The 57,671-nt window shown below is 62.4% G+C and carries 33 protein-coding genes, 2 rRNA genes and 3 pseudogenes (1 of these 38 running past the window's edge); 25 read left to right on the forward strand and 13 right to left on the reverse strand.

Features of this window, described 5'->3' with window-relative positions:
* Positions 1 to 84, forward strand: a 5S ribosomal RNA gene (gene rrf / locus GV818_RS35350); the annotation flags it as partial.
* Between the two features lie 114 nt (positions 85 to 198).
* A 5S ribosomal RNA gene (gene rrf / locus GV818_RS27005) occupies positions 199 to 314 on the forward strand.
* A 156-nt stretch (positions 315 to 470) separates the two neighbouring features.
* Here the strand turns inward: rrf (GV818_RS27005) and GV818_RS27010 are convergent.
* The 4 genes from GV818_RS27010 to GV818_RS27025 form a co-directional block, all read right to left on the reverse strand.
* Entirely contained in the window at positions 471 to 1,652 is a 1,182-nt protein-coding gene (locus tag GV818_RS27010) for a PepSY-associated TM helix domain-containing protein (RefSeq protein ID WP_161777985.1), read from the reverse strand.
* 71 nt (positions 1,653 to 1,723) lie between these two features.
* Positions 1,724 to 4,216, reverse strand: coding sequence for a TonB-dependent siderophore receptor (locus GV818_RS27015; protein ID WP_161777986.1), 2,493 nt, complete (start codon positions 4,214 to 4,216; stop codon positions 1,724 to 1,726).
* Positions 4,217 to 4,315: 99 nt separating this feature from the next.
* Positions 4,316 to 5,323: a DUF4880 domain-containing protein gene (locus GV818_RS27020; protein WP_161760086.1), complete on the reverse strand. Its 1,008-nt coding sequence runs from the start codon at positions 5,321 to 5,323 to the stop codon at positions 4,316 to 4,318.
* Positions 5,324 to 5,328: 5 nt separating this feature from the next.
* Positions 5,329 to 5,829 carry a sigma-70 family RNA polymerase sigma factor gene (locus GV818_RS27025; RefSeq protein WP_161760087.1) on the reverse strand — a complete coding sequence of 167 codons (501 nt, stop codon included), beginning with the start codon at positions 5,827 to 5,829 and terminating at the stop codon, positions 5,329 to 5,331.
* 315 nt (positions 5,830 to 6,144) lie between these two features.
* Here GV818_RS27025 and GV818_RS35150 point away from each other — a divergent pair.
* Positions 6,145 to 7,170, forward strand: a pseudogene (locus GV818_RS35150) (HAMP domain-containing protein); the annotation flags it as partial.
* A 69-nt stretch (positions 7,171 to 7,239) separates the two neighbouring features.
* Positions 7,240 to 8,025, forward strand: a complete 786-nt coding sequence (locus GV818_RS35155; RefSeq protein ID WP_372242127.1) for a methyl-accepting chemotaxis protein — start codon at positions 7,240 to 7,242, stop codon at positions 8,023 to 8,025.
* A gap of 70 nt (positions 8,026 to 8,095) precedes the next feature.
* Here the strand turns inward: GV818_RS35155 and GV818_RS27035 are convergent, their stop codons facing one another.
* Complete coding sequence (locus GV818_RS27035) at positions 8,096 to 8,860, reverse strand: thioesterase II family protein (protein ID WP_161760089.1); 765 nt, start codon at positions 8,858 to 8,860, stop codon at positions 8,096 to 8,098.
* A 215-nt stretch (positions 8,861 to 9,075) separates the two neighbouring features.
* Here GV818_RS27035 and lapG point away from each other — a divergent pair, with 215 nt between their 5' ends.
* Both lapG and lapD read left to right on the forward strand, forming a co-directional pair.
* A complete protein-coding gene (gene lapG / locus GV818_RS27040) occupies positions 9,076 to 9,768 on the forward strand; it encodes a cysteine protease LapG (protein ID WP_161760090.1) in 693 nt (230 codons plus the stop codon).
* Between the two features lie 14 nt (positions 9,769 to 9,782).
* Complete coding sequence (gene lapD / locus GV818_RS27045; protein WP_161760091.1) at positions 9,783 to 11,729, forward strand: cyclic di-GMP receptor LapD; 1,947 nt, start codon at positions 9,783 to 9,785, stop codon at positions 11,727 to 11,729.
* Between the two features lie 57 nt (positions 11,730 to 11,786).
* On the opposite strand, the gene GV818_RS27050 is transcribed toward lapD, so the two are convergent.
* Positions 11,787 to 12,125 (reverse strand): tryptophan synthase subunit beta, encoded by a 339-nt coding sequence (locus GV818_RS27050; RefSeq protein WP_161760092.1) that lies wholly within the window; start codon positions 12,123 to 12,125, stop codon positions 11,787 to 11,789.
* 158 nt (positions 12,126 to 12,283) lie between these two features.
* Positions 12,284 to 27,055 (reverse strand): LapA family giant adhesin, encoded by a 14,772-nt coding sequence (locus GV818_RS27055; RefSeq protein WP_161777987.1) that lies wholly within the window; start codon positions 27,053 to 27,055, stop codon positions 12,284 to 12,286.
* Between the two features lie 371 nt (positions 27,056 to 27,426).
* On the opposite strand from GV818_RS27055, the gene GV818_RS27060 reads away from it, so the two are divergent.
* From GV818_RS27060 to GV818_RS27125, 14 genes are all read left to right on the forward strand, one after another.
* Positions 27,427 to 28,779: a TolC family outer membrane protein gene (locus GV818_RS27060; protein ID WP_161759728.1), complete on the forward strand. Its 1,353-nt coding sequence runs from the start codon at positions 27,427 to 27,429 to the stop codon at positions 28,777 to 28,779.
* 37 nt (positions 28,780 to 28,816) lie between these two features.
* Positions 28,817 to 30,973 carry a type I secretion system permease/ATPase gene (locus GV818_RS27065; RefSeq protein WP_161759729.1) on the forward strand — a complete coding sequence of 719 codons (2,157 nt, stop codon included), beginning with the start codon at positions 28,817 to 28,819 and terminating at the stop codon, positions 30,971 to 30,973.
* On the forward strand, positions 30,963 to 32,330 hold the full coding sequence (locus tag GV818_RS27070) for an HlyD family type I secretion periplasmic adaptor subunit (RefSeq protein WP_161759730.1): 1,368 nt from the start codon (positions 30,963 to 30,965) through the stop codon (positions 32,328 to 32,330). The genes GV818_RS27065 and GV818_RS27070 overlap by 11 nt, the downstream gene beginning before the upstream one ends.
* Before the next feature lie 349 nt (positions 32,331 to 32,679).
* Positions 32,680 to 33,567 carry a TauD/TfdA dioxygenase family protein gene (locus GV818_RS27075; RefSeq protein WP_161759731.1) on the forward strand — a complete coding sequence of 296 codons (888 nt, stop codon included), beginning with the start codon at positions 32,680 to 32,682 and terminating at the stop codon, positions 33,565 to 33,567.
* Between the two features lie 27 nt (positions 33,568 to 33,594).
* A complete protein-coding gene (locus tag GV818_RS27080; RefSeq protein ID WP_161777988.1) occupies positions 33,595 to 34,632 on the forward strand; it encodes an ABC transporter substrate-binding protein in 1,038 nt (345 codons plus the stop codon).
* Between the two features lie 5 nt (positions 34,633 to 34,637).
* Positions 34,638 to 35,498, forward strand: coding sequence for an ABC transporter ATP-binding protein (locus GV818_RS27085; RefSeq protein WP_161777989.1), 861 nt, complete (start codon positions 34,638 to 34,640; stop codon positions 35,496 to 35,498).
* A 33-nt stretch (positions 35,499 to 35,531) separates the two neighbouring features.
* Positions 35,532 to 36,398 (forward strand): ABC transporter permease, encoded by an 867-nt coding sequence (locus GV818_RS27090; RefSeq protein WP_161777990.1) that lies wholly within the window; start codon positions 35,532 to 35,534, stop codon positions 36,396 to 36,398.
* 224 nt (positions 36,399 to 36,622) lie between these two features.
* Complete coding sequence (locus tag GV818_RS27095) at positions 36,623 to 37,549, forward strand: LysR family transcriptional regulator (protein WP_161759735.1); 927 nt, start codon at positions 36,623 to 36,625, stop codon at positions 37,547 to 37,549.
* A gap of 540 nt (positions 37,550 to 38,089) precedes the next feature.
* Entirely contained in the window at positions 38,090 to 39,634 is a 1,545-nt protein-coding gene (locus tag GV818_RS27100) for an MFS transporter (RefSeq protein ID WP_161759736.1), read from the forward strand.
* A gap of 14 nt (positions 39,635 to 39,648) precedes the next feature.
* Entirely contained in the window at positions 39,649 to 40,719 is a 1,071-nt protein-coding gene (locus GV818_RS27105) for an HlyD family secretion protein (protein WP_161759737.1), read from the forward strand.
* Complete coding sequence (locus GV818_RS27110; RefSeq protein ID WP_256679540.1) at positions 40,716 to 42,326, forward strand: efflux transporter outer membrane subunit; 1,611 nt, start codon at positions 40,716 to 40,718, stop codon at positions 42,324 to 42,326. Before GV818_RS27105 ends, GV818_RS27110 begins: the two co-directional genes overlap by 4 nt.
* Positions 42,327 to 42,397: 71 nt before the next feature.
* Positions 42,398 to 42,907, forward strand: coding sequence for a sigma-70 family RNA polymerase sigma factor (locus GV818_RS27115; protein ID WP_161759738.1), 510 nt, complete (start codon positions 42,398 to 42,400; stop codon positions 42,905 to 42,907).
* On the forward strand, positions 42,904 to 43,857 hold the full coding sequence (locus GV818_RS27120; protein WP_161759739.1) for a FecR domain-containing protein: 954 nt from the start codon (positions 42,904 to 42,906) through the stop codon (positions 43,855 to 43,857). The genes GV818_RS27115 and GV818_RS27120 overlap by 4 nt, the downstream gene beginning before the upstream one ends.
* Before the next feature lie 97 nt (positions 43,858 to 43,954).
* Positions 43,955 to 46,420, forward strand: coding sequence for a TonB-dependent siderophore receptor (locus GV818_RS27125; RefSeq protein WP_161777991.1), 2,466 nt, complete (start codon positions 43,955 to 43,957; stop codon positions 46,418 to 46,420).
* Between the two features lie 100 nt (positions 46,421 to 46,520).
* On the opposite strand, the gene GV818_RS27130 is transcribed toward GV818_RS27125, so the two are convergent.
* Entirely contained in the window at positions 46,521 to 47,270 is a 750-nt protein-coding gene (locus GV818_RS27130; RefSeq protein WP_161759741.1) for a DUF3142 domain-containing protein, read from the reverse strand.
* Entirely contained in the window at positions 47,240 to 49,432 is a 2,193-nt protein-coding gene (locus GV818_RS27135) for an outer membrane assembly lipoprotein YfiO (protein ID WP_161759742.1), read from the reverse strand. Before GV818_RS27135 ends, GV818_RS27130 begins: the two co-directional genes overlap by 31 nt.
* 386 nt (positions 49,433 to 49,818) lie before the next feature.
* Here GV818_RS27135 and GV818_RS27140 point away from each other — a divergent pair, with 386 nt between their 5' ends.
* Positions 49,819 to 51,438, forward strand: a complete 1,620-nt coding sequence (locus GV818_RS27140) for a glycosyltransferase family 39 protein (RefSeq protein ID WP_161777992.1) — start codon at positions 49,819 to 49,821, stop codon at positions 51,436 to 51,438.
* 56 nt (positions 51,439 to 51,494) lie between these two features.
* On the opposite strand, the gene GV818_RS27145 is transcribed toward GV818_RS27140, so the two are convergent.
* Positions 51,495 to 52,253 carry a slipin family protein gene (locus GV818_RS27145; RefSeq protein ID WP_161759744.1) on the reverse strand — a complete coding sequence of 253 codons (759 nt, stop codon included), beginning with the start codon at positions 52,251 to 52,253 and terminating at the stop codon, positions 51,495 to 51,497.
* Between the two features lies 1 nt (position 52,254).
* Positions 52,255 to 53,616 (reverse strand): NfeD family protein, encoded by a 1,362-nt coding sequence (locus tag GV818_RS27150; RefSeq protein WP_161759745.1) that lies wholly within the window; start codon positions 53,614 to 53,616, stop codon positions 52,255 to 52,257.
* A gap of 214 nt (positions 53,617 to 53,830) precedes the next feature.
* Here GV818_RS27150 and GV818_RS27155 point away from each other — a divergent pair, with 214 nt between their 5' ends.
* Both GV818_RS27155 and GV818_RS27160 read left to right on the forward strand, forming a co-directional pair.
* Complete coding sequence (locus tag GV818_RS27155) at positions 53,831 to 54,292, forward strand: aminoacyl-tRNA deacylase (protein WP_161759746.1); 462 nt, start codon at positions 53,831 to 53,833, stop codon at positions 54,290 to 54,292.
* A gap of 13 nt (positions 54,293 to 54,305) precedes the next feature.
* Complete coding sequence (locus tag GV818_RS27160; protein WP_161777993.1) at positions 54,306 to 54,551, forward strand: DUF2789 domain-containing protein; 246 nt, start codon at positions 54,306 to 54,308, stop codon at positions 54,549 to 54,551.
* On the opposite strand, the pseudogene GV818_RS27165 reads toward GV818_RS27160, so the two are convergent.
* Positions 54,548 to 54,748, reverse strand: a pseudogene (locus tag GV818_RS27165) (type II toxin-antitoxin system RelE/ParE family toxin); the annotation flags it as partial. The gene GV818_RS27160 and the pseudogene GV818_RS27165 sit on opposite strands and share 4 nt — an antisense overlap.
* An 89-nt stretch (positions 54,749 to 54,837) precedes the next feature.
* Positions 54,838 to 55,105 (reverse strand): annotated as a pseudogene (locus GV818_RS27170) (antitoxin of toxin-antitoxin stability system).
* Positions 55,106 to 55,302: 197 nt separating this feature from the next.
* Here GV818_RS27170 and GV818_RS27175 point away from each other — a divergent pair.
* Complete coding sequence (locus tag GV818_RS27175; protein WP_161759748.1) at positions 55,303 to 55,731, forward strand: MarR family winged helix-turn-helix transcriptional regulator; 429 nt, start codon at positions 55,303 to 55,305, stop codon at positions 55,729 to 55,731.
* On the forward strand, positions 55,728 to 57,671 hold the 5' portion of the coding sequence (locus GV818_RS27180; protein ID WP_161777994.1) for an FUSC family protein. 144 nt of this gene lie beyond the right edge of the window; only the first 1,944 of its 2,088 coding nucleotides appear in the window; its start codon is at positions 55,728 to 55,730; its stop codon lies off the right edge, out of view. Before GV818_RS27175 ends, GV818_RS27180 begins: the two co-directional genes overlap by 4 nt.

Genomic DNA, 57,671 nt, shown 5'->3' on the forward strand with positions numbered 1-57,671 from the left:
TCCCATCCCGAACTCAGTAGTGAAACGATGCATCGCCGATGGTAGTGTGGGGTTTCCCCATGTGAGAGTAGGTCATCGTCAAGATTAAATTCCGAAACCCCAATTGCGAAAGCAGTTGGGGTTTTGTCTTTTAAGTAGAAGTTACTGATTTTGCCGGTACGTTGGACTTTAGAGCCCAACGGGTTGGCCACAGAATTTCTTGACGACCATAGAGCGTTGGAACCACCTGATCCCATCCCGAACTCAGCAGTGAAACGATGCATCGCCGATGGTAGTGTGGGGTTTCCCCATGTGAGAGTAGGTCATCGTCAAGATTGAATTCCGAAACCCCTGTCTGCTTACGCAGACAGGGGTTTTGTCTTTGCGCGCTATAAAACCATCGCTGCAGAGCAGCAATGGCTTCCAGGGCCGACGCCAGTACTTCTGACTCTCTTGAACAAGAGGCCATTACAACTATATCTGCCTGATCTTCATCTCGTGCTTTTGCGCTTTTTGCTGCTTCTACGGGCAAGTAACTTGCGCCACCAGATATAAATGCCTGTCAGCGATAACATGGCAATCAGAACTCCCAATACAGCAACGATCACCTGCCCAGTCATTCCAATGATCCTGCCCCCATGTATCGGGAGTTGCAGTCGATAGAAACGCTCTCCCCAAGTGCCTTGCCCGGCTATCTCTTGCCCCAGTAAACGGCCATCTGTGCCGTGGAAGAACAGCCAGGATTTACCATGGGCATTGGTGTCGTGCTGACCAAAACCAGCACCATAAAAGTTGTATTCAAAGCTGTAATACAACTCACCAATGGCCTCCTTCAAACCTAGCCGCTGCCCCTCTTCCTGCGCCCGCTCAAAGGCCTGTTGATAAGTCAGTCGAGTGACCCCAAGTTCCGCCGTTGGTATGCGTCCACGAGCCTCATAGACGCTGGGCTTGATGGGTGAAAACAGTGACACTGCCGGCTTGAAAACCTGACTCGGGAGGTTCATGGCGACGCTGCTGACCGCGATCGGTAATAGCAACAACCATAACCACAACCCTCCAGCACGGTGCAGGTCGAAGTTAAGTCGATAGGCATGCCCTCCCTTGATCTTCCAAGCGCTGGACCACTTGTGCCAGAACGGACGACCACGAGGCAGTGTCAGCAGTGAGGCAACGAAACAATCGACAACCCAGCCGATGGCAACCAGCCCCATCAGCCACAGTCCCCAATTGCCGGGCAAGACCAGGTTGTAATGAAATTCCAGCAGAAACGGCACCAGATTCTTGCGCTGAAAACAGCAGGTACCCCAAAAGCGCTGTCCCTGTTGCTCGGCACTGACCGGATCCAGATAGAACACCTGATTGCGTTCGGGATAAGGCTGGCCAGTGGCTGGGTCCGTGCGCGCTACCGCCGCCAGCAGCGCAGTGTGGCCCGTCTCCTGGGGATACTCCATGTACCAGACCTGCAACCGCGGATGCTCGGTCTGCACTCGGTCCACCAGAACTCCAGGTGCCAGTAGTGGCCCATCGCTGGACGCTTGATAGAACTCGGGATTGAGCCACTCGTCCAGCTCGTGATGAAAGGCCAGGACGCTCCCGGTCAGCCCCGCCAGCAATAGAAACAATGCTGTGGCCAGACCTATATAGCGATGCAGTAGAACCAGAACGGCGCGCATGAAATTTTCCCGTAGAGACGACAAAGCCAGCGGCAGTTTCCAGGCGCTGGCTTTGTTGCAATCAACCTTGATTAGAACTGGTAACTCACCGTGGCGGCGACGTTGCGCTCTTCACCCAGGTAGCAGAAGCTCAGGCTCGCGCAGGAAGCGACGTAGGACTCGTTAGTCAGGTTGTTGGCGTTCAGGCGCACATCCACCCCCTTCAAGCCCACCTTGCCCAGGTCATAGCCGATCGAAGCATCGAACAGGGTGTAGGCCGGCACCTTCATGCTGTTCTCGGCATCAGCCCAGCTGTAACCCACATACCGTACGCCACCACCCAGGCGCAGACCGTCCAGCGCGACGCTGTCGAACTTGTAGTCGGCCCACAGCGAAGCCATCTGTCTCGGTGCCTGGGTGGGAGAGTTGCCCTTGTTCTCGATGATGTTGCCGGGACTGCTGAGGGTGCTGACCATCGACTTCGAGTACTTGATATCGGTGAAGGTGTAGCTGCCCAGGAGCTTCAGGTTGTCGGTCAGTTGCATGTGCGCTTCCAGCTCCAGGCCCTGGGAGCGAACGGCACCCACCGCGCGGTAGAAGTTTTCCTGCGGCAGCTTCGACGCAAGGTTCTCCTGATCGATGCGAAACACCGATGCGGTGAACAGGTGATCCGTGCCTGGCGGCTGGTACTTCAGGCCGGCTTCCCACTGAGTGCCGTCGGTGGGCGGCAGGGGGTTGCCGGCGCCGTCGGCGTAGGAGTTGGGATTGAACGACTCGGAGTAGCTGATGTAAGGCGCAAGGCCGTTGTCGAACAGGTACAGAGCCCCAGCGCGGCCAGTGAGTTTGGTACGTCGGTCACTGATCTGCGTGCCCAGCGGACGCTTGGCCTCAGCCAGGCGATTCTCTTCGGAGGTTTCCACCCAGTCCTGACGCAGGCCCAGGGAGAAGCGCCATTTGTCCATCTCTATCAGGTCTTGCAGATAGACGCCCGTCTGCTCCAGGCGCCGCAGGTAGCTGGTGGGAGCGAAGTAACTGATGGCCGAGTTGCCATACATCGGGTTGAAGGCGTTGATCGGCGCCAACTGGCCCTGCCTCCAGTCCACCACGGTCTTGCGGCGTTGGTAGTCGGCCCCCAACAGCATCGTGTGCTTGGTCTGGCCCGTGAAAAATTCCGCCTGCAGCATGTTATCGACGATGAAGGAGTGGAGTGTCTCGTCACCGCCTGAGTAGTAGCGGTTCAGCTCATTGCTGCTGGCATTGGTCCAGCCATAGGCATACACCTGATCCATCTTCACCCGCGAGTCCAAGTAGCGGAAGTTCTGTCGCGCGGTGAACACATCATTGAAGCGGTGTTCGAACTGATATCCGAAGGACTGCTGGTCGCGCTGGTAGCCATCGATACCCGGCTCGCCCTCGAAGAAGTGCTCGGAGATCCGCTGGCCATTGCGCTGATGCAAGGTCCCGTCCGCCGGCATGCCTCCGTGGTAGCCGCCATCCGGATCGTGTTGCAGATAGGCCTGCAGGGTCAGCGAAGTGTCCTCGGTGAAATCGATGGTCAGGGTCGGCGACAGGGCGAAGCGCTTCTCCTTGGCATGATCAAACTGAGTGTCGGATCTGTCCGTCAAACCAATCAGCCGATAGGCGATGCGCTTGTCGTCATCCACCGGGCCACTGAAGTCGAAGCCCAGGCCCTGTCTACCCTGGCTGCCTACCGTGGCCTGGATCTGATGATAGGGCTCATACAGGGGCTTCTTGCTGGTCAGGGCCACCAGGCCGCCGGGGGAGCTGCGACCATAGAGCACCGACGAAGGGCCCTTGAGAATGTCCACCCGCTCCAGGAAGTACGGATCGACTTGCATACTGCTGTAGGTGCCGCTGTCGCCCATGGACTTGAGGCCGTCGAGGTAGATGTTATCCACTGAGCCGTCGTTGAAGCCGCGCATTGCCACATAGTCGTAGCGATGGGTGGCGCCATAGGGATTGGTCAGTACGCCTGGGGTGTAGCGCATGGCCTGAGCCACGGTTTGCGCGCCCTGGTCGTCCATCTGTTCACGGGTGACCACCGAGACGCTTTGCGAGGTTTCCAGCAATGCGGTACTGGTCTTGGTGGCGATCTGGCTGTGAGTGGCGTTGTAGCCCTCGGTGCTGCCCAGGGCATTGCCCAGGGCGAAGCCCTTGATCTCGGTGGTCGGTAGAGCCATGGCGCTGCCTTGGGGCAAAGCTCGCAGCACGTAGCTGCTGCCGTCCTGGCTGATCGCTTCCAGTCCGGAGCCCTTGAGCAACTGGTTCAGGCCCTGGGTTACCGAGTAATCGCCCTGTAGCCCCGGAGATTGCCGGCCCTGGGTCTGGACTGGCGTAGTGGACAGGGTAATCCCCGCCTGGCGGGCGAATTGGTTGAGTGCCTCGCTGAGGTTACCGGGGGCAACGCTGTAGCTGTGGCGAGGGATGTCGAGGCCGGTTTCGGCAGCCTGCAGCGCCGGCGCCATGGCCCCGAGGCCGATGCTGGAGCACAGCAGGGCGGTGCGGGCGGCCTGGCGCAAAGTCTGGGCGCCGGAAGCGCTTGGGCGATTGTCGCGAACAGTCATTGTGGGTTCCGTTGAAGTGGCAGGAAGCGGATTGCAGTGCTTACTGACTAAGCCGGGCGCCCAGGCAAAACCCGCCAAAAAAATTCTTGGCGGTGAAATTCAAACGACAGGTTCCAGGGTTACCCACCAGCGGGTGCGGTAGCGCAGTTGCACCGGTAGGGTCTGGGGCAGGATGGCCAGCAGCTTCTCGGTGTCTTCCAGGCGGAACACCCCGGACAGGCGCAGGTGAGCAATGGCTGCGGCACATCCCAGGTAGCCATGACGATAGCGGCCGACTTCCTGGAGAAAGTCGTCCAGACGCATGTTGCGGGTCACGATCAGGCCATCGGCCCAAGCGCCGGCGTCCATCGCCAGCGGCGCAACCGGCTCCGCCAGGCGGTGGCTGATCCGATAGCTCTGCCCCGCTGCCACTCGTGCGGCGCGGTCGTCGGCAGTATGCGGCGAATGAATGGCCACGCTGCCGTGGGTCACGCTTAGCCGGGTGCAAGCATCGTCCACGCGCACTACGAAGCGGGCGTCGAAGCCTTCCAGCAGGGCATGGCGACTCTCCACCAGCAAAGGACGATGGGAGCCATTCTGGTCAGCACCACAGGCCACCATGATCTCGCCACGACGCACTTTGATCAGGCGTTGTTCGGCATTGAAATTCAGGTCCGCCGCGCTGTCGGTATTGAGTTCCAGGCGAGTGCCGTCCGGCAGCTGGAAGCCCCTTTGCTCGCCGATGGCAGTGGCAAAGTCCGCGGTCCATTGTTGCCAGCCCAGCAGATCCTTGCCGACCCAGGCACTGGAGCCCATGAGCAGGGCGGCGCTCAGCAGCTTCAGGGCTTGGCGCCGGCCCAGGCGCTGACTACTGTTTTCCAGGGTGTGCAACGCCACCTGAGCTCCAGGAACCGCCCGCAGGTTGGCACTGAGCTCCTGTTGCAATGACTGCACCCGCTGCCAGGCCAGTTCATGTTCCTGATGGGCGGCGCGCCATAGATCACACTGCTGCTGCAGCTTGGGATTGGCGCCGTTGTTGCGCAGGCGCAGCAACCAGTTGATCGCCTGCTTGACCACCAGATGATCGGGATTTTGTTTGTGGGGCAGGCTTGCGGAAAAGTTATCCACAGGCCTTAGCTCTCATAGCGCAGCAGGTAGCAGTGATAGAGCGCCACGGCCACGTAACGCTCCACGGTGCGTACGGACAGGCCCATCTGCTGAGCAATTTGCTTGTGGGTAAGTTCTTCGCACTGGGCTAATAGAAAAACCTGACGCACTTTCGGCTTCAGTCCTTCCAACATCCGCGCGATGCTTTCCAGCAGTTCCAGAATCAACGCTCGGGCTTCAGCGCCAGGTGTCTCGGCCTCGGGCAAATGCGCGATGGTTTCCAGGTAGGCGCGTTCAATTTCTTCGCGCCGCCAGTGATCGATCACCAGCCCCCGGGCAATCGTGCGCAAAAAGGCTCGTGGCGCCTTGAGCTCCAGGCGCTCGGTTTTCTGCAACAGGCGAACGAAGGTGTCCTGGGCCAGATCGGCCGCATCTGCGGCATTGCCCAAGCGCTGGCGCAGCCAACTGTTGAGCCAGCCGTGGTGATGACTGTAAAGCGTCTGTACGGCGAACTCGGGTGATGACATGGACAAGGACTGCCTGAACGTCACAAATGATAATTAGTCGCATTGTCATTGAAGGTTTATCGATTTGGCAATAACCACAGCGGTGTCGGTCATCAGAAAATACGCTGCAGATGCTCTGGGACACCGTTCGGCAGGTTTCTTCGATTTCTGAAAGGTATTTCAGATAAATCTCTAAGGCTTCGCGGATTGTTGCCGAAAGACTAAATGAGACGTGCGTGCACCAAAGTAGAGCGGACTAAGAATGCCGCCTGCACTGTTACATGGAATGTTGCATTACGGACGCATCCCCACTTTCGGCATAAGAAGTCCCATGAAATGAATCTCAAGTTCAGCCATAAAATCCTTTTGGCCGCCTCCGGCGTAGTGGTTCTGGCTTTTGCGTTGTTCACCTTGTACAACGACTACCTGCAGCGAAACACCATTCGACAGAACCTTGAATCCTCCATCCAGCAAGCGGGTGAACTCACCTCCAGCAGCGTGCAGAACTGGATGAGCGGGCGGATTCTGGTTCTTGAGAACCTGGCGCAGAACGTCGCTCACCAAGGCCAGAACGCAGACTTCCCAGGACTGGTGGACCAGCCGGCGTTCACCTCGAACTTCCAGTTCACCTACGTTGGCCAGGCCAATGGTGTCTTCACCCAGCGTCCCGATGCGAAGATGCCCGATGGCTACGATCCGCGTCAGCGGCCCTGGTACAAGCAGGCCGTTGCTGCCGACAAGACCATGCTGACTCCGCCCTACAAGGCGGCAGTGGGTGGCCTGGTGGTAACCATCGCTATGCCGGTGAAGAAGCAAGGTGAACTACTGGGCGTGGTCGGTGGTGACCTGAGCCTGGAAACCCTGGTGAAGATCATCAACTCCGTGGACTTCGGTGGCCTGGGCCATGCCTTCCTGGTCAGCAGCGACGGTCAGGTGATCGTCAGCCCGGACAAAGACCAGGTGATGAAGAACCTCAAGGACATCTACCCGGGTGCCAACGTACGGATCGAGAATGGCTTCCAGGAAGTGGTCCTGAACAAACAGGAACGCATCCTTTCCTTCACCCCGGTAACCGGCCTGCCGAACGCCGAGTGGTACATCGGTCTGTCCATCGACCGGGATAAAGCCTACGCACCACTGAGCCAGTTCCGCACGTCTGCCTTGATCGCCATGTTCATTGCCGTGGCGGTGATTGCCGTTCTGCTGACCCTGCTGATCCAGGTGCTGATGCGCCCACTGATCACCATGGGCCGGGCGATGCAGGATATCGCCCAGGGCGAGGGTGACCTGACCCGGCGCCTGGTGGTGGAAAGCAAGGACGAATTCGGCGAGCTGGGTAGCTCGTTCAACCAGTTCGTCGAGCGGATTCACGCGTCGATCTCCGAAGTGTCCTCGGCCACCCGCCAGGTGCACGATCTGTCCCAGCGGGTAATGGCATCGTCCAACGCCTCGATCATCGGCTCCGACGAGCAAAGCGCCCGCACCAACAGCGTGGCCGCGGCGATCAACGAACTGGGGGCCGCCACTCAGGAAATCGCCCGTAATGCCGCCGATGCCTCGCAGCATGCCAGCGGCGCCAGCGACCAGGCCGATGACGGTCGCCAAGTGGTCGAGCAGACCATCCTGGCGATGACCGAGCTGTCGCAGAAAATCAGCCTGTCCTGCACCCAGATCGAAACCCTGAATGCCAGCACCGACAACATCGGGCACATTCTCGATGTGATCAAGGGCATCTCCCAGCAGACCAACCTGTTGGCCCTCAACGCCGCCATTGAAGCCGCCCGTGCCGGTGAAGCCGGTCGTGGTTTCGCCGTGGTTGCCGATGAAGTGCGCAACCTGGCCCACCGTACCCAGGAGTCGGCGGAAGAAATCCACAAGATGATCACCTCGCTGCAGATCGGTTCGCGCGAGGCGGTGTCGACCATGAACGCCAGCCAGACGTCCAGCGAAGAGAGCGTCGAAGTGGCCAACCAGGCCGGCGCACGGTTGATCAGCGTGACTCAGCGGATCGGCGAAATCGATGGCATGAACCAGTCGGTGGCCGCGGCAACCGAGGAGCAGACGGCAGTGGTGGAGACCCTCAACGTCGACATCAACCAGATCAACCTGCTGAACCAGCAGGGTGTCGCCAATCTCAATGAAACCTTGAAGGATTGCGATGCACTGTCGCAGCAGGCCAGCCGCCTGAAGCAACTGGTCGATAGCTTCAAGATCTGAAGCTACACCAGGCAAGACCTTGAAGCCCGCTCCTGCATCACTGCAGGGCGGGCTTTTTCATGGGCGCAGCTCAAGCCAGGTGTTCCCCAAGCAACCCCAGATGAGTGTTGATGACCTGCAGCAGGCGCTGGCGCTGTGACTTGATGAAAAAGTGATTGCCGGCCACTTCGATCAGCTCGAATTCACGCGCGGTGAACTCGCGCCAGTTGAGCATATGGTTGGCCGTGGCCAATGGGTCCTCGCTGCCGTAGAAAGCCGTTAGCGGCACATCGAGGCAGCCGTTGGAGGTGTCGTACCAGGTTTCGAAGAGCTTCATGCCATTGCGCAGCAAGCGCTCATAGGACTGCAGATCGTTCTGCCCCCGGGGCATTTCCAGAGGGCTGGCGCCGAGGGTCAGGATCGCTTCACGAAAGCTGGCAATGGGCAGGGTGTGCATCAACGGACGCCGCGGCAGGCTGTCGGGGCTGCGACAGCCGGACACGAACAGGTGGCGAGTCTGTTGGGGAAAGCGCTCCTGGGTGTGTTTGCTGGTCTCGTACGCCAACAGCGCGCCCAAGCCGTGGCCGAACAGCGCGTGGGGCGCGTCGAGCCAGGGATCGAGGGCGGCGAAGGTGTTTTCCAGCAGGCTTGGCCAGTTGTCACAGGGCGCTTCGTCGCGACGGGGCCCGTGCCCCGGCAGATTGACCACTACCAGCTCGATATGATCGGCCAGGCCGGTGGCCCAGGCCCGCAACTGCTCCGCCGCCGCGCCGGCTTGAGGAAAGCAGATCAGGCGTAGCCGGGTGGGTTGTCCGGAGTTGATCACCAGCGTCCATTGTCGGGTGTCGGTGTACACAGCTTTTCCTTAAGCCTGGTGGGAGGTGCCAGCAGGGGTGGGCGATGCGGGCACGGGGCAGTTTGGCCCAGGTCGCCGAAGTCTGCGAGCGGCATCTAAAATAGTGGCTCAGGCTGCTGAATGCACGCGGTTGGTGATTGTAAGGTGCCATTGTTTTTTAGCGGTCCAGCCTTCACCATCAGCCGATTTATCACAGCTCCCATGGACTTATCGCATTGGCGGCACGTTTAGCTCTTTCTCGGACTTTGCGCTGGTTCTGCTCAGCCCTGCTGTTGGCAGGCGCGCTGCTGGGCAGCCTGCACGCCGATTGGGATTTCTCCCTGATCAGCCGTCGTGCCACGGCGCTCTATGGTCCGTTGGGCGATGGCCAGCAACGCATCGATGCCTGGCAGCACCTGCTGGCCACACAGAAGCAGGTCAGTGAGCAAGAGCAGTTGAAAGTGGTCAACCTGTTCTTCAACAAGAACATGCGCTATGTGGAAGACATCGATCTGTGGCATCAGGTGGATTACTGGGAGACGCCGATCGAGGCTTTGTGGAAGGGCGCCGGTGATTGTGAGGACTACGCGATCGCCAAGTATTTCAGCCTGCGCCACCTTGGCGTGTCCAGTGACAAATTGCGCATTACCTACGTCAAGGCGTTGCGCCAGAATCGCGCGCACATGGTCTTGACCTACTATTCCAGCCCGGAAGCCATGCCATTGGTGCTCGACAGTCTCGAGGACTCGATCCGCCCGGCCAGCCAGCGTACCGACCTGCTGCCGGTGTACTCCTTCAATGCCGAAGGGTTGTGGCTGCCCGGCGCCAAGGGCAACAAGCGGGTGGGCGACACCAAGCGCCTGTCCCGTTGGCAGGATGTGTTGAAAAAAATGCAGGCCGAAGGATTTCCGGTCGAGACGACTAACTAGGAGCACGAGCTCAGATGTCTTTGTTCAAACAACTGCTGATCGCAATCTGCGTCTTTCTGGTGGTCGCCTTCAGTGGCAGCTTCATGGTCAGCCTGGAGAGTTCGCGCACCCAGTATGTCAATCAGTTGCGCTCCCACGCCCAGGACGCGGCCACCGCGCTGGCCCTGTCGCTGACCCCGAACATCGATGATCCGGCGATGGTCGAATTGATGGTCAGCTCGATCTTCGACAGCGGTTATTACGCCAGTATCCGGGTGGTCGACCTGGCCACCGACAAGACCATTGTCGAGCGCAGTGGCATCCCCGAAGTCGGCAATGTGCCGCAGTGGTTCGTCAAGCTGATCGGCCTGGAGCCGGCCGGTGGCGATGCCATCGTCAGTCGCGGCTGGGAGCAGGCGGCGCGGGTCGAGGTGCTCAGCCATCCGATGTTCGCCGTGGCCAAGCTCTGGCAAAGCGCCCTGGGCAGCCTGGGCTGGCTGTTGATCTGTGGCGCGGTGAGCGCGGTGCTTGGCGCCTTGTTGCTACGGCGTCAGCTCAAGCCGCTGGACTACATGGTCCAGCAGTCTCACGCCATTGCCCGCCGCGAGTTTCTCAGCCTGCCGCAGCTGCCCCGTACGCCGGAACTGCGGCGGGTGGTGCAGGCGATGAACCAGATGGTGGAGAAGCTCAAGGCGCTGTTTCAGGAGCAGGCCGAGCGTAGCGAAAAACTGCGCATCGAGTCCTATCAGGACAGCCTGACCGGGCTGGCCAACCGGCGTTATTTCGAGATGCAGCTCAATGCCCGGGTCAGCAACCCGGAACAGGCCAGTTCCGGCTACCTGCTGCTGTTGCGGGTCAAGGACCTGGCGGGCCTGAACCAGCGCCTGGGCGGTCAGCGTACCGACCAACTGTTGCAGGCGGTGGGCGAGCAGTTACTGCGCGAATGCAACAAATACCCCGAGACCCACAACCTGGTAACCCGGGTCCGTGGTGGCGAATTTGCGGTGCTGGCGCCCGGGCTGGTACGTGAAGAGGCCATCCAGCTGGCCCAGAGCCTGGACAGTGCCTTGGGTAACCTGCACGCCACCGGTGCCACTGATGTGGCCTCGGTAGCCTCCATCGGCCTGGCAGCGTTTGCCCACGGCGACTCGCCGCAAGCGGTGCTCAGCCTTGGCGATCAGGCCTTGGCCCAGGCCGAAGCCCAGGGCGATGCGAGCTGGGCCTGCCTGGACCAGGGCACCGGTGGCCAGGTGGGCGATGACCATCATGCCTGGCACAGGCTGCTGGACCAGGCACTGACGGAGCAACGCTTCCAGCTGTATTTCCAACCGGTGGTGGCGGCCCAGGACATTTCGCAGGTGCTGCACTACAAGGTGCTGTCACGGCTGCTGGATGAGCAGGGCCAGACCATTCCGGCGGGACGCTTTCTGCCATGGCTGGAACGCTTTGGCTGGACCTCACGCCTGGATCTGTTGATGCTCGACCAGGTACTCAAACAGCTGGCGGGGCACACCGAGTGCCTGGCACTGAACCTGTCGGCCGCCACGCTGGCGGATCCGCAGGCCTTGAACCGGGTATTCGAGATCCTCCGCCAGCACTCGGACCTGGGGCCGCGGCTGACCCTGGAAATCGGCGAGGAACAGCTGCCCGAGCAGGCCCCACTGGAACAGTTGACCCGGCAGCTGCGGGAGCTGGGTTTCTCCCTCAGCCTGCAGCGTTTCGGCGGCCGCTTCAGCATGATCGGCAACTTGGCGCGGTTAGGCCTGGCCTATCTGAAGATCGACGGCAGCTACATTCGCCACATCGATCAGGAAAGCGACAAGCGTCTGTTTATCGAAGCCATCCAGCGGGCCGCCCACAGCATCGACCTGCCCTTGATTGCCGAACGTGTCGAGACCGAGGGCGAGCTGCAGGTGATACGTGAGATGGGGCTGTATGGCGTGCAGGGGCAACTGTTCGGTGAGCCTGCGCTCTGGCGCTGAGACCGCCTTCGCCAGTAAGCGGGTTCCTTTGGGAACCGGCTTGCGGGTGAAAGGGTTTCAGATCAAACCGGTTTCATCATCGTTGATCAACCGGCTCAAACCACCCAGTGCCTCACGGGCGTTGCTGCGGTCCATCAATTTGGATTGGGCCGCTGCCGGCAGATCGGTGATGCGGATCACCCCCTTGCTGGTCAGGACCTGAATCAGGTCGTCGAGTACCCGGATCATTTCCAGGTCACTTTGCTTGAGCTGCTTGAGGCTGACTTCCACCGCCTCGTTGGCATACCAGGTCTGGATCTCATGGTGATCGGCGGGCAGCGTATCGGTGGCTTCGGCGAAAGCGGCGGCTTCCACGCGAATCAACTGACCTTGTGCATCGCGTTGCACATAAAACATGGTGAATCCCTCAGGTTGGCTCCAGCGTCAGGCGTGCAGCCGCACAGGCCGACACAGCGTTCAGAGCGCGAGTATGCGATGCGCGGCGGCAATCGTCACGAAGCAGGCGATTGGCCGAGACTGAGCGGCCACCCGCGAGGGGTGGCCGCTCAGGCCGATCAGCTGTTGTTGTGATCGATCTTGATGGTCGGGTCGCTGCCGGCGATCAACGAGTTGATGCTGGCATTGGACCAGTTGTTGCCTTCCAGCTTGATCGTCACATCGGCGTTGGCCAGGCCTCCGGCGGCGTTGAGCTTGCCTTCGGAGCTGACCTGCAGGGTCGAGACCCCGTCCACGGTGGTGATCTTGAGGAAGTTGTCGATGGTGCTGCCGCTCTCGCCCTGCAGCAGATCCCGCAGGTCGATGCGGTCACCTTCACTGGCCTTGAAGTCCTTGATCACATCGTTGCCGATGTCGCCGGCCTTCCAGACGAAGGTATCGGCACCGGAACCGCCAATCAGGATGTCGTTGCCCTTGCCACCGATCAAGATGTCGTTGCCGGTGCCCCCCAGCAGGATGTCATTGCCCCTGCCGCCGTCCAGCAGGTCGTTACCGCCCTGGCCGAAGAGGATGTCATTGCCGTCGCCGCCCAGCAGGGTGTCATTGCCATCGTGGCTGCCGGACACATCGAACTCGGTGTAGTGCTCGGTGATGTACTGGTGCACGTTGCTGGTGGTGACCTTGCTCACATCGACACCGGTCTGCTTGGCCACATAGGCCTGCATCGCCTGGTAGCCCTCGCCGGCGACGCCATTGAAGCTCACCAGGTCGCCGAACAGGATGTCGTTGCCGTTGCCGCCGCTGACAGTGTCCGCCCCCGGCATGGTGGCCTCGGTGTGGCCGATGATCGAGTTGGCCAGGTCATTCGGATCGATGTTGGTCTGTGGCTTGCCATCGCTGTCATAGGGCTTGAGGTCGTTGAGGCTGACACCGTTGTTCAGTCCAATGGCCTCTACCTGGGACAGCTTGCTCAGCAACACGAAGCTGTCGTTGGAGTTGCTGGTTGTAGCCGAGTTGGTGCTGTTGCCGGTACCGGCCAGGCTCGACAGCTCGTAGGTGCCGTCGCCCTGGGCGTGCAGGGTGCCCAGGTTCTTGCTGGACCATGAGCCACCGCCCCAGCCGTTGCTGTTGTAGGTCTGCAGGACCACTGCACCGTTGCTGCTCACGCTGATGGCGTGAGTGTTGTCGATGTAGGTGCTGAAGGTATCCCCCAGCTTGTAGTTGCTGGTGGTCACCACGTCGTCGAGGCGTACGTTGCCGTACAGCGTCGGGTTGGTCTGCTCGCCGCTCTGGTAGTAGGTCGGCTTACCGTCGGTGATGAAGTACGTCAGGTTGGTGGCATTGCTGTTGCCGGTGGCCTGGCTGCTTTGGAAGAAGTTGGCCGTGGCCTTGAACACGTCTTCATAGTTGGTGCCGCCGCCGGAGCTCATCGAGTCCAGCACGGCCTTGAGTTGGGCCAGGGCATTCGGGTCATTGAGGTTCACCGACACCGACTTGTTGACTTGCGTGTCGAAGTCCGCGAGGAAGATGTTCACTGTCCCCGAGCCGGCGCCGCCGATGCTGTTCTTCAGTGTGTTGAAGACCGCGGTCAGCGAGTTCTTGGCTGCAGTGATCGAGGCACTGCTCATGCTGCCCGAGCTGTCCACCATGAAGGCGATGTTGTAGTTGGTGCCCGGGACCACGGTCAGGCCGCCAATGTCGGCGACCACGATGTCGTTGCCGTCGGTGCCAGTGACCGTGTCGTCGCCCGAGGTGCCGACCACGGCGTTGTAGACCGCCGGGTAGACCTTGACCGGGATCTGCGCCGAGGTGCTCGCAGAGCCGCCCAGGGACTCGGTGGAGGTCGAGGTCACGGTCAGGTTGAACGAGCCGTTGTAGTAGCTCGGCGGAGTGACGGTCAGGGTGCCCAGGTTCCAGCCGGTGACATTGGCCTCGCCTGAAGAGCCCGTGGCGGTGAAGGTGTGCCCGGCGCCATCGCTGAGTACCGAGCCTGCGGGAATCCCGCTGATCTTCACGCTGAGGGTTTCCGAGCCATCGGTATCGGTCAGGCCGGTGCTGATCTTCGACAGATGCACGCTGCCGCCTTCACCACCTTCGTTGAGCTTGTAGCCGTCGTAATAACCCTCGCCATTGGTGCCGTGCAGGTCGGATACCGAGACACCGGCATTGGTCAGGTCGGTGACCCCGGTGTACAGCGGTACGCCGGCGTTGCTCAGGTCCACCGGCGTGCCGCCGTTGACCGAGAGGTTGACGTCGTAGGCGCCAGGGCCACTCTGGTTGTGGTGGTAGATATCGATGGTGTAGTAGCCGCTGGTGGTCGGGGTGAAGGTACCGTTGAGGTTACCGCCCGCGCCCCAGGTGGTGCTGGCCACGTTCTTGCCGCCGATGGTCACCAGCAGGCTATCGTCGCCGGTGCCGGAGAAGGTGTAGGCCTTGCCGGCTTCCAGGTAGATCAGGCCGGAGGTCTTCGATGCGGTGCCGGGGGCGATGTTGCCGTCGGACTGGACGTTGGTCGCCAGGCTGCTGCTGTTTGGCGTACCAGCGGCATCGATCACCGATTTCAGGGTGCCCGCGGAGGCGCCGCTGCCGTCGGTGCCCAGGCCGCTGAGGCCGGTCCAGACTTCCTTGATCAGGCCTACCGAATTCACACCGTTGCCCGCCACACTCAGGGTTGGCGCGTCGGCCACCGGAGTGATGTCGACCTTCACCGTGCCGGTGTTGCCCAGAGCCTGGCCGTCGGTTGGCTGGAACTTGATCTGGGCGTAATCCGCCTGCTGGTTGCCCAGGCCGTTGCCGCCGTAGCCGGGGGCACCCGACTCGTTGGCATCGGGGGTGAAACGCAGTTTGCCGGCATCGATATCGGCCTTGCTGAAGGTCTGATTATTGGCCACATCCTTCCAGGTCGAACCGTCCAGGTACTGCAGTTTGCCTTCGCCTGGCAGCTGGGTGATTTTCACCCCGAGGCTGGACGCCGGGCTGTCGACGTCACTGACACCGAAGTTGGACCAGGTCAGGGCCAGCGGCGTGTCTTCGGTACCGGTCACGGCACCGCCAGTGGCCACTGGGGCATCGTTCACCGCGACCACGTTGACCGTGGTGGTAGCGACGTTGGAGTAGTTGCCGCCGTCGGTCACGGTCACGGTGATGGTCCGTGGCGTGGTGCTCGGATCATGACTGTTGTTGGTGAAGGTAATGTTCTTGATCTGCTGCATGTAGTCGGCCAGCGTCGCGCTGCCCGACAGGGTCAGGGTGATCGAACCGTCCTTGCTGTTGGCATTGATGTTGATGCCGTTGACGCTGTTGCCCAGGTTCAGCGAGTCCCCTGGCTGACGGTTGGTCAGCACGATGGTGGCGCCGGTGAGCAGGGTGCTGTCCGGGTCGGTGATGCTCAGGTCGGTGTCGGCGATCGATACGCCAGGGCCCGCAGTACCTTCGGTGAAGGTGACCTTGTAGTCGGCCCCGGTGGCGCCGCTGGAGTTGTTGGCATCCAGATCGATGACCGGTGGTGCATCGTTATCGATGATCGAGGTGGTGACGCTGCCATTGCTGCCGCTGACTACCAGGTTCTCGAAGTTGCCGCCGCTGGCCGAGTCGATCTTGACCGTGAAGTTTTCCGTGGCTTCGGTGATCTTGTCGTCGATGGTCGCCACATTGAAGGTAGCGCTGCTGGCGCCGGCCGGGATCTTCACGGTGTATACGCCGGTGAAGTCCGAGCCGTCGGTGGCGGTGCCGCTGTAGCTGATCTTCAGGGTGACTTCGGTCTGTGCCGGGTGAGTCAGGCTGACGGTGTAGCTGGCGGTCTGGCCTTCGGTGACCGAGGTGCTGCCGCTGATGCTGACCGAGGTGGTGTCGATCGTGTCGGTGACGTTGGTCACTGCTGGTGTGGTATCCGGCACCAGCTTCTCGAAGTTGCCGCCAGTGGCGCCAGTGATCGACGCGTTGACCTTGCCGGCGTCGATGTAGACGTCATCCGCCGGAGCAGCGACGGTCACGGTGCCGGTAGTTTTGCCCGCAGCGATGGTGATTACCGCACCGTTGGACAGGGTCACGGTCACCGGCGTCCCGGCCGCATTGGTCAGGGTTGCGGTGTAAACGATCGAACCGCCTTCGGCCACGGTGCCGGTAGCGCTGAGGCTCAGGGTGGTGGTGTCGATAGTGTCGGTCACCGTGGTGCTGACCGGTGACTTGTCGGCTACCAGGTTCTCGTAGTTACCGCCGCTGACATTGGTGATGGAGTTGGTCAGCGGGGTATGGCCGATCAGCACATCGTTCGGCGCGCTGATGCTTACCGAACCGCTGGATTCACCGACCGGGATGGTGATTTTCTCACCGTTGGCCAGAGTCACGATTACTGGCGAACCGGTCACTGGGGCAGTGACGGTAGCGGTGTAAGTGACGTTGCCACCTTCGGCAGCCGAAGGCGTGGCTTTCAGGGTCACGGTGCTGGTGTCGATGGTATCGGTAACGTCAGTCACCGCTGGGGTAGTGCTTGGTACCAGCTTCTCGAAGTTACCGCCTTCTGCCTTGGTGATGGTGGCTTCGACTTTGCCCGCGTCCTTGTAGACGTCATCGGCAGGCGCCGGAACAGTCACGGTACCGGTAGTTTTACCGGCTGCGATGTTGATCACCGCACCGTTGGACAGGGTCACGGTGACTGGCGTACCAGCAGCGTTGCTCAGGGTTGCGGTGTAAACAATCGAACCGCCTTCGGCCACGGTACCGGTGGCGCTGAGGCTGAGGGTGGTGGTGTCGATAGTGTCGGTCACGGTGGTGCTGACCGGTGACTTGTCAGCTACCAGATTCTCGTAGTTGCCGCCGCTGACATTGGTGATGGAGTTGGTCAGCGGGGTGTGGCCGATCAGCACGTCGTTCGGCGCGCTGATGCTTACCGAGCCGCTGGATTCACCGACCGGGATGGTGATTTTCTCACCGTTGGCCAGAGTCACGATTACTGGCGAACCGGTCACTGGGGCAGTGACGGTAGCGGTGTAAGTGACGTTGCCACCTTCGGCAGCCGAAGGCGTGGCTTTCAGGGTCACGGTGCTGGTGTCGATGGTATCGGTAACGTCAGTCACCGCTGGGGTAGTGCTTGGTACCAGCTTCTCGAAGTTACCGCCTTCTGCCTTGCTGATGGTGGCTTCGACTTTGCCCGCGTCCTTGTAGACGTCATCGGCAGGAGCGGCAACGGTTGCAGTACCCGAAGTAGCGCCGGCGGCGATGGTGATCACCGCACCGTTGGACAGGGTCACGGTCACTGGCGTCCCGGCCGCATTGGTCAGGGTTGCGGTGTAAACGATCTGGCCGCCTTCTGCCACCGAAGGCGTGGCCGTCAGCGACAGATTGGTGGTATCGACGGTGTCGGTCACGGTGGTGCTGACCGGTGACTTGTCGGCTACCAGGTTTTCGTAGTTGCCACCGCTGACATTGGTGATGGAGTTGGTCAGCGGGGTGTGGCCGACCAGTACATCGTTCGGTGCGCTGATGCTCACCGAGCCGCTGGTCTCGCCGACCGGGATAGTGATTTTCTCGCCATTGGCCAGGGTCACGATCACTGGTGAGCCAGTCACTGGGGCGGTGACAGTGGCGGTGTAGGTAACGTTGCCGCCTTCGGCAGCCGAAGGCGTGGCCTTCAACGAGACAGTGGAGGTATCGATGGTGTCAGTGACATCGGTCACCGCTGGCGTGGTGCTTGGTACCAGCTTCTCGAAGTTGCCGCCTTCAGCCTTGGTGATGGTGGCTTCAACCTTGCCGGCATCCTTGTACACGTCATCAGCAGGTGCGGCGACGGTTGCAGTACCTGAAGTAGCGCCGGCGGCGATGGTGATCACCGCGCCGTTGCTCAGGGTTACGGTCACTGGCGTACCAGCAGCGTTGCTCAATGTCGCGGTGTAAACAATCGAACCGCCTTCGGCCACGGTGCCGGTGGCGCTGAGGCTGAGGGTGGTGGTGTCGATAGTGTCGGTCACGGTGGTGCTGACCGGGGATTTGTCGGCCACCAGGTTCTCGTAGTTACCGCCGCTGACATTGGTGATGGAGTTGGTCAGCGGGGTATGGCCGATCAGCACGTCGTTCGGTGCGGTGGTGTTCACCGAGCCGCTGGTCTCGCCGACCGCGATAGTGATCTTCTCGCCATTGGCCAGGGTCACGATCACTGGTGAGCCAGTCACTGGGGCGGTGACAGTGGCGGTGTAGGTAACGTTGCCGCCTTCGGTAGTGGCCGGCGTGGCCTTCAGGGAGACGGTGCTGGTGTCGATGGTGTCAGTGACGTCGGTCACTGCTGGCGCCGGATTGGTCTCCAGCTTCTCGAAGTTGCCACCGTCAGCCTTGCTGATGGTGACTTCAACCTTGCCGGCGTCCTTGTAGACGTCATCGGCAGGCGCTGGGACGGTCACGGTGCCGGTGGTTTTACCGGCTTCGATGGTGATGGTCGCGCCGTTGGACAGGGTCACGGTCACTGGCGTACCAGCAGCGTTGCTCAGGGTTGCGGTGTAGATGATCTGGCCGCCTTCGGCCACAGTACCGGTGGCGCTGAGGCTGAGATTGGTGGTGTCGACGACATCGGTCACGGTGGTGCTGACCGGGGATTTGTCGGCCACCAGGTTCTCGTAGTTGCCACCGCTGACGTTGCTGATCGAGTTGGTCAGCGGGGTATGGCCGATCAGCACGTCGTTTGGCGCGCTGATGCTCACCGAGCCGCTGGTTTCGCCAACCGCAATGGTGATTTTTTCACCATTGGCCAGGGTCACGATCACTGGCGAACCGGTGACAGGTGCAGTGACGGTAGCGGTGTAAGTGACGTTGCCACCTTCTTCCGCCGAAGGCGTGGCTTTCAGCGACACGGTGGAGGTGTCGATGGTGTCGGTAACATCGGTTACCGCGGGTGTAGTGCTCGGCACCAGGTTCTCGAAGTTGCCGCCATCAGCCTTGGTGATGGTGGCTTCAACCTTGCCGGCATCCTTGTAGACGTCATCGGCAGGAGCGGCGACGGTTACGGTACCGGAAGTGGCCCCCGCGGCGATGGTGATGGTCGCGCCGTTGGACAGGGTCACGGTGACGGGCGTACCCGCCGCATTGGTCAGGGTTGCGGTGTAAACAATCGAACCGCCTTCGGCCACAGTATCGGTGGCACTGAGGCTGAGGTGGGTGGTGTCGATGGTGTCGGTGACCGCGGTGTCCGCTGGCTTGTCGCTGAACTCCAGCTTCTCGTAGTTGCCGCCGTCGACTTTGGTAATGGTGGTGCTCAAGGAGCTACCGCCATTCAGTGCATCGTTCGGTGCAGTGAAATTCACGCTGCCGGTGGATTCACCCACTGGGATGGTGATGGTCTGGCCGTTGGACAGAGTTACCACAACCGGGGAACCGGTGACTGGCGCGGTAACCGAAGCGGTGTACACCACGGTGCCGCCTTCGGCGACGGTTGGGGTGGCGGTCAGAGATACGGTCGAGGTGTCGATGGTGTCAGTGACGTCGGTCACTGCTGGTGCCGGATTGGTTTCCAGGTGTTCGAAGTTGCCGCCGTCGGCTTTAGTGATGGTGACTTCGACTTTGCCGGCGTCTTTATAAACGTCATCAGCAGGAGCGGCGACGATCGCAGTACCCGAGGTAGCACCGGCCGCGATGGTGATCACTGCACCGTTGCTCAGGGTTACGGTCACCGGAGTGCCAGCGGCGTTGGTCAGGGTTGCGGTGTAGATGATCTGGCCGCCTTCGGCCACAGTACCGGTGGCGCTGAGGCTGAGGTGGGTGGTATCGACAGTGTCGGTCACCGTGGTGCTGACCGGCGACTTGTCGGCCACCAGGTTTTCGTAGTTGCCGCCGCTGACATTGGTGATGGAGTTGGTCAGCGGGGTATGGCCGATCAGCACGTCGTTCGGTGCGCTGATGCTTACCGAACCGCTGATTTCGCCGACCGGGATGGTGATCTTCTCACCGTTAGCCAAGGTCACCACGACGGGCGAACCGGTCACTGGAGCCGTGACAGTAGCGGTGTAAGTGACATTGCCGCCTTCCTCCGCCGCAGGCGTGGCTTTCAGCGACACGGTGGAGGTATCGATGGTGTCAGTCACATTGGTGACGGCAGGCGTTGGATTGGTCTCCAGGTGTTCGAAGTTACCGCCGTCAGCTTTAGTGACGGTTACTTCAACCTTGCCGGCGTCTTTGTAGACGTCATCGGCAGGCGCTGGGACGGTCACGGTGCCGGTGGTTTTACCGGCTTCGATGGTGATGGTTGCACCGTTGGACAGGGTCACGGTGACCGGTGTACCGGCGGCATTGGTCAGGGTAGCGGTGTAGACAATGCTGCCGCCTTCGGCCACTTCACCGGTAGCCGAGAGGCTGAGGGTGGTCGTATCCGGAGTGTCGGTGACGGTGGTGTCCGCTGGCTTGTCGCTGAATTCCAGCTTCTCGTAGTTGCCGCCGTCGACTTTGGTGATGGTGGTGCTCAAGGAGCTGCCGCCATTCAGTGCGTCGTTTGGCGCGGTGAAGTTCACGCTGCCAGTGGATTCACCCACCGGAATGGTGATGGTCTGTCCGTTGGACAGGGTGACCACAACCGGCGAGCCGGTGACTGGCGCAGTAACCGAGGCGGTGTACACCACAATGCCGCCTTCGGCGACGGTTGGGGTGGCGGTCAGGGAGACGGTGCTGGTGTCGATGGTGTCAGTGACGTCAGTCACTGCGGGTGCCGGATTGGTCTCCAGGTTTTCGAAGTTGCCACCCTCAGCCTTGCTGATGGTGACTTCGACTTTGCCGGCGTCTTTATAAACGTCATCAGCAGGCGCGGCGACGGTCGCAGTACCCGAGGTGGCGCCGGCCGCGATGGTGATCACTGCGCCGTTACTCAAGGTCACGGTGACGGGAGTACCGGCGGCATTGGTCAGGGTAGCGGTGTAGACGATCGAGCCGCCTTCGGCCACTTCGCCGGTAGCCGACAGGCTCAGGGTCGTTGTGTCTGGGGTATCAGTCACTGAGGTGTCAGCGGGCTTGTCGCTGACTTCCAGCTTCTCGTAGTTACCGCCTTCAGCCTTGGTAATGGTGGTGCTCAGCGAGCTGCCGCCATTCAGTGCATCGTTCGGTGCAGTGAAATTCACGCTGCCAGTGGATTCACCCACCGGGATGGTGATGGTCTGTCCGTTGGACAGGGTGACCACAACCGGGGAGCCGGTGACTGGAGCAGTGACCGAGGCGGTGTACACCACAATGCCGCCTTCGGCGACAGTTGGCGTGGCGGTCAGGCTGACAGTCGAGGTGTCGATGGTGTCAGTGACGTCGGTCACTGCTGGCGCCGGATTGGTTTCCAGATGTTCGAAGTTGCCGCCGTCGGCTTTAGTGATGGTGACTTCGACCTTGCCCGCATCCTTATAGACGTCGTCTGCTGGCGCGGCGACGGTCGCAGTACCCGAGGTAGCACCGGCCGCGATGGTGATCACTGCACCATTGGACAAAGTCACGGTGACTGGCGTACCCGCCGCATTGGTCAGGGTCGCGGTGTAGACGATGCTGCCGCCTTCGGCGACTTCACCGGTAGCCGAGAGGCTGAGGGTGGTCGTATCCGGAGTGTCGGTGACGGTGGTATCCGCTGGTTTATCACTGACTTCCAGCTTCTCGTAGTTGCCGCCTTCAGCCTTGGTAATGGTGGTGCTCAAGGAGCTGCCGCCATTCAGGGCATCGTTGGGCGCAGTGAAGTTCACGCTGCCATTGGATTCACCTACTGGGATGGTGATGGTCTGGCCGTTGGACAGGGTGACTACCACCGGGGAGCCGGTGACTGGTGCGGTAACCGATGCGGTGTACACCACAATGCCGCCTTCGGCGACGGTTGGGGTGGCGGTCAGGCTGACAGTCGAGGTGTCGATGGTGTCAGTGACGTCAGTCACTGCGGGTGCCGGATTGGTCTCCAGGTTCTCGAAGTTTCCACCGTCAGCCTTGCTGATGGTGACTTCGACTTTGCCGGCGTCTTTATAAACGTCATCGGCAGGAGCTGCGACGGTTGCAGTACCCGAAGTAGCGCCGGCGGCGATGGTGATCACCGCGCCGTTGCTCAGGGTTACGGTCACCGGAGTACCGGCGGCATTGGTCAGTGTCGCGGTGTAGACGATCGAGCCGCCTTCGGCCACTTCGCCGGTAGCCGACAGGCTCAGGGTCGTGGTGTCTGGGGTATCAGTCACTGTGGTATCAGCGGGCTTGTCGCTGAACTCCAGTTTCTCGTAGTTGCCGCCGTCGACTTTGGTGATGGTGGTGCTCAAGGAGCTGCCGCCGTTCAGGGCGTCGTTTGGCGCGGTGAAGTTCACGCTGCCAGTGGATTCACCCACTGGGATGGTGATGGTCTGGCCGTTGGACAGAGTGACCACAACCGGCGAGCCGGTGACTGGTGCGGTAACCGATGCGGTGTACACCACGGTGCCGCCTTCGGCGACGGTTGGGGTGGCGGTCAGGGAGACGGTGCTGGTGTCGATGGTGTCAGTGACATTGGTGACGGCAGGCTCTGGATTGGTTTCCAGGTGTTCGAAGTTGCCGCCGTCGGCTTTAGTGATGGTGACTTCGACTTTGCCGGCGTCCTTGTAGACGTCATCGGCCGGTGCTGGAACGGTCACTGTCCCGGAGGTCGCGCCCGCCGCGATGGTGATCACTGCGCCGTTGCTCAAGGTCACGGTGACAGGAGTACCGGCGGCATTGGTCAGGGTAGCGGTGTAGACGATCGAGCCGCCCTCGGCGACTTCACCGGTAGCCGAGAGGTTGAGGGTGGTCGTATCCGGAGTGTCGGTGACGGTGGTGTCCGCTGGCTTGTCGCTGACTTCCAGTTTCTCGTAGTTACCACCTTCAGCCTTGGTAATGGTGGTGCTCAGCGAGCTGCCGCCGTTCAGGGCATCGTTGGGCGCAGTGAAGTTCACGCTGCCAGTGGATTCACCCACCGGGATGGTGATGGTCTGTCCGTTGGATAGAGTGACTACAACCGGGGAGCCGGTTACTGGCGCAGTGACCGATGCGGTGTACACCACGGTGCCGCCTTCGGCGACAGTTGGCGTGGCGGTCAGGCTGACAGTCGAGGTGTCGATGGTGTCAGTGACGTCGGTCACTGCTGGCGCCGGATTGGTTTCCAGATGTTCGAAGTTGCCGCCGTCGGCTTTAGTGACGGTGACTTCGACCTTGCCCGCATCCTTATAGACGTCGTCTGCTGGCGCGGCGACGGTCGCAGTACCCGAGGTAGCACCTGCCGCGATGGTGATTACTGCACCGTTGCTCAGGGTTACGGTCACCGGAGTGCCAGCTGCGTTGGTCAGGGTCGCGGTATAAACAATCGAACCGCCCTCGGCCACGGTCTCGGTGGCGGTCAGGCTCAGGGTCGTTGTATCTGGGGTGTCGGTGACCGCGGTGTCCGCTGGTTTGTCGCTGAACTCCAGCTTCTCGTAGTTGCCACCGTCGACTTTGGTGATGGTGGTGCTCAAGGAGCTACCGCCATTCAGGGCATCGTTGGGCGCAGTGAAGTTCACGCTGCCAGTCGACTCACCGACCGGAATGGTGATGGTCTGTCCGTTGGACAGAGTGACCACAACCGGGGAGCCGGTTACTGGCGCAGTGACCGAGGCGGTGTACACCACGGTGCCGCCTTCGGCGACAGTTGGGGTGGCGGTCAGAGAGACGGTGCTGGTGTCGATGGTGTCAGTGACGTCAGTCACTGCTGGTGCCGGATTGGTTTCCAGGTGTTCGAAGTTGCCGCCGTCGGCTTTAGTGACGGTGACTTCGACCTTGCCCGCATCCTTATAGACGTCGTCTGCTGGCGCGGCGACGGTCGCAGTACCCGAGGTGGCACCGGCCGCGATGGTGATTACTGCACCGTTGCTCAGGGTTACGGTCACCGGAGTGCCAGCGGCGTTGGTCAGGGTCGCGGTATAAACAATCGAACCGCCCTCGGCCACGGTCTCGGTGGCGGTCAGGCTCAGGGTCGTTGTATCTGGGGTGTCGGTGACCGCGGTGTCCGCTGGTTTGTCGCTGAACTCCAGCTTCTCGTAGTTGCCACCGTCGACTTTGGTGATGGTGGTGCTCAAGGAGCTGCCGCCATTCAGGGCATCGTTCGGTGCAGTGAAGTTCACGCTGCCAGTGGATTCACCCACTGGGATGGTGATGGTCTGTCCGTTGGACAGAGTGACTACAACCGGCGAGCCGGTGACTGGCGCGGTAACTGATGCGGTGTACACCACGGTGCCGCCTTCGGCGACGGTTGGGGTGGCAGTCAGGCTGACAGTCGAGGTGTCGATGGTGTCAGTGACGTCAGTCACTGCTGGTGCCGGATTGGTTTCCAGGTGTTCGAAGTTACCGCCATCGGCTTTGGTGACGGTTACTTCGACTTTGCCGGCGTCCTTGTAGACATCATCGGCCGGTGCTGGAACGGTCACTGTCCCGGAGGTCGCGCCCGCCGCGATGGTGATCACTGCGCCGTTGCTCAGGGTTACGGTCACCGGAGTACCGGCGGCATTGGTCAGTGTCGCGGTGTAGACGATCGAGCCGCCTTCGGCCACTTCGCCGGTAGCCGACAGGCTGAGGGTGGTCGTATCCGGAGTGTCGGTGACGGTGGTGTCAGCGGGTTTGTCGCTGAACTCCAGCTTCTCGTAGTTGCCACCGTCGACTTTGGTGATGGTGGTGCTCAAGGAGCTGCCGCCGTTCAGGGCGTCGTTTGGCGCGGTGAAGTTCACGCTGCCAGTCGACTCACCCACTGGGATGGTGATGGTCTGTCCGTTGGACAGGGTGACCACAACCGGGGAGCCGGTTACTGGCGCAGTGACCGAGGCGGTGTACACCACGGTGCCACCTTCGGCGACAGTTGGGGTGGCGGTCAGAGAGACGGTGCTGGTGTCGATGGTGTCAGTGACGTCAGTCACTGCTGGTGCCGGATTGGTTTCCAGGTGTTCGAAGTTACCGCCATCGGCTTTAGTGACGGTTACTTCAACCTTGCCGGCGTCTTTGTAGACATCATCGGCCGGTGCTGGAACGGTCACTGTCCCGGAGGTCGCGCCCGCCGCGATGGTGATCACTGCACCGTTGGACAGGGTCACGGTGACGGGAGTACCGGCGGCATTGGTCAGGGTAGCGGTGTAGACAATGCTGCCGCCTTCGGCCACTTCGCCGGTAGCCGATAGGCTCAGGGTCGTGGTGTCTGGGGTATCAGTCACTGTGGTGTCAGCGGGCTTGTCGCTGAACTCCAGCTTCTCGTAGTTGCCGCCGTCGACTTTGGTGATGGTGGTGCTCAAGGAGCTGCCGCCATTCAGTGCATCGTTCGGTGCAGTGAAATTCACGCTGCCAGTGGATTCACCCACTGGGATGGTGATGGTCTGTCCGTTGGACAGAGTGACTACAACCGGCGAGCCGGTGACTGGCGCAGTAACCGATGCGGTGTACACCACAATGCCGCCTTCGGCGACGATTGGGGTGGCGGTCAGGGAGACGGTGCTGGTGTCGATGGTGTCAGTGACATTGGTGACGGCAGGCTCTGGATTGGTCACCAGGTTTTCGAAGTTGCCGCCCTCGGTCTTGCTGATGGTCACTTCGACCTTGCCGGCGTCCTTATAGACGTCATCGGCGGGTGCGGGGACGCTGATGCTGCCGCTGTTGGCGCCGGCCGCAATGGTGATCACCGCACCGTTGGACAGGGTGACAGTCAGCGCGGTACCCGCTGGATTGGTCAGGGTGGCGGTATAGACGATGCTGCCGCCTTCAGCGACTTCGGCAGTGGCCGACAGTTTCAGGCCGGTGTCGTCGATGGTGTCGGTGACGGTTGTCACTGCTTTGTCGGTGCTGTGTTCCAGGTTCTCGAAGTTGCCGCCTTCGGCCTTGGTGATGCCGACCTCGATGGTGCCGCCGTTCTTGTAGACATCATTGGCCGGCGCTGCCACGTCGACGGTGCCGCTGGACTTGCCCGCCTCGATGGTGATCACCGCACCATTGGACAGGGTGATGGTCACCGGGGTCTGCGCCGGATTGGTCAGGGTGGCGGTGTAGGTGATCTGCCCGCCTTCACTGACGCTGGTATCCGCTGCCAGGGTGACGGTGGTGGTGTCGATGGTGTCGGTGACCTGGGTCACCGCCGGGCTTGGATCGACCGTGATCAGCAAACCGCCGCCGCCAGTAGTGCCGGTCACGTTGACGCTGATCTGGCCCGGATCGATATAGACGCTGTCATTGGGCGCCAGGGGCACCTGCACACTGCCGGTCAACTGGCCGGCGCTGATCACGATGACCGCGCCGTTGGACAGGGTAATGCTCAGGTCGGTCAGCGGGGCCTGGGTCAGGGTCGCGGTATACACCAGCGTGCCGCCGGCCTCGGTGATGGTCGGGGTGGCACCCAGGGTCAGGGTTGCCGGACGCAAGGTATCGCTGCCGCTGCCATTGCCGTTGGCCTGGCCGGCGTTGTTAGTCAGGCCGCCGACGGTATTGTTCTGCGCCGAAGTGGCCAGCCCCAGGCCGGCAGTGGGGAAACCGATGGTCGGGTCTACCCGGCCCGCCGTTTCCTCAAGCTGGACAAAACTGTGGCCACCCCCAGCGGCGCCTCCAGTACCTGTGGCGCTTGGGCCGGCAGCGGCAGCTTCGAGCTCGGTGGTCGGGTCGATACCCGCAGCGATGGCTTGTTGCAATTCGGCAACCGAAGGCGCGGCTTGGGCGGTCGCCTGGGCCAGGTCGGTGCCGGAATCAGGCGCGGCGCCGCTCCACTGTGTGTCACGGCCAAGGTCGAGGGTGCGCCCGTCGGTCAGCTCCAGGGTGACAGCCCCGGCCGAGCCGGTATCCACCTGGTCACCCACGAACAGTCGGTCACCTTCAATGAGTACGCGCCGGATCCCTTCCGGGGATACCACGAAAACTTGACCGACAATGCTTTTGACGATGGCAACAACACTGCTCATTGAAGACTCTCCGGTGTACCGCTCAGTTGACTTCCATGTACCGGCTTGGGCGCTGGCCGCAACTCAGTCTGGATGTGTATTCGCTATTGAGTAATTAGCGGAAACGGTTGATTTGACGTTTTGGCGTGTCAATAATTTGGCTATGAATTTTCGCAATTAACTTTATGCCAAAGTATTGACCTTATGAGTGCCATCCTAAACAATCGCCTGATTAATGTCACATTGATATTCACGCGTTAACCTGACTTGAAGTATGTGAACCAGTTCTTAGTTTGAACTTTCCGACAGACGGTCGTTGTGGTTGTAATCATTCGATGTGGCGCCACGTTCTGACGTGATTCTGGACACGCTGTCCGAGGGAAATTCTTACCATGCGTTTTCACCTGTTCAAGGCCCTGCCATTAGCCTTTGCTGCTAGTTTCGTGCAGGCACAGACACTCCCCGAAGCCATGCAGAAAGCACTGGATGTGCATCCAGAGATCCAAGCCGGAGTGAACAGCCGCCTGGCGGCTGACTACCAGCTGAAAGCGGCGAAAGGTGGCTATCTGCCACGCGTCGATGCGCTGGCCGGTTACGGTCGCGAAGGCACCGATAACCCTAGTTCTCGTGCGGGTACTGGCAACAACCACTGGGAGACATTGAACCGTGGGGAGTCAAGTTTACGTCTCCAGCAAATGGTTTTTGACGGTTTTGCTACCTCTAGCGAAGTAGGGCGTCAACAAGCCACCGTCAATTCCCGGGCTTACTCCCTGTTGGGCGCGTCCGAACGCACGGCCCTGACCGTGGCCCAGGTGTACCTGGATGTGCTGACCCGTCGCCAATTCGTCCAGCTGGCGGAAGACAACCTGCGCAACCACGAACGCATCTACGACCAGATCAAGCTGCGCACCCAGCGTGGTGTGGGCAGCGGCGCCGACCTCGACCAGGCCGAAGCGCGGATGGCCCAGGCCCGCAACAACCTGATCACCGAACAGACCAACCTGGCGGACTCCCAGACCAACTACCTGAGTGCTGTAGGGCAGATGCCCGATCAGTTGGAGCGGCCTGCCAGTTTCATGGCGATGCTGCCGGCGAACCTCGATGAGGCTCGGCGACAGATGTTGGAAAACAGCCCGATCCTGCGTTCCGCAGAGTCCGATATCGTCGCCGCCGAAAAGCAGTACGACGCCGCCAAGTCGGCGTTCTACCCGCGTTTCGATGCGGAGTTGGGGCGTACCGCGGATAACAACCTCGACGGTCAGGTCGGTCACAACAATGAGTGGCAGGCCATGCTGCGCATGCGCTTCAACCTGTTTGCCGGTGGCAGCAACAAGGCCGACCTGGAATCCAAGGCCTACCAGTCGAACCAGGCCCTGGATATCCGCAACAATGCCCTGCGGGTGTTGAACGAAGAACTGGGCCTGGCCTGGAACGCCTTGAACAATGCCAACGCCCAGGTGCCGATCGCCCAGCAGTACGTTGATCACAGCACCAGCGTGCGCACCGCTTATCAGAAGCAATTCAGCCTGGGCGAGCGCACCTTGCTGGACTTGCTCGACAGTGAAAACGAACTGTTCACTGCTTCCCGGCGTTTGGCGGAAATCAGAAACATTCAGTTATTTACTCAGTATCGAATCAAGGCGACCATGGGCGAGTTGCTCAAGAGCCAGGGAGTGGTCGCACCTATGGCGTCCGTCGTGCAAAACGATGTGAAGCCCAAGGTCCAACTGCCTGGGATGAATTGAGCCAATCTCATCCAACAGTCAGTCAAGAGTGTCGAGCGTGGAATCAGAAGTCAGTCGAGTGCAACTCAATCATGATCCACGTGGTATGCATGACGACCCCCTGCTAGATGGTTTGCTGACCCTCTGCTTCCTGCACCAGAAACCCGCCAGTGCGGCAATGTTGACCACCGGTCTGCCATTGCCGTCCCAGCGCTTGAGTGCCGAGTTGCTGCCCCGCGCAGCAGCCCGGGCCGGGTTGCAGGGGCGGGTACTGCGCCGCAAGCTCGAGCAGATTCCGGCGATCGCCATGCCCGCCTTGCTGTTGCTCAAGGATGGTCGCAGTGCTGTGTTGCTGGGCTGGCAGGGCGAGGACCAGGCGCGTTTACTGCTCAGCGAGAGCGATGGCGGTGAAGTCTGCGTCAGCCGCGAACTGTTGGCCGACGATTACAGCGGGCAGGTGTTCTTCGCCCAACCCCAGCACAAGTTCGACGTCAATCACGGTTCGTTGATTCCCCGGGCCCGCTCCTGGTTTCGCGATACCCTCAAGCGTTCGCGCTGGCTATATATCGATGCCATCGCCGCCAGCCTGCTGATCAACATCATTGCCATGGCCGCGCCGCTGTTCGTGATGAACGTCTACGACCGGGTTGTGCCCAACCAGGCCACCTCGACCTTGTGGATGCTGTCCATCGGCATCATCGGCGCCTACATCTTCGACCTGATCCTCAAGGGCTTGCGCAGCCTGTGCCTGGACCTTGCGGGAAAGAAGACCGACCTGATCATCTCCGCCACGCTGTTCGAGCGCATCGTCGGCATGGCGATGAAGTACCGACCGGCACGGGTCGGCAGCTTTGCCCAGAACATCCATGAGTTTCAGAGCCTGCGGGACTTTCTCGCCTCGCTGACCCTCACCAGCTTGATCGACCTGCCGTTCACCCTGCTGATCTTCATGGTCATCGCGATCCTCGGCGGGCACCTGGTGTGGATTCCGGTGCTGGCGTTCCCGATTGCCTTGCTGATCGGCTACGCGCTGCAGAAGCCCCTGGTGGCGACCATGGAAAAAACCATGGCCCTGGGCGCCGAACGCCAGTCGAGCCTGATTGAAACCCTGGCCGGGCTGGATGCGGTCAAGGTCAACAACGCTGAAAGCGAGCGCCAGTACCAGTGGGAGCAGACCATTGGCACCCTCAGCCGCCTTGAGTTGCGGGTGAAGATGCTCTCCAGCCTGGCGATGAACATCACCTTGCTGATCCAGCAATTGGCCGGGGTGATCATGATCATCTTCGGTGTGTACCAGATCATCGACGGCAACCTCAGCATGGGCGGGCTGATCGCCTGCTACATGCTCAGCGGTCGGGCTCTGAGCCCGCTGGCTTCGCTGTCCGGGCTGTTGACCCGTTACCAGCAGGCCCGGGTCACCATGACCTCGGTGGACCAGATGATGGAGCTGCCTCAGGAACGAAATTTCGACGAGCGCCCCCTGAGCCGCAGCGTGCTGCAGGGCGCCATCGAATGCCGGCAACTGAGCTTCACCTATCCGGGGCAGCAGAATTCGGCGCTGAAGAACATCAACCTGATCATCAAGCCGGGCGAAAAGGTTGGCATCATCGGCCGCAGTGGCTCGGGCAAAAGCTCCCTGGCCAAACTGCTGGTGGGGCTCTATCAGGCAGACTCCGGAGCCTTGTTGGTGGACGGCGTGGACATTCGCCAGATCGACGTCAGCGAGCTGCGCCACAACATCGGTTATGTGCCCCAGGATATCCAGTTGCTGGCCGGCACCCTGCGCGACAACCTGACCTCCGGCGCCCGTTACGTCGAAGACGAACTGGTGCTGCAAGCCGCCGAGCTGGCGGGGGTTCACGAATTCGCCCGGCTGCATCCCCAGGGCTATGAATTGCAAGTGGGCGAGCGCGGACAGAACTTGTCTGGCGGTCAGCGCCAGAACGTCGCCTTGGCCCGGGCCTTGTTGCTCAACCCACAGATCCTGCTGCTCGACGAACCCACCAGTGCCATGGACAACACCGGCGAGGAGCGCTTGAAGCAGCGCCTCGAAGCCGTGGTGCAGGGCAAGACCGTGGTACTGGTCACCCACCGTGCCTCATTGCTGTCGCTGGTGGATCGGTTGTTGGTGGTGGACCGCGGACAGATCCTCGCCGATGGCCCGAAAGCAGTGGTTATGGAAGCGTTGAAGAAGGGGCAGATCAGTGTTGCTTAAGTCGGGATTCAAGGACTCGATCCGCCGTTATTTCAAAGGCTCCGATTCCCTCCAGGGCCAGCCGTTGCCCGAGGTCAACAAGGCCCTGATCGAAGACGCTCCACGGGTCATTCGCCTGACCATCTGGGGCATCATCGGGTTCTTCCTGTTCCTGGTGCTATGGGCCAATTTCGCGGTCATCGATGAAGTCACCAAGGGCGAAGGCAAGGCGATTCCGTCGTCCAAGGTGCAGAAGATCCAGAACCTGGAAGGCGGTATCGTCTCCGAGCTGTTCGTCAAGGAAGGCCAGGTGGTGGAGGCCGGCGCGCCGCTGATCCGCCTGGACGACACGCGCTTCCAGTCCAACGTCGGTGAAACCGAGACCGTGCGTCTGTCGATGCTGCTGCGGGTCGAGCGCCTGAGTGCCGAGGTCGAGGAGCGTCCACTGAACTTCCCCGCCGACGTGCTCAAGGACGTACCAGGCCAGGCTGCCAGCGAAAAATCCCTGTACGAGAGCCGGCGCCAGCAACTGCATGACGAGATTGGTGGCCTCCAGGAGCAACTGATCCAGAAACAGCAGGAATTGCGCGAGTTCACCTCCAAGCAGGCCCAGTACCGCCAGCAACTGGGTTTGCAACGCCAGGAAATCAACATGTCCGAGCCCCTGGTGGCCCAGGGCGCGGTATCGCCGGTGGAAGTGCTGCGGCTCAAGCGCGCCGAAGTGGAAACCCGTGGCCAGTTGGATGCCACGACCCTGGCCATTCCTCGCGCCGAGTCGGCGATCAAGGAAGTGCAGCGCAAGATCGACGAGACCCGCGGCAAGTTCCGCAGTGAGGCCCTGACCCAGCTCAACGAGGCGCGCACCGAACTGAACAAGGCCAGCGCCACCGGCAAGGCCCTGGAAGATCGGGTCAGCCGGACCCTGGTGACCTCGCCGGTGCGCGGTATCGTCAAGCAGCTGATGGTCAACACCATCGGCGGGGTGATCCAGCCGGGCAGCGACATGGTGGAAATCGTGCCCCTGGACGACACCCTGCTGGTGGAAGCCAAGATCCGCCCCCAGGACATCGCGTTCCTGCATCCGGGGCAAGAAGCGATCGTCAAGTTCAGCGCCTATGACTACACCATCTACGGTGGCCTCAAGGCCCGCCTGGAGCAGATCGGCGCCGACACCATTACCGACGAAGACAAGAAGACCACCTACTACATGATCAAGCTGCGCACCGACCGCAGCCACCTGGGCACCGATGAGAAACCGCTGTTGATCATCCCTGGGATGGTCGCCTCGGTGGACATCATCACCGGCAAGAAGAGCATCCTCAGCTACCTGCTCAAGCCGATCATCCGCGCCCGCGCCGAAGCCCTGCACGAGCGCTGATCCGGGTAAAAAACGACCTTCGCCGGCAGCCAGCCTTGTAGGAGCTGGCTTGCCAGCGAAGGGGCCCGTGAGACCGCCTTCGCCGGCAAGCCGGCTTCTGCAGGACCGCGCCGTCCGCCAATGCCATGGGGGCCATCGGTGGCGTACCGTCCATAACCGCCGCATCGCTCGAATCAACATATCGTTATTCGCTAACGGTATTTAAATTCGCTTTCTTATATCTATAAAGTCAACTCCCTGCGTACCTGCCGACCAATCGGCGCGCCGCACGTAATGAACCCACACGGGATCTCCGTGAGTTTCTGAACGACGTGCGCGCCCTGGGCGCGCCTGCGCGGGAGTTTCAGTCATGTCTGCATCAGCCAGTGCCGCGCCCATCGCCGCACAAGCCTTCGAAATCCGTCCCTTGAATGGCGCCGTGGGCGCCGAGATCATCGGCCTGGACCTGTCCCGGCCGGTCAACGACCAGGACTTCGCCCGCCTCCACCGTGCCCACCTGGATCACCATGTCGTGGTGTTCCGCGACCAGCGCATCAGCCCCCAACAACAGATCGCCTTCAGCCGCCGTTTCGGCGTGTTGCAGATCCACGTGCTCAAGCAGTTCCTGCTGGCCGGGCACCCGGAAATCCTCATCGTTTCCAATATCATCGAGAATGGCCAATCCATCGGCCTGGGTGACGCCGGCAAGTTCTGGCACTCGGATCTGTCCTACAAGGAGCTGCCGAGCCTGGGCTCGATGCTGCACGCCCAGGAACTGCCGGCCGAAGGCGGCGACACCCTGTTCGCCGACATGCACCAAGCCTGGGACAACCTGCCCGAGGCGCTGCGCAAGGCGCTCGAAGGCCGCAGCGCCGCGCATTCCTACACGGCCCGCTACAGCGAGACCAAGTTTGAGGGCAACTGGCGCCCGACCCTGACCCCGGAGCAGTTGGCCCAGGTTGCGGAGGTGGTGCACCCCATCGTCCGCACTCACCCGGAAAACGGCCGCAAGGCGCTGTTCGTCAGCGAAGGTTTCACCACCCGCATCATCGGTTTGCCGCAAGACGAAAGCGCCCAGTTGCTGGCCGAGTTGTACGCCCACAGCGTGTTACCGGAGAACATTTACCGCCATCAATGGCAGCCCCACGACCTGGTGTTCTGGGACAACCGTTCGCTGATCCACCTGGCCGCCGGTTGCCCGAGCCATCTGCGCCGCAAGCTGTATCGCACCACCATCCAGGGCGACGCCCCTTACTGATCAGCCAGGCACGGCAGGAGAATCACCATGTCTTCATCCATTCGCTTCACTGCGCGCCTGGGCACGCTGGCCACCGCCATCGGCCTGGGTTTCAGCCTGCTGGCCGGCAGCCTGGTCGCCCCTACGGCGGCCCATGCCGAAGGCGAGATCCGCATCGCCGAACAGTTTGGCATCGTCTACCTGCTGCTCAACGTGGTTCGCGATCAGCAACTGATCGAAAAGTACGGTAAGCAGGAGGGTATCGACATCAAGGTCGACTGGACCCAACTGTCCGGCGGCGCCGCGGTGAACGACGCATTGCTGTCGGGTTCCATCGATATCGCCGGGGCCGGCGTCGGCCCGCTGTTGACCATCTGGGACCGCACCCGTGGCCGCCAGAACGTCAAGGCAGTGGCGTCCCTGGGCAACTTTCCCTACTACCTGGTGAGCAACAATCCCAAGGTCAAGACCATTGCAGACTTCACCGAAAAGGACCGCATCGCGGTGCCGGCGGTGGGGGTCTCGGTGCAGTCGCGCTTCCTGCAATACGCCGCCGCCAAGCAATGGGGCGACCAGGAATTCAATCGCCTGGACAAGTACACCATCGCCGTTCCCCACCCGGACGCCACCGCGGCGCTGATTGCCGGTGGTACCGAGCTGACCGGGCACTTCTCCAACCCGCCGTTCCAGGATCAGGCCCTGGAAAACCCCAATGTGCACGTGGTGCTGAACACCTACGACCTGCTGGGGCCCAACTCACCGACGGTGCTGTTCGCCACCGAGAAGTTCCGCAACGACAACCCCAAGACCTACAAGGCTTTCACCGAAGCCCTGGCTGAAGCTGCCGAGTTCGCCCAGAACGACAAGGGCGCGGCCGCCGACACTTACATCCGCGTGACCAAGGCCAAGATCGACCGCGCCGCCTTGCTGAAGATCATCGACAACCCGCAGTTCGAGTTCAGCGTAACGCCGAAAAACACCTACCCGTTGGCGGAGTTCCTGTACCGGGTCGGCGCCATCAAGAACAAGCCCGAGTCGTGGAAGGACTACTTCTTCCAGGATGCCAAGCCGTTGCAAGGGAGCTGACTGCCATGAATGCCCCCTTGCCAGGCCACACGGCCAGCAACCCCACCGCCACCGCCGAGGCACTGTTGGCGGTGGACCAGGTCAGCCTGGAATATCGCACCCCGCAGCGCGTGGTGCGGGCCACCCACCAGGTGAGTTTCGAGATCGATCCCGCCGATCGTTTTGTCCTGCTGGGGCCTTCGGGCTGCGGCAAGTCGACCCTGCTCAAGGCGGTGGCCGGGTTCATCCAGCCCTGCGAGGGCGAGATCCGCCTGCAAGGCCGGCGGGTCAGCCAGCCCGGGCCGGATCGTATCGTGGTGTTCCAGGAGTTCGACCAGTTGCCCCCCTGGAAAACCGTGAAGCAGAACGTGATGTTTCCCCTGCTGGCGTCGAAAACCCTCGGTCGCCGCGAGGCCCAAGAGCGCGCCCTGGAGTACCTGGACAAAGTCGGCCTGGCGGCGTTCGCCGATGCCTACCCGCACACCCTGTCCGGTGGCATGAAAGCCCGGGTGGCGATTGCCCGCGCCCTGGCCATGCAGCCGAAGATCCTGCTGATGGACGAGCCTTTCGCCGCCCTCGACGCCCTGACCCGGCGCAAGATGCAGGAGGAGTTGCTGCTGCTCTGGGAGGAGGTGCGCTTCACCTTGCTGTTCGTCACTCACTCCATCGAGGAAGCGCTGGTGGTGGGCAATCGCATCCTCCTGCTGTCGCCTCATCCGGGGCGCGTGCGGGCGGAAGTCCACAGCCACCAGTACGACCTGCAAAGCCTCGGTGGCGTGGCCTTCCAGCAGACCGCGCGACGCATCCACCACCTGCTGTTCGATGAAGGCCAATCGCCGGAAACTGCAACCGAGCTGGATTTCGCCGATATCCGTATCGCTTATTGAGCCGTCAGGCCACCGTTGAACGAGGAACGCCCGATGAGCCATTCATCCCCCGTACGCGAGGAATACGACGTTGTCCTGCAGCCCTTGCTGCAAGTTCCCCTGGAGCGCGAACTGCCCCTGGCTCAGCGCCTCTGGCAACAAGGCTGGCTGCGCAAGAGCCTGATCCTGGTGCTCCTGGCGTTGCTGTGGGAAGCCGTTGCCCGCTACCAGGACAACGACCTGCTGCTACCGAGCTTTCTGCAAACCGCCAGCGCCCTTTACCAGGGCCTGCTCAGCGGCGAATTGCTGGGCAAGGTGGGCATTTCCCTGGTGGTGCTGCTCAAGGGCTACCTGATCGGCATCGTCCTGGCGTTTGCCTTGACCACCCTGGCGGTCTCGACTCGTTTTGGCCGCGACCTGCTGAGCACCCTGACCTCGATGTTCAACCCGTTGCCGGCCATTGCCCTGTTGCCCCTGGCGCTGCTGTGGTTTGGCCTGGGGCAGAACAGCCTGATCTTCGTGCTGGTGCATTCGGTGCTCTGGGCCCTGGCCCTGAATACCTACGCCGGGTTTCTCGGGGTTTCCGAAACCTTGCGCATGGCCGGGCGCAACTACGGGCTCAAGGGCCTGCGCCTGGTGCTGTTCATCCTGATCCCGGCGGCGCTGCCGTCGATCCTCGCCGGCCTGAAGATCGGCTGGGCTTTCGCCTGGCGCACCCTGATCGCCGCCGAGCTGGTGTTCGGCGCCACCAGCGGCAAGGGCGGCCTGGGCTGGTACATCTTCCAGAACCGCAACGAGCTGTACACCGACAAGGTTTTCGCCGGCCTGGCCGTGGTGATCATCATCGGCCTGTTGGTGGAGAACCTGATCTTCGACACCCTGGAGCGGGTCACGGTGAAACGCTGGGGCATGCAACGCTGAATTGCCCACCCACCGGAGCCACCACCACCCGACCGTAGGAGCTGGCTTGCCAGCGAAGGCGTCCTCAAGGGCGATGCAAGGTTCGAAGGCCCCCTTCGCCGGCAAGCCGGCTCCTACGGGTAGTGGTGGGTTTTCGGGCAAGGATTGATCTCTCTCATTTTCCTCGGTGGCAAGCCTGCTAGCATTGCGCATGGATCATCCCTGATCAGTCATGAGTGCTTGCCATGCAACTCCCGGATATGAACCTTCTGGTCGCTCTCGATGCCCTGCTCGACGAGGGCAGCGTAGTCGGCGCTGCGCGGCGCATGAACCTCAGCCCCGCCGCCATGAGCCGCACCCTCACGCGAATTCGCGAAGCCCTGGGCGACCCGGTGCTGGTGCGTGCCGGACGGGGCCTGGTGCCCACGCCCAAGGCCCTGGAGCTGCGCAGCCAGGTACGTGATCTGGTGGAGCAGGCCGCACTGTTGTTCCGCTCGGCGGATCAGGTCGACCTGCTTTCGTTGCGGCGGCGCTTCAATGTGCGCGCCAACGACTTTTTCGTCGGAGTCTATGGCGGTCGCCTCATCGACACCCTGGAACGCCAGGCGCCCTTGTGCGAACTGCGCTTCGTGCCCGAAGGCGACGGTGACGACGAGGCCTTGCGCGAGGGGCGGATCGACCTGCGGATCAGCAACACCCGGCCCCTGACCCCGGAAGTGAAGGTGCAGAACCTGTTCACCACGGCCTTTGTCGGCCTGGTGCGCGAAGACCATCCGCTGTTGGACGAAGACATTACGGCCGAGCGTTTTGCCGCGTTTCCCCATATCAGCATGTCTCGCCGGGGCATTGCCCGCGGACCGATCGATGCGGCCCTGGCCGAGCAGGGCCTGGAGCGCCGGGTGCCGCTGATTGCCCCGAGCTTTCACGCGGCCATGTTCATGCTGCCGGACTCGGACCTGATCCTGCCGGTGCCCCAGGAAACCCTGCTCAGCGTCTCGCGGCTGGGGCTGCGCCTGCGCTCCTTCGTCCTGCCGATTTCCCTGCCGACCCTGGTCCTGACCCAGGCCTGGCACCCGCGTTACGATAAGGACCCGGCGCACAAATGGTTCCGCGAGACCCTGCGCAGCTCCTGCCAGGCCACCTGGCAGGAAGCCCAGCCCGCCTCTGCGTAGGAGCCGGCTTGCCGGCGAAAGCGGTCCTGAGGGCCCCTTCGCTGGCAAGCCAGCTCCTACGGTCCATCTGCAGCCTTCGCCACTCCTGTAGGAGCCGGCTTGCCGGCGAAAGCGATCTTTAGGGCCTCTTCGCTGGCGAGCCAGCTCCTACGGTCCATCTGCAGCCTTCGCCACTCCTGTAGGAGCCGGCTTGCCGGCGAATGCGGTCTTGAGGGTCCCTTCGCTGGCAAGCCAGCTCCTACGGTCCATCTGCAGCCTTCGCCACTCCTGTAGGAGCCGGCTTGCCGGCGAAAGCGATCTTTAGGACCTCTTCGCTGGCGAGCCAGCTCCTACGGTCTATCTGCAGCCTTCGCCACTCCTGTAGGAGCCGGCTTGCCGGCGAAAGCGATCTTTAAGGCCTCTTCGCTGGCAAGCCAGCTCCTACGGTCAATAGGGTTAATCGTTGCGTTTGGTGCACTTATAAGCTGTCGATAAGTCAGTTTTCGTCAGCATCGGCTGTTCATAAACTGCTCTGGTTTTCTTGTCTGGAGCAGTATTTCCATGAGTTCCCTCGCTGTCGCTGCGCCTGCTTCGGTCGAAGTCGCCAGCAAGCCGGCAGCCATTGCGCCGCCGGTATTCGGGCCGCGGATCATCATCGGCCTGGTGGGTGTACTGCTGGCGGTGCTGGTCTCGGGTCTTAACGAGATGGTGACCAAGATCGCCCTGGCGGACATTCGCGGGGCGCTGTTCATCGGCTACGACGAAGGCACCTGGCTGGTGGCGTGCTACACCGCCACCTCGGTGGCGGCCATGGCCTTTGCGCCCTGGTGTTCGGTGACCTTTTCCCTGCGGCGTTTCACCCTGTGTGCCATTGGCCTGTTCACCCTGCTGGGGGTGCTGTGCCCCTTCGCGCCCAACTACGAAAGCCTGTTGCTGCTGCGCACTCTGCAAGGCCTGGCCGGTGGTGCCCTACCGCCGATGCTGATGACCGTGGCCCTGCGTTTCCTGCCGGCCAACGTCAAGCTTTACGGTCTGGCCGGCTATGCCCTGACCGCCACCTTCGGCCCGAGCCTGGGCACGCCACTGGCGGCACTCTGGACCGAATATGTGGGCTGGCAATGGGCATTCTGGCAGGTGGTGGCGCCCTGCCTGCTGGCCATGGCGGCAGTGGCTTACGGCCTGCCGCAGGACCCGCTGCGCCTGGAGCGCTTCAAGCAGTTCAACTGGCGTGGCCTGCTGCTGGGCTTTCCGGCGATCTGCATGCTGGTGATCGGCATCCTCCAGGGCAACCGCCTGGCTTGGTTCGAATCGCCGCTGATCAGTGTGTTGCTGGTCGGCGGGCTGGTGCTGCTGGTGCTGTTCATGATCAACGAATGGTCGCAGCCGATTCCGTTCTTCAAGTTGCAGATGCTCGGCATCCGCAACCTGTCTTTCGCCCTGCTGACCCTGGCCGGGGTGCTGGTGGTGCTGACGGCGGTGATCATCATCCCGTCCGCCTACCTGGCCCAGGTCCAGGGCTACCGGCCGCTGCAGACCGCGCCGGTGATGCTGGTGATGGCCTTGCCGCAGTTGCTGGCGCTGCCGCTGGTGGCGGCCCTGTGCAACCTGCGCTGGGTCGATTGCCGCTGGGTGCTGGGGATCGGCCTGGGCATGCTGGTGCTGTCCTGCCTGGGCGGCACGCACCTGACCTCGGCCTGGATCCGTGACGACTTCTATGTGCTGCAACTGCTGCAGATCTTCGGCCAGCCCATGGCGGTGCTGCCGTTGCTGATGCTTTCCACCGGCAGCATCGCCCCGGTGGAAGGGCCGTTCGCCTCGGCCTGGTTCAACACCGTGAAAGGCCTGGCGGCGGTGATCGCCACCGGTGTGCTGGATGTGCTGACCACTCGCCGCCTGCACTTTCACTCAACCATGCTGGTGGACAGCCTGGGCAACTCGCCCCTGGTGGACGACAACGTCGCCGGCCTGGCCCGGCGCCTGCACCAGCAGGCCGTGGTGCTGACCTCCGCCGATCTCTATTTCTGCATGGCAGGGCTGGCCGCTGTGCTGATCCTGCTGATTTTCTGGCTGCCGACGCGGATCTACCCACCGCGGGCGCCGACTTGAACGAGACCTTTGTTATGACGACCCAGAGCAAACACAAAATCGCCATCGCGGTAGCGGCCGTGGCGGCCCTTGGCGTGCTGGCCTACCTGGCGCTGCCGGGGCTGTTCGGCCGCACCGGCGAGCAGAGCACCAACGATGCCTTCATCGCCGCCGACTACACCCTGGTGGCCCCGCGTGTGGCGGGGTTCATCAAGGAAGTGCTGGTGGAGGACAACCAGCAGGTCAAGGCCGGGCAACTGTTGGCGCTGATCGACGACCGTGACCTGCGGGCCGCGGCCCAGGCGGCGGATGCCGAGACCCTGGTGGCCAAGGCGCAGTTGCAGAACGCCCGGGCGACCCTGGACCGGCAGAGTTCGGTGATCGCCCAGGCCCAGGCGGCGCTGGTGGCCGCCCGGGCCGAGGTGGCCTTTGCCGAGCACGAGCTCAATCGCTACAACCACCTGGCCGGAGTGGGCGCCGGCACGGTGCAGAACGCTCAGCAGGCCAGGACTCGCATCGACCAGGCCAGCGCCCGGATGGCCACGGCCACTGCGGCCCTGGCGGCGGAGCGCAAGCAGGTGGAAATTCTCACTGCCCAGCGCGATGCGGCGGAAGGCGGCCTGAAACGGGCTCAGGCGGCCCTGGAAATGGCCAGCTACGAGCTGTCCTACACGCGTATCGTCGCGCCGCTCGATGGCATGGTCGGCGAGCGTGCAGTACGGGTTGGCGCCTACGTCACTCCCGGCAGCAAGATCCTCGCCGTGGTGCCCTTGCAGCAGGCCTACGTGCTGGCCAACTTCCAGGAAACCCAGCTCACCGCCATGCATGCCGGGCAAGTGGTCGAGGTACGGGTCGACAGCCTGGGTGGCGAGACCTTGCACGGTCGCGTGGAAAGCCTGGCCCCGGCCACCGGTGTGACCTTCGCCGCAGTGAAGCCGGACAACGCCACCGGCAACTTCACCAAGGTGGTGCAGCGCATTCCGGTGAAGATCCTTCTGGAGCCCAACCAGCCCATGGCCGAGCGGCTGCGGGTGGGCATGTCGGTGGAAGCCAGCGTCGACACCCACAGCTCGGCCACCAGCGCCCGCGAGGTAACCCAGCGATGAGTACCGTCAGAGGCAAGCACACGGGCGCCCCGTGGCGAGGGAGCAAGCTCTCGCTGGGTTGCGCAGCCACTCCAGATACACTCGACGCGGCTGCCCGGGCCACTCGCGAAGGCCGCTTTGCCAGTGCTGCGCACTCGAACGGCAGCAAGCTCCCTCGCCACGGCGGGCGGGCTCTGCTGGCGCTGAGCCTGCTGTCCCTGGCCGCGTGCAATCTCGGCCCGGATTTCCAGCGGCCCCAGGCGACCCAGGTCCAGGCCTGGTCCGCCCCGGCCCACGCTGCGGCCAGCCAGGCAGTGGACAACGCCATGCAGGAGCGCTGGTGGGAGGTGTTCAACGACCCGCAACTGTCGGCCCTGAGCCGGCGCGCCCTGAGCGACAACCTCGACCTGCAACTGGCCACCAGCCGTTTGCAGCAGAGCCGGGCAGCGCGCCAGGTGATCACCGCCGAGCGCTACCCAAGCACCTCGGCCAATGGCGGCTACGGGCGCAAGCGCAACAGCGCCGAGGGCCTGAATGACCCTTCGGGGAACAACGGCAAGTCGGCGTTCAATCTCTGGGAAGCGGGTTTCTCGGCCTCTTGGGAGCTGGATTTCTGGGGCCGGGTGCGGCGCGAAACCGAAGCCGCCGACGCGACCCTGGACGTGGCGGAGAACGACCGGCGCGGGGTGCTGCTGTCGGTGCTGGCGGAAACTGCCCAGGACTACATTCAACTGCGCGGCGTGCAGAGCACCCGGGCGGTCACCGAGCAGAACCTTGACGTCGCCCGCCACAGCCTGAAGCTCTCGCAACTACGCTTGGCCGATGGTGTCGCTACCGACCTGGACGTGGCCGAAGCCGCCGCCCAGGTCGCCACCATCGAGGCGCAACTGCCTGAGCTGCAACAGCGCCAGGCGCAATTGATCAATGCCTTGAGCCTGCTTCTTGGGGAGCCGCCCCAGGCCCTGCACCAGGAGCTGGCCAGTGACGCGCCGGTGCCGCAACCGCCGTCCCAGGTGGCGATCGGCTTGCCTTCGCAGCTGGCCGAGCGGCGCCCGGACATCCGCCAGGCCGAGGCACGCCTGCATGCGGCCACGGCCAGCATCGGCGTGGCCAAGGGCGATTTCTATCCGCGCATTACCTTGTCCGGCAACTTCGGTTCCCAGGCCCTGCAACTGGCGGACTTCGGTTCCTGGAGTTCGCGACAATTCGGCATCGGCCCGCAGTTCAGCTTGCCGCTGTTTGATGGCGGCCGCCTGCGGGGCATGCTCCAGCTGCGCGAGGCTCAGCAGCAGGAAGCGGCCCTGGCCTACCAACAGACGGTGTTGCGGGCCTGGCATGAAATCGACGACCAACTGACTCGCTACAACGCCAGCCAGTTGCGTCGCGACAGCCTGGCCGAGGCAGTGCGCCAGAACCAGATCGCCCTGCGCACGGCGCAGCAGCAGTACGTCGAAGGGGTGGTGGATTTCGTCAACGTGCTGACCGTGCAGGGGGCCCTGCTGGCAACTCAGGAGCAACTGGTGGAAAGCTCGGCCGGGGTGTCCCTGGCGATGGTTGGCCTGTACAAGGCGCTGGGCGGCGGCTGGGAATCGGTTTACCCATTGCAGGCCGCTGGCAGGGTGCGCTGAAAAGCGTCTTTGCCTGGTTAGAGAAAAAAGTGTAATGATAATTGCTCTCAATCATGTGCGCAGTTTCATTCATGCAAGCAACCTCTGACGGCAACGCCCAGCTCCATCGTCTGTATCAGGATCACCACGGCTGGTTGCAGGGTTGGTTGCGCAAGCGCCTGGGCGATCGCGAGCATGCCGCGGACGTGGCGCAGGACACCTTCCTGCGCCTGCTGCTCTCGGGGCGCTTTCCCGGGCAGCATGAAAGCCGCAGCTACCTGGCGCAGATCGCTCGCAACCTGGTGGTCGACCAATGGCGGCGCGCGCGCATTGAGCGTGCCTACCTGGAAAGCATCGCTCACTTGCCGGAGCCGCAGACCCCTTCCCTGGAAAGCCGTGCGCTGATTCTGGAGACCCTGATGCAGATCGACGCCATGCTCGACCGCATGCCGGACAAGGTGCGCCAGGCCTTTGTCATGTCGCAGTTCGAGGGGCTGGGCTATGCGCAGATCGCCGAGCGCCTGGAGGTCTCCGTCAGTTCGGTGCAGAAGTACATGACCCGCGCCATCCAGGCCTGCTATCAGGTGCTCTACGCAGAATGAAACCCCATCAGGCCCCCATTGCTCCGTCCATCGTCGAACAGGCCAGTGAATGGCTGATGCTGCATTGGAGCGGCGAACTGAGCCCGCAGCAGCGCACCGCCTTCGAGGCCTGGCAGCTGGCCGACGCGGAGCACCGGCGCGCCTGGCAGCGCCTGCAGCAACTGCAACAGACCCTGCAAGGTGTACCGGAGCACAGCGCCCATGTGTTGCTGGCCAAGGCCCCTGACCAGCAGCGCCGTGCTGCGCTGAAGATGCTCGGCTTGCTGCTGGTGGCCGGTGGCAGCGGCTACCTGGTGCAGGACAGCCAGCCCTGGCGTGCGCACTTCGCTGGGCAGCGCAGCGCCACCGGCGAAGTGCGCCACCTGACCCTGAGCGACGGCAGCCGCCTGGACCTCAACAGTGCCACCGCCGTCGACCTGCTGTTCAGCGCCAGCGAGCGGCGCATTCGCCTGATCCAGGGCGAGATCCTGCTCACCAGCGGGCATGACCCGTCGCGGCCGCTGATCGTGGAAACCGCCGCCGGCGATATCCAGGCCCTGGGCACGCGCTTTGCCGTGCGTGAGCTGGACGGCGGCTCCCGGGTCGATCTTTACGAAGGCGCGTTGCGGATCAGCCCGCGGCATGTCCCGGCCCTGCAACTGAATGCCGGCGAACGCCTGTGGTTCAACGCCGGACGGGTCTCGCCCCGGCAGGTGGCCGAGGTCAATGCCAGCAGTTGGAGCGAGGGGCGGCTGATTGCCGAACGCCAGCCCCTGGGGCAGTTCGTCGCCGAGCTGGCGCGCTATCGGCCGGGAATACTGCGCTGTGATGAGCAGGTTGCCGGCCTGCTGCTCACCGGGGTCTTCCCCCTGGCCGACAGCGATGCGGTGCTCGCCGCCCTGGAGCGCTCGCTGCCGGTGCGGGCCCACGCCGTGACCCGCTACTGGGTGACCCTCAAGCCGCGAGGCTGAAAGAAAAATAGTTCGTCGGGCCATTGTCGATTCTGCCGGGTCGTTCGGGATACCCCATGAAAGCCGATCAAGACGCATTCTCATGGGGAGTTCAGGAATGCCTTACCAGACCACTGCATCCATTTTGAACCTGGGCAGCGCCGCCCGGCGCCGCGCCTTTGTCGCACTGCTGGCCGTAGCCCCGGTGTTGCCGGGCATCGCCCAGGGCGACAGCAGCAGCCAGAGCCAGGCACGCAACTACCAGATCGCCGCGGGTAACCTCGACCAGGTCCTGAACCGCTTCGCCAGCACTGCGGGGATTCTCCTGTCGGTGGATGCGAGCCTGACCGCCGGCAAGCACAGCGCTGGCCTGCAGGGCCGCTATGAGGTCGCCCAGGGCTTGCAGGCGTTGCTTGCCGGTAGCGGCTTGCAGGCCGTGCAGAGCGGTTCCAGCTGGGGCTTGCAAGCGGTGGCCGAGGACGGCGCCCTGCAACTGGCGCCGACCCGCATCGGTGCGATGCAGAACGATGAGAGTGCCTGGGGCGCCGTACCGGGGATCGTCGCCAAGCGCAGCGCCACCGGGAGCAAGACCGACTCGGCGCTGGTAGAGATACCGCAGACCATCAACGTGATCGGCGCCAAGGAAATCAAGGCCCGTGGCGCCCAGAGCGTGACCGAGGCGCTGCTCTATACCCCGGGCATGACCGGCGGGGGCTTTTCCGACCGGGTGAAAATCTTCGACGAGCCCACCTCCCGTGGCTTTTCCCCGACCCCGATGTACCTCGATGGCCTGCACCTGCCCTATGGCGGCGGCAGCACTGGTGGCGCCCTGCAGATCGAGCCTTTTTCCCTGGAGCGCATCGAAGTGCTCAAGGGCCCTGCCTCGGTGCTCTACGGCCAGAACCAGCCGGGGGGCATCGTCAACATGGTCAGCAAGCGCCCCACCGAAACCCCGGTGCATCAACTGGTGCTGGAAGCCGGCAGCTATGACCACAAGAGCATCGCCCTGGACCTGGGCGGCCCGCTGGATGAGCAGGGACAGTTCCTCTATCGCCTGACCGGGCTGGCCAGCGACAGCCAGGACGCCATCGATTACGTCCAGCGCCAGCGCCAGTTCATCGCCCCGAGCCTGACCTGGCGCCCGGACCAGGACACCCAGCTGACGGTGTTTGCCCAGTTCCAGAAGGACAACGACGTACCCGAGGCCCAGGGCCTGCCCAGCGTCGGCACGGTGTTCGCCAACCCCAACGGCAAGATCGACCGCGACCTGTTTCTCGGCGAGCCCGGGGTCAATGCCTACGATCGCGACCAGTTCGTCCTGGGCTACGAGTTTTCCCATCGCCTCAACGATGTCTGGACCCTGAAGCAGAACGCCCGCTACGCCGACGTCGATGACCGTTACCGCGCGCCGCTGCACGGCTACAAGTTCGTCGCCAATCCCAAGACCGGGCTCAACGACCAGCGCTACATGACTCGCTACGGGGTCGACTGGAAGCAGCACAACAAGGTCCTCGGCGTGGATAACATCGCCCAGGCCGAGTTCGACACCGGGCCGTTCAGCCATACCCTGTTGGTAGGGCTGGATTACTACCACTACAATTCGAAATTCCACGGCAAGTACGACTACAACCCGCCGATCCTCGACATGTTCACCCCGACTTACGGCCAGTCGCTGAATTTCGGCAGCCCTTACCAATGGGACAACACCATCATCCAGACTGGCCTGTACGTGCAGGACCAGATCAAGTACGAGAAGTGGGTGCTGGTGCTGGGCGGTCGCAACGATTGGGCGGAAACCGATAACAAGGTGCCGCTCGGTGGTGGCCATACCAACGCCAAGAGCCAGTCCTTTACCGGGCGCGGGGGGCTGGTGTACCTGTTCGACAATGGGTTGGCGCCCTTTGTCAGCTATTCGGAATCCTTCCTGCCGTTGAGTGGCACCAGTGTGCAGGGTGGCGCTTTCGAACCGTCCAGCGGCAAGCAGTACGAAGTGGGGGTGAAGTTCCAGCCTCCGGGCCAGGAGAGTTTCGTCCAGGTATCGGCCTACCAACTGGATCAGGAGAACATCCTGACCTCCGACCTGGCCAACCCCGGATTCAGTATCCAGAGTGGCGCACTGCGCTCCCGGGGGATCGAGCTTGAAGCCAAGGCCAGCCTCAGTGAGTCGCTGGACGTGATTGCCTCGGCGTCGCGCAACGACATCAAATACACCAAGGACAATGACGGGCGCGAAGGGCGTCATCCGGCAGGAATGCCGCCGTTGACCGCGTCGCTGTGGCTCAACTACACGATTCTCGGCGACACGCCTCTGGCGGGCCTGGGAGCGGGAGTGGGGACACGCTACGTCAAGGGCAGCTATGGCACCGACTACGACGGTGCCTTCCAGATTCCGTCCTACACCGTGTACGACGCCAGCCTGTCCTACGACCTTGAAAAGTCGCCGTTGCAACTCAAGGGCGTAAAGCTGGCGCTGAACGTGAAGAACCTCACCGACAAGACCTACGTCGCCAACTGCACCAGCATCTGGGACTGCTACTACGGCGAAGGGCGGACCATGGTCTCGAGCCTGACGTATGACTGGTAAGGCGTAGCGGATTTTCGCCGGCAAGCCGGCTCCTGCAAAAACGGCAAACTCTGTAGGAGCTGGCTTGCCAGCGAAAGCGGCCGTCAGGCGCGTCCCGCGCTCAAGGATTCTGCAAAAACACCACATACCCCTTGAACCAGGGACTGTCGCGCAGCGCCTGCGGCTCCTGCCAGTCACCGCCCTGGATCAGGCCGACCTTGTAGGGCAGGCCCATGCGATCCAGGCGTGGCAGGTAGGTCGCGTAGCTGGCAATGCTATGGCGGCCCTGGTAGGTCTGCACCACCACTTCATCCACCACGCCCTTGAGCTGGCTGATGGCTTGCGGGTCGGCGTTGCTGCCCCAGTCCATCAGGCCGGTGATGCTCAGGCGGTATTGCGGCGGCAGGCGCTGGCGCAGGTCACGGAGGAAACTCACGTAGCGTTCGAGGTCGCGGGTGCTGCTGTCGAAATCGATCTGTATGCCTGCTACCGAGGTCCCTGTGGCCTGCCAGCGCTGCACTTGGCCCAGCAGCTGGCGATACAGCGGTTCCGGCCACGCCAGGGTGTGGGCGCGGTAGACCACCCAGACCTGTTCCTGGGGCAGGCGCGACACCGGCAGCCCCTGTGCAATGAGTTCGACGCCGCGCCCGGGATGGCGCCGCGAGTGACTGATCTGCCCTTGGAGGATGTACAGGGTCCTGGCCTGGGCCAGCACCGGCTGGGTCTTGACCCCGCTCCACAGCCAGAAAGCGTCGTACTCGGCCGCCTCTACCGCGCCGGCCGCCGGGGTTGCCCACCACAGCCAGAGCGGCAGCAGGCAGTAGCCCAGGCGCTTCACGCTTACCAGTAGTAACGCTGTGACTGCCCCCACGGGGTATCTCCCAGCTTGGTCTTCAACTGGCGGAACCAGGCCTTGCGCACCGCAGGCTCGACGCCCTTGCCGCCACAGTTGTTATGACCGGAAGAGGCATAGCAGTTGATGGCACGGTACAAGGCATAGGAGCGCTCATCACTGTTGGCCTTGGGGTTGTTGATCACCACTTGATAACCATCGAGTCGCGAAAAGGGCTTGCCCGGGAAAGTGTCAGCGGTGCCGCCCAGGGACTGGGCGTCAGGCGGGGTGTCCAGGGGCATGCGGTCGAAGCCGTTGAGGCGCATGAACTCACCGAGACAGAGCAGCCCGATCGGGCTTTTCGGATCCTGTTGCAGGGTTGCGGCGGTGTCCTTGATGCTCGGGCACGCGTAGTCGGATGTGTCGCTGCTGGCTGGCTTGCCGTACCACTGGAATACCGCCAGTGAGGGGCCATAGTCGAAGAGGTAGCCCAAGCCGCGACTGAGTTGTTCCTCGGGCAGCGGGATGGGCTGTCGCTTGAAGTCTTCGCCGAAGGCTGCGTACTGGCCGCGGGTCAGGTCTTTGTACAGCAGGACGAACCAGGCGGTGTTGCGCTCAGTGGCGGAGTCGGCCCGCTGTGCCTGTTGGCGCAGCAGTTTGGGAGAGGCCACCTGACGCAGGAGAATGTCGCGGACCTGGGTCGTCTTGATCGGCGAGTCGGCGGCGAACACCTTGGCCAGTTGCCCGCTGCGCTCGTAGTTGAAGGCCAGGGCCAGTTCCAGCTGTTCCCGTTGCAGGGGCTGCTTGGCCAGGGGCAGCAATTGCAGCCACAGCGCTTCGGCGCCTTTCCAATCCTTCTGGGCCTGCAGGGCCAGGCCGCGCAGGGTCTGCTGGCTGAAGCTCAGGTAGTCCAGTTGCGCTGGAAGCTGGGTCGGCAGTTGCTTGAGCGCTGCGGCCGGTTGCTGCTCGACATACAGGCTGAAGGCCGCCTGCAGATAGTCGAACAACGCCGGTTGCCCTTCGAACAGGCTTTTCTGCTGTTGCAGGGCTTCCCGGGTCAGCGCTGGAGGCGATTCGCTGCGCATGCGCATCAGGTCTCTGACCGCCAGTAGCAGCGGGGCCTGGAAGTTGTCGTCGGAAGTGCTCAGCAGTTTGTAGTCGACCTCTTCCACCACGTCTTCCAGGCTCATGTTGCGTGGGGTGCCCGGAGCCTGGGTCAACTGGCGGGAATAGTCTTCGGCCAGGGCCTGGAAATCCCCCTCCAGCCAGTGCACGCGCCGGATCAGGCCCTTGGCGGACACGGCATAACGTCCCTGTGGATAAGCTTTCAGATAGGCCTCGAAACCGCTTCCGGCCTGTTGCAGGACGGTTTTGTCCACATGCTCCAGGCTGACCATGTTCCATTCATCGAAGGCGTTCTGTTGGGCCAGGTTAAGCGTGGTGCGCGGGCTCATGTAGGCCGCCGTCTCGGCCAGCCAGGGCTGGGCATTGTCCTTGAGGGCGGCAAAACCGTTGCCGGCGTCGCTGAAGCGGCCGCTATAGAAGTCGGCGGCGGCCTGCAGGTAGCTGGCGAACGCCTTGGCCCCTGCCGAGTTGAGGTTGCCCGGCAGCAGCCTGCTCATCTCGCTGGCGTTCCAGTCGCAGCTGGCCAGCAGTTGCACCCTGGCCTCGGCCAGGGCCTGGCGTTCCTCCTGGCTTAGTTGGGCCTCGTTGAGCTGTTCGACAAACGCCAGGGCGCTGGTGTCCGAGTTGCTGCGACAGCGGCTACCTTCGCCGGACAAAAAGCCGTCCCCGGCGGTTTCCTTGCTATCGCGCCTCAAGCCCAGGGCCTGCAGTTGGCTGTCGAGCTGCTCGGTGGCGGGCGTTGGGCCGGCCTTGGGCGCGCTGCCGGAATCGCTTTCGGGGTCCGCCGGACGCAGGCGATACGCGGGGAAGGGCACGGGGCCGAAACCCAGGCCCAGGCCATCCTTGGTCAAGGCCCGGGGCGTCAACGGCAGGCTGCCCTGATCGGCCAGTAGCAGGCGCAGGTTGACCCGGCTGTCATTGCCGGGGTTGAGGAAGGGCAGGTTGCCGCAGGCGTCCAACTGGTTGGAATAGAGCTTCCAGCTCGGGAAGCACATGTCATCTGAGCTGGCCTGGGCGAGGGTGGTACACAAGGTGCCCAGGACCAAAGTCAATGATGGGAGAAGAGCGATACGCACGAATTATCCTTAATCCAGAGGGCCTGGAGGGCGGGTCCCGAAGTGGGGAAAATCATACAGAAGGAGCCGCTTCGTACCTACGTGCTCGGTTAAAGATTCCGGCGCTTTGTACCGTCGGTCGTGATAGTGCCGCGCGCATGCACTGGCGGCCTATCCGTTGCTTGACGCTATCGGTTGTTGCCGTAGGCTGCGATCCTGTTTCTGGGGGCAGGGCAGGAGTGTTTAGGCACTTGCGTGAGCGCTGTGAGGGCACGCCCGGGGCGCGTCCACTACGCTCTCGATGGCATTGGTAGCGCCGACGTGCCTGGCCTTTGCGGTTTTTCAGGCAAAAGAAGATGCTGTGGAGGCTGAGCACGGCGAGGTCATGCAGGTAATGGGGAGGAGCAATGGAATTTCGTAGAGCGCCGGAGTTGATCGGGCGTTTGGATGGGTCCGTCCCGGTTCGTCAGGGCAAGGGAGTCCAGGGGCTGATTCGCCTGGTGCTCGACTATTGGCTGCTGCCGGTTTTGCTATTGGCCGCGTTTACCAGGTTTTATGACCTGACCGCTGCAGCTATCTGGGGAGATGAAGGTTCCAGTCTGTTGCTCAGTCAGTACTCCTTGGGCGAGATCTGGTTCCACGCGGCCCACGACGTGCACCCGCCGCTGTATTTCATGCTGTTGCATGGCTGGATCGAACTGTTTGGCGACGGCATTTTTTCGGTCCGCACCTTCAGTGCGCTACCGGGGATCGTTACAGTGGGCCTGGGTGTCTGGCTGGTAGCGTTGGTCGCCACTCGTCGTGCAGCGATTCTCGCCGGGGTGCTGCTGGCCTTGTTGCCCACTGCCGTGCGTTATAGCCAGGAAGTACGCATGTACGCCTTGCTGGGCATGCTGCTGCTGGGCGCGACCCTGGCTCTGGTGTATTGGGTCCGCCAGCCGCAGCGTTGGCGCTACCTGGTGATTTACACACTGTTGATGAGCCTGGCGTTCTATACCCACTACTTCACGGCGTTCTGCGTGCTGGCGCACTGGCTGTACCTGGCGCTGCCAGGGCTGCGCAGCGAAAACGGCGCGCGCTTGCTGGGGCGTCCGAGCTGGTGGTTGGCCAACGCGGCGATTGTCTTGCTGTACCTGCCCTGGGTTCCGGAATTGCTGGACCTGCTGCGGCACATGGACGAGTTGAAGGCCAATGGCGATGTGGGTTGGGAGCCACCGGTTACCTGGTCATCGCTGCCGGCGATGGTCTGGCAATTGCTGATCCAGGATGAAGGCGACAGCCTGCCCGGGCCACTGTTCATCGGTATGCCCCTGCTGTTGCTGGCGGTCAGCGCGCTCCTCGCGTGGCGCGATAACCTTCCCCACAGGTTTGGCGGGTTGCTGGTGAGCTTCAGTCTGTTGCCGCTGTTCCTGGTGTTCGCGGTGTCGTTCATCTCCCCGGTATTCATCGAGCGTTACTTGACGGCCTACGCCCTGGGCCTGCCGATGATCATGGCGATCGTCATCGACCGCTGGCTCAAGACGGCGCGAATCGCCGCTATTGCGCTGCTGGTGCTGTTTGTCAGCCTGGAAGGGGTCGGCCTGAAAAACAACATCGATGTCGACGTCAATGACCAGATCAGCGTGATGGTCGACTTCGTCAATACCCACTATGCCCCGGGAGACCGCATTGTCATCAGCGACATGCTCTGGTACCTGAGCTACGTCTACTACAACCGCACCGATGCCGAGCCGATGCTCTATACGCCGCCGTTGCCGGATGGGGCTTCCAGCCGACCGAATAGCTACGGTTTCGGCACGCTGGTGAGCGAGACGGATGAAGTCTACCTGGATCGGTTGACCGCGCTACCGGTGGGCAGCGGCCGCATCTGGCTGGTAGGGACCGATGATCAACCCGAGGAGTTCGCCCCCTTGCCGGCGGGTTGGCACAAGGTCAGTGAGCTGGCCGCGGGCAACACCCGTGCGCGCTTGTTCGTTCTCTGCGGTTCGGCGGCGGTTGCGCAGTTTGCCAGCGTGCAGTGCCCTTGAAGCAGGTGCGGCAGCCCTGGTGCAGGACGCACCGGGGCGAGCCTGCGGGTGCCGGCTCAAGGTCTTGAGGACAGGTCCGCCATGCCCTTGAGCAGTTCTATGGGCAGTGGGAAGACAATGGTCGAACTCTTGTCCCCTGCGATCGCGCCCAGGGTCTGCATGTAGCGCAACTGCATCGCGCCGGGCTGGCGGCCGAGCATCTCTGCTGCCTGCATGAGTTTTTCCGAGGCCTGCAACTCGCCTTCGGCGTGGATCACCTTGGCCCGCCGCTCACGTTCGGCCTCGGCCTGTTTGGCGATAGCCCGGACCATGGACTCATTGAGATCGACATGTTTGATCTCGACGTTCGCCACTTTGATGCCCCAGGCATCGGTCTGCGCATCCAGCACCTGTTGGATGTCGAGGTTGAGGCGCTCGCGTTCCGCCAGCAGTTCATCCAGCTCATGCTTGCCCAGCACCGCGCGCAGGGTGGTTTGCGCCAGTTGGCTGGTGGCCATGAGAAAATCTTCAACCTGGATGATGGATTTCTGTGGGTCGAGCACGCGGAAGTACAGCACCGCGTTGACCTTGACCGAGACGTTGTCACGGGTGATTACGTCTTGCGGCGGCACATCCAGGACCACGGTGCGCAGGTCGACCCGGACCATCTGCTGGACCACCGGGATCAGCAGGATCAGGCCCGGTCCCTTGACTTGCCAGAAGCGCCCAAGCTGGAACACCACCCCGCGCTCGTACTCGCGCAGGATGCGAAAGGTCGACGCGGCAAGGGCAATCAACAACGCCAGGCATGCACCGAATAGCCATTGTCCAATCATTTCATCCTCCTCGTGACGCTGCTTCGGCAGGCGTCACTTCCAAGAGCAGCCCCTTGCGTGCCACCACCCGTACCCGTAGCCCGGTGCTCAGAGGCGTGGCGCTTGCGACTTGCCAATGCTCACCTTGCAACAGCACCCGGCCGGCATAGGCGTTGCCGGGCTGCACGCTGTTGATCGGGGTGAGGCTGCCCACCAGCCCGGCATCGCCGCTGACCGTGGGGCGTCGTCTGGACCTGATGGCCAGGCCGGCCAATGCCACCAGGACGATGGCGCTGAGCAGCGCCAGGCCGATGATCAGGGGCAGGGGGATGCCGTACCCCGGCACGTCGGTGTCGATGAGAATCACCGAGCCGACGACAAAGGCGGCGATGCCGCCCAAGCCGATCACACCGAAGGTCGGCAGGAAGGCTTCGGCCACCATCAAGCCGATGCCCAGCAGAATCAATGCCACGCCGGCGTAGTTCACAGGCAGCAGTTGCATCGCATACAGCCCCAGCAACAGGCAGATCCCGCCCAGTACCCCGGGCAGGGTGGTGCCGGGATTGACGAATTCGAAGAACAGTCCATACACGCCGATCATCATCAGAATCATCGCGATGCTGGGATGGGTGATGACCGACAGCAGCCGGGTGCGCCAGTCGGGGTCGTGCTGGATCAGTGCCGCCCCCTGGGTATGCAACTGCACCTCATGCCCTGCGCCCACCAGAGTCTTGCCGTCGGCTTGCTTGAGCAGGCTGTCGAGATCGTTGGCCACATAGTCCACGACTTTGATGTTGAGTGCTTCCTGGGCCGAGAGGGTGACGGCCTCACGTACGGCTTGCTCAGCCCACTCGACATTGCGCCCGCGCAGTTGCGCCAGGCTGCGGATGTAGGCGGCCGCGTCGTTTATTTGCTTGAGCTCCAGGCTGCTGTGGCTGGCGTTGGTGGGCGGGTTGTGGGTGTTTGGTGCTGCGCTGGGCGGCTCCGGCAGGAGGCCGAGTTGCACCGGTGTCGCCGCGCCCAGGTTGGTGCCTGGGGTCATGGCCGCAATGTGGCTGGCATAGAGAATGTAGGTCCCGGCACTGGCGGCCCGAGCACCGCTGGGGGCGACGAAACTGGCCACTGGCACGGGGCTGGCGAGAATGGCCTGGATGATGGTGCGCATCGATGTATCGAGGCCGCCCGGTGTGTCGAGGCGGATCACCACCAGTTGCGCATGTTCATCGGCGGCCTGGTTCAAGCCTCGTACCAGGTAATCAGCACTGGCGGGAGTAATCACGTCGCTGACCGTCAGCACCACCACCGGGTCCACAGCCTGGGCGGCTCCGGCGCTTGATCCGATCAGCAGTCCCAACCACAACGCTAGCCAGCCACCTCTGTTCATCCGACACCTCCCGGTGCAGCACGCACCTTGTTTCACGGGGCGTCTAACGGCTCTGACCTGAGTTTAGTTGAGCGCTGCTACCCGCGTGACGCAGGGGGATTGCCGTTCGGAAGTTAATGCCCGTACGCCTCGTTGCCGGATCTAGACTCATCGCAGGGAGCAACAGGACGTCAACCTACCGTCTCGAATCCATCTCGGGGCACTGAGGTGCATCATGCGTATGGCAAGAACCGTGCAACGTAGCCTGGAACAGGCACATTGCGAATTTGACCTGGTGACCCACCCGCACTCGGCCAGCAGCCTGGAAACGGCGCGAGTGGCAGGGGTGCCTGCGGAGCGGGTGGCCAAGTCGGTGATCCTCGACGATCACCACGGTCACTATCTGATGGCAGTCTTGCCCGCCAGTCGTCACCTGGACCTGAGCAAGGTACGCGGCAGCGGCGAATGGCAGGTCACCCGGGAAAGCACCCTGGCCCATCTGTTCAACGACTGCGAGCGCGGCGCGGTGCCGGCCCTGGGCGAATCCTATGGGCTGGACGTGGTCATCGACCCGTTGCTGACCCGGCAGAAAGACATTTACCTGGAGGCCGGCAATCACCACAACCTGGTGCACATGAGCGTGGCTCAGTATCTGAAAATGGTGCCCCACGCCGAAGTCTGCGAAGTCTCTCACTGATCAGGAGCCAGCCATGGAGTCACCGACACACACCCTGCCAGCGCTGTTCAAGCAGTTGGGGCTGGCTGATGACCCGGTGAGCATCGAGCGTTTCATCGCCACCCATTCGCCGTTGAAGCCTGCGCTGCACCTGGCGGATGCGTTTTTCTGGAGCGAGAGCCAGGCCGACTTTTTGCGCACGGAAGTGCTGGACGATGCCGATTGGGCGGAGGTGGTGGATCAACTGGATGTGTTGTTGAGGACGGGGCGCGGGGGCTAAGCCAGTGGCGGCCATTGGCGCGCGGTGTGTACCAGGGTCAGGATCCAGATTCTGTCCTGGCCGATCTGATAGACCAGGCGATAACTGGGGTGGGGAATCAGTTCCCGGGTTCCGGCCACCCGCCCCGTAGACCCTATATGGGGATTGAGGATCAGATGTTCGAGGCATTCGCTGAAACGCTGGTCCATTTCAAGCGCTGCCCTTGGGTTGAGGGCTTACAGGTAATCCCAGATGTCCGTGCGGTCATGTATGGCTTCGGGAGCCCAAACAACTTTCATTCCAGCCTCTATGCCCGGGCGCGCCTGGTAGCGAACTCTGCTTCAACTTCTTCATGGCTGTGCCCGCGTTGAGCGTCGACGGAGGTTCGGGCCAGCTGAACTTTCTGCTGCAAAAATGCCGCGTATTCCCGGGATTCATGCTGTTTCTGGACAAATTCGCGCATCATTTCGCAGAACGATCTGCGAGGCAGGGCGATGCGAGGCCTGCGCTTCTGCCATGAACTGATCCCGCAGTTCCGTTTCCAGTTTCATGGTAAAGACGGCGTGCTTGGACATGGGAGCTTTCCTCAAATAGTGCTGAAAAGGTATATACCTTTTCAGTACGGGCTCTGTGTTGGAACCGCTCAAGCGGATGCATGGCCTGGGTATTTGTTACAAAACTTGACTGGATTTATCCGGCAATGACATATTGATAGTTAGCAAACTAACAGTGTGCAAACCGTCTTGTGTCCAACTCCCTTGAATCACTCCACATGAATATCAGCAGTGGCATGGTGGTCGCGTCGCGGCATTGGCGGCGGATCTGCCAGACCACCCTGGTCAATTTCGGTATTTCCGAAGCCTGCGCGGTGCCCCTGTTGATGATCGGGCGCCTGGGCGAGGGCGTGCGCCAGGTCACCGTAGCTCAGGCCGCGGGGATGGAAAGCCCGTCCCTGGTGCGCCTGCTGGATCAGCTGTGCAGCGCCGGCTATGTGTGCCGCAGCGAAGACCCTCACGACCGCCGGGCCAAGTGCCTGAGCCTGACCGACACCGGCCGCGAGCTGGTGCAGGCGGTGGAGGGCGAGCTGGTGCGGCTGCGCCAGGAAGTCCTCGAAGGCATCAGTGCCCCTGACCTGGAAGCGGCGTTGCGGGTGATCCGTGCCTTCGAGTCCGCCAGCCACGTGCCGGTGCTGCCCTCTTGAAAGGCTTTTTCACCGACATGCCCCCCGCACGCGACTGGTTCTATGGGGTACGCACCTTCGCCGCGTCGATGATCGCGCTGTACATCGCCATGCTGATGCAGATGCCCCGTCCTTATTGGGCGATGGCCACGGTGTACATCGTCTCCAGCCCCTTTGTCGGTCCCACCAGCTCCAAGGCTCTGTATCGGGCGATCGGTACTTTTCTCGGCGCGGCCGCGGCGGTGCTCTTGGTGCCGATGTTCGTGCAGAGCCCCTACCTGCTGGTGGTGATCATCGCCCTGTGGACCGGCATCCTGCTGTTCCTCTCCATGCATTTGCGCACCGCCAACAACTACGCCCTGATGCTGGCCGGCTACACCTTGCCGCTGATCGCCCTGCCGGTGGTGGACAACCCGCTGGCGGTGTGGGACGTAGCCGAGGCGCGGACCGAGGAGATCTTCCTCGGCATCGTCTGCGCCGCGGTGATCGGCAGCATGTTCTGGCCCCGGCGGCTGGCCCCGGTGTTCGTCGATTCTGCCGCCAAGTGGTTCGCCGATGCCGCGATCTACAGCCAGCGCTTCCTGGCCCGCAATGTCCAACCTGAAGCAGTCAGTGCCCTGCGTGCGTCGATGGTAGGCACCTTCAACACCCTGGAATTGATGATCGGCCAGTTGCCCCACGAAGGCACTCGGCCGCAGACGGTACGTAACACCAAGGAGCTGCGTGGACGGATGATCCATCTGCTGCCGGTGGTGGATGCCCTTGACGATGCCTTGTACGCCCTGGAGCGACGCACCCCGGAACTGGTGGCGCAGTTTGCACCCTTGCTGACCAAGGCCGATGAATGGTTGCAGGCCACTGCCGAGGACGCCTCGGTGGAACGCTGGCAGGCCCTGCGCAGTGAACTCGAAGCCCTGCAGCCAAGCGCCGAAGCCTTGGACGACCGGCGCCAGTTGCTGTTCTCCAACGCCTTGTATCGCCTCGGCGAGTGGATCGACCTGTGGCAGGACTGCCGCAGCCTGCAGCACGCCATCCAAAGCGAAAGCCAAGACACCTGGCGCGCGGTCTACCGGCATTGGCGGCTGGGCCGGCTGACACCGTTTCTCGACCGCGGGCTGATGCTGTATTCGGCGGGCTCGACGGTGCTCGCGATCATCGTTGCCTCGGTGCTGTGGATCCTCCTGGGGTGGACCGACGGCGGCAGCGCGGTGATCCTCGCGGCGGTGGCTTGCAGCTTCTTTGCCGCCATGGACGACCCGGCGCCGCAGATCTACCGGTTCTTTTTCTGGACCGCGATGTCGGTGCTGTTTGCCAGTCTCTATCTGTTCCTGATCCTGCCCAACCTGCATGATTTCCCGATGCTGGTGCTGGCCTTCGCAGTGCCCTTCATCTGCGTCGGTACCCTGACGGTGCAACCGCGGTTCTACCTGGGGATGCTCCTGACCATCGTCAACACCTCATCCTTCATCAGCATCCAGGGCGCCTACGACGCTGACTTCCTGAGCTTTGCCAACTCCAACCTGGCCGGACCCATGGGCCTGCTGTTCGCCTTTGTCTGGACCCTGATCGCCCGCCCGTTCGGCTCGGAGCTGGCGGCCAAGCGCCTGACTCGCTTCAGCTGGCGCGACATCGTCAGCCTTACCGAGCCGGCGACCCTGGCCGAGCACCGGCACATGGGTGCGCAGATGCTCGACCGGCTGATGCAGCACTTGCCACGCCTGGCCATGACCGGCCAGGACACCGGCGCCGCTCTGCGGGAGTTGCGGGTGGCACTCAACCTGCTGGACCTGCTGGCCTATGCGCCGCGGGTACTGGGGGTAGCGCAAAGCCTGCTACGCCAGGTGGTGGCCGAGGTCGGCGAATACTTCAAGGCGTGCCTCAAGGCCGGTGAACGCTTGCCGGCGCCCAGTGCGCTGTTGATGACCCTCGACCGTACTCGCCGGGCCCTCAACAGCCAGGGC

The sequence above is a fragment of the Pseudomonas sp. Fl4BN1 genome (genome assembly GCF_009908285.1).
GTDB lineage: Bacteria > Pseudomonadota > Gammaproteobacteria > Pseudomonadales > Pseudomonadaceae > Aquipseudomonas.

Excerpts from the sequence above, each read along its gene's own strand:
- GV818_RS27090 (WP_161777990.1), top strand. The coding sequence starts at position 35,532 with ATGAGCCATTCATCCCCCGTACGCGAGGAATACGACGTTGTCCTGCAG.
- GV818_RS27060 (WP_161759728.1), top strand. The coding sequence starts at position 27,427 with ATGCGTTTTCACCTGTTCAAGGCCCTGCCATTAGCCTTTGCTGCTAGT.
- GV818_RS27025 (WP_161760087.1), bottom strand. The coding sequence starts at position 5,829 with ATGTCATCACCCGAGTTCGCCGTACAGACGCTTTACAGTCATCACCAC.
- GV818_RS27100 (WP_161759736.1), top strand. The coding sequence starts at position 38,090 with ATGAGTTCCCTCGCTGTCGCTGCGCCTGCTTCGGTCGAAGTCGCCAGC.
- GV818_RS27150 (WP_161759745.1), bottom strand. The coding sequence starts at position 53,616 with ATGAACAGAGGTGGCTGGCTAGCGTTGTGGTTGGGACTGCTGATCGGA.
- GV818_RS27075 (WP_161759731.1), top strand. The coding sequence starts at position 32,680 with ATGTCTGCATCAGCCAGTGCCGCGCCCATCGCCGCACAAGCCTTCGAA.
- GV818_RS27095 (WP_161759735.1), top strand. The coding sequence starts at position 36,623 with ATGCAACTCCCGGATATGAACCTTCTGGTCGCTCTCGATGCCCTGCTC.
- GV818_RS27125 (WP_161777991.1), top strand. The coding sequence starts at position 43,955 with ATGCCTTACCAGACCACTGCATCCATTTTGAACCTGGGCAGCGCCGCC.
- GV818_RS35155 (WP_372242127.1), top strand. The coding sequence starts at position 7,240 with ATGGCATCGTCCAACGCCTCGATCATCGGCTCCGACGAGCAAAGCGCC.
- GV818_RS27175 (WP_161759748.1), top strand. The coding sequence starts at position 55,303 with ATGAATATCAGCAGTGGCATGGTGGTCGCGTCGCGGCATTGGCGGCGG.
- GV818_RS27120 (WP_161759739.1), top strand. The coding sequence starts at position 42,904 with ATGAAACCCCATCAGGCCCCCATTGCTCCGTCCATCGTCGAACAGGCC.
- GV818_RS27055 (WP_161777987.1), bottom strand. The coding sequence starts at position 27,055 with ATGAGCAGTGTTGTTGCCATCGTCAAAAGCATTGTCGGTCAAGTTTTC.
- GV818_RS27080 (WP_161777988.1), top strand. The coding sequence starts at position 33,595 with ATGTCTTCATCCATTCGCTTCACTGCGCGCCTGGGCACGCTGGCCACC.
- GV818_RS27140 (WP_161777992.1), top strand. The coding sequence starts at position 49,819 with ATGGAATTTCGTAGAGCGCCGGAGTTGATCGGGCGTTTGGATGGGTCC.
- GV818_RS27015 (WP_161777986.1), bottom strand. The coding sequence starts at position 4,216 with ATGACTGTTCGCGACAATCGCCCAAGCGCTTCCGGCGCCCAGACTTTG.
- lapD (WP_161760091.1), top strand. The coding sequence starts at position 9,783 with ATGTCTTTGTTCAAACAACTGCTGATCGCAATCTGCGTCTTTCTGGTG.
- GV818_RS27085 (WP_161777989.1), top strand. The coding sequence starts at position 34,638 with ATGAATGCCCCCTTGCCAGGCCACACGGCCAGCAACCCCACCGCCACC.
- GV818_RS27110 (WP_256679540.1), top strand. The coding sequence starts at position 40,716 with ATGAGTACCGTCAGAGGCAAGCACACGGGCGCCCCGTGGCGAGGGAGC.
- GV818_RS27115 (WP_161759738.1), top strand. The coding sequence starts at position 42,398 with ATGCAAGCAACCTCTGACGGCAACGCCCAGCTCCATCGTCTGTATCAG.
- GV818_RS27050 (WP_161760092.1), bottom strand. The coding sequence starts at position 12,125 with ATGTTTTATGTGCAACGCGATGCACAAGGTCAGTTGATTCGCGTGGAA.
- GV818_RS27145 (WP_161759744.1), bottom strand. The coding sequence starts at position 52,253 with ATGATTGGACAATGGCTATTCGGTGCATGCCTGGCGTTGTTGATTGCC.
- GV818_RS27155 (WP_161759746.1), top strand. The coding sequence starts at position 53,831 with ATGCGTATGGCAAGAACCGTGCAACGTAGCCTGGAACAGGCACATTGC.
- GV818_RS27105 (WP_161759737.1), top strand. The coding sequence starts at position 39,649 with ATGACGACCCAGAGCAAACACAAAATCGCCATCGCGGTAGCGGCCGTG.
- GV818_RS27160 (WP_161777993.1), top strand. The coding sequence starts at position 54,306 with ATGGAGTCACCGACACACACCCTGCCAGCGCTGTTCAAGCAGTTGGGG.
- GV818_RS27010 (WP_161777985.1), bottom strand. The coding sequence starts at position 1,652 with ATGCGCGCCGTTCTGGTTCTACTGCATCGCTATATAGGTCTGGCCACA.